Source organism: Streptomyces sp. NPDC034103 (genome assembly GCF_055575395.1).
In genome coordinates, this window is sequence record NZ_JBVISS010000012.1 from 222,102 (window position 1) to 278,260 (window position 56,159).

At 72.0% G+C, this 56,159-nt stretch carries 48 protein-coding genes and 1 pseudogene (1 of these 49 only partly in view); 22 read left to right on the top strand and 27 right to left on the bottom strand.

What is annotated here, in order from left to right:
- Window positions 1–95: the beginning of a hypothetical protein gene (locus ACZ56U_RS27340; RefSeq protein WP_469086616.1), read on the bottom strand. 202 nt of this gene lie to the left of the window's left edge; 95 of the gene's 297 nt are visible here — the first part of the coding sequence; it begins with the start codon at window positions 93–95; its stop codon lies off the left edge, out of view.
- A gap of 100 nt (window positions 96–195) precedes the next feature.
- Here ACZ56U_RS27340 and ACZ56U_RS27345 point away from each other — a divergent pair, with 100 nt between their 5' ends.
- A complete protein-coding gene (locus tag ACZ56U_RS27345; protein ID WP_469086617.1) occupies window positions 196–1,092 on the top strand; it encodes an oxygenase MpaB family protein in 897 nt (298 codons plus the stop codon).
- Here the strand turns inward: ACZ56U_RS27345 and ACZ56U_RS27350 are convergent.
- Entirely contained in the window at window positions 1,078–1,602 is a 525-nt protein-coding gene (locus ACZ56U_RS27350; protein ID WP_469086618.1) for a PadR family transcriptional regulator, read from the bottom strand. The genes ACZ56U_RS27345 and ACZ56U_RS27350 overlap by 15 nt on opposite strands.
- A gap of 179 nt (window positions 1,603–1,781) precedes the next feature.
- Between ACZ56U_RS27350 and ACZ56U_RS27355 the strand changes: the two genes are divergently transcribed.
- On the top strand, window positions 1,782–2,537 hold the full coding sequence (locus tag ACZ56U_RS27355; protein WP_469086619.1) for an alpha/beta fold hydrolase: 756 nt from the start codon (window positions 1,782–1,784) through the stop codon (window positions 2,535–2,537).
- A gap of 4 nt (window positions 2,538–2,541) precedes the next feature.
- Here ACZ56U_RS27355 and ACZ56U_RS27360 read toward each other — a convergent pair whose 3' ends face one another.
- Window positions 2,542–3,141, bottom strand: a complete 600-nt coding sequence (locus tag ACZ56U_RS27360; protein ID WP_469086620.1) for a class I SAM-dependent methyltransferase — start codon at window positions 3,139–3,141, stop codon at window positions 2,542–2,544.
- Between the two features lie 152 nt (window positions 3,142–3,293).
- On the opposite strand from ACZ56U_RS27360, the gene ACZ56U_RS27365 reads away from it, so the two are divergent.
- From ACZ56U_RS27365 to ACZ56U_RS27395, 7 genes are all read left to right on the top strand, one after another.
- A complete protein-coding gene (locus ACZ56U_RS27365; RefSeq protein ID WP_469086621.1) occupies window positions 3,294–4,067 on the top strand; it encodes an MHYT domain-containing protein in 774 nt (257 codons plus the stop codon).
- Window positions 4,068–4,112: 45 nt separating this feature from the next.
- Window positions 4,113–6,659 (top strand): sensor histidine kinase, encoded by a 2,547-nt coding sequence (locus ACZ56U_RS27370; protein WP_469086622.1) that lies wholly within the window; start codon window positions 4,113–4,115, stop codon window positions 6,657–6,659.
- Window positions 6,656–7,126 carry a roadblock/LC7 domain-containing protein gene (locus ACZ56U_RS27375; protein ID WP_469086623.1) on the top strand — a complete coding sequence of 157 codons (471 nt, stop codon included), beginning with the start codon at window positions 6,656–6,658 and terminating at the stop codon, window positions 7,124–7,126. The genes ACZ56U_RS27370 and ACZ56U_RS27375 overlap by 4 nt, the downstream gene beginning before the upstream one ends.
- 22 nt (window positions 7,127–7,148) lie before the next feature.
- Complete coding sequence (locus tag ACZ56U_RS27380) at window positions 7,149–7,562, top strand: DUF742 domain-containing protein (RefSeq protein WP_469086624.1); 414 nt, start codon at window positions 7,149–7,151, stop codon at window positions 7,560–7,562.
- Between the two features lie 147 nt (window positions 7,563–7,709).
- A complete protein-coding gene (locus tag ACZ56U_RS27385) occupies window positions 7,710–8,315 on the top strand; it encodes a GTP-binding protein (protein ID WP_391236554.1) in 606 nt (201 codons plus the stop codon).
- Between the two features lie 133 nt (window positions 8,316–8,448).
- Window positions 8,449–8,847: a roadblock/LC7 domain-containing protein gene (locus ACZ56U_RS27390; protein WP_469086625.1), complete on the top strand. Its 399-nt coding sequence runs from the start codon at window positions 8,449–8,451 to the stop codon at window positions 8,845–8,847.
- Between the two features lie 163 nt (window positions 8,848–9,010).
- Window positions 9,011–9,940 carry a DUF6397 family protein gene (locus ACZ56U_RS27395; RefSeq protein ID WP_469086626.1) on the top strand — a complete coding sequence of 310 codons (930 nt, stop codon included), beginning with the start codon at window positions 9,011–9,013 and terminating at the stop codon, window positions 9,938–9,940.
- A gap of 110 nt (window positions 9,941–10,050) precedes the next feature.
- Here the strand turns inward: ACZ56U_RS27395 and ACZ56U_RS27400 are convergent, their stop codons facing one another.
- The gene (locus tag ACZ56U_RS27400) at window positions 10,051–10,917 is read right to left on the bottom strand and encodes an acyl-CoA thioesterase (protein WP_391236545.1); all 867 of its coding nucleotides are present in this window, start codon (window positions 10,915–10,917) and stop codon (window positions 10,051–10,053) included.
- 19 nt (window positions 10,918–10,936) lie between these two features.
- Window positions 10,937–13,450: a DEAD/DEAH box helicase gene (locus ACZ56U_RS27405; protein WP_469086627.1), complete on the bottom strand. Its 2,514-nt coding sequence runs from the start codon at window positions 13,448–13,450 to the stop codon at window positions 10,937–10,939.
- 145 nt (window positions 13,451–13,595) lie between these two features.
- On the opposite strand from ACZ56U_RS27405, the gene ACZ56U_RS27410 reads away from it, so the two are divergent.
- The gene (locus ACZ56U_RS27410; RefSeq protein ID WP_469086628.1) at window positions 13,596–14,390 is read left to right on the top strand and encodes a metal-dependent hydrolase; all 795 of its coding nucleotides are present in this window, start codon (window positions 13,596–13,598) and stop codon (window positions 14,388–14,390) included.
- A gap of 134 nt (window positions 14,391–14,524) precedes the next feature.
- Here the strand turns inward: ACZ56U_RS27410 and ACZ56U_RS27415 are convergent, their stop codons facing one another.
- The 4 genes from ACZ56U_RS27415 to ACZ56U_RS27430 form a co-directional block, all read right to left on the bottom strand.
- Window positions 14,525–14,818, bottom strand: a complete 294-nt coding sequence (locus ACZ56U_RS27415) for a type B 50S ribosomal protein L31 (RefSeq protein ID WP_469086629.1) — start codon at window positions 14,816–14,818, stop codon at window positions 14,525–14,527.
- Between the two features lie 78 nt (window positions 14,819–14,896).
- Window positions 14,897–15,358 carry a DUF5709 domain-containing protein gene (locus ACZ56U_RS27420; protein ID WP_469086630.1) on the bottom strand — a complete coding sequence of 154 codons (462 nt, stop codon included), beginning with the start codon at window positions 15,356–15,358 and terminating at the stop codon, window positions 14,897–14,899.
- 346 nt (window positions 15,359–15,704) lie between these two features.
- Window positions 15,705–17,486, bottom strand: a complete 1,782-nt coding sequence (locus ACZ56U_RS27425) for an ABC transporter ATP-binding protein (protein ID WP_469086631.1) — start codon at window positions 17,484–17,486, stop codon at window positions 15,705–15,707.
- The gene (locus tag ACZ56U_RS27430; RefSeq protein ID WP_469086632.1) at window positions 17,483–19,270 is read right to left on the bottom strand and encodes an ABC transporter ATP-binding protein; all 1,788 of its coding nucleotides are present in this window, start codon (window positions 19,268–19,270) and stop codon (window positions 17,483–17,485) included. Before ACZ56U_RS27430 ends, ACZ56U_RS27425 begins: the two co-directional genes overlap by 4 nt.
- A gap of 134 nt (window positions 19,271–19,404) precedes the next feature.
- Here ACZ56U_RS27430 and ACZ56U_RS27435 point away from each other — a divergent pair, with 134 nt between their 5' ends.
- The 3 genes from ACZ56U_RS27435 to ACZ56U_RS27445 all read left to right on the top strand — a co-directional run bounded on the left by ACZ56U_RS27435 (window position 19,405) and on the right by ACZ56U_RS27445 (window position 23,510).
- Window positions 19,405–20,190: a L,D-transpeptidase family protein gene (locus ACZ56U_RS27435; protein ID WP_469086633.1), complete on the top strand. Its 786-nt coding sequence runs from the start codon at window positions 19,405–19,407 to the stop codon at window positions 20,188–20,190.
- A gap of 57 nt (window positions 20,191–20,247) precedes the next feature.
- Entirely contained in the window at window positions 20,248–21,927 is a 1,680-nt protein-coding gene (locus ACZ56U_RS27440; RefSeq protein WP_469086634.1) for a peptide-N4-asparagine amidase, read from the top strand.
- Window positions 21,928–22,100: 173 nt separating this feature from the next.
- Window positions 22,101–23,510: a cation:dicarboxylate symporter family transporter gene (locus tag ACZ56U_RS27445; protein ID WP_469086635.1), complete on the top strand. Its 1,410-nt coding sequence runs from the start codon at window positions 22,101–22,103 to the stop codon at window positions 23,508–23,510.
- Between the two features lie 95 nt (window positions 23,511–23,605).
- Here ACZ56U_RS27445 and ACZ56U_RS27450 read toward each other — a convergent pair whose 3' ends face one another.
- Entirely contained in the window at window positions 23,606–24,091 is a 486-nt protein-coding gene (locus tag ACZ56U_RS27450; protein WP_469086636.1) for a MarR family winged helix-turn-helix transcriptional regulator, read from the bottom strand.
- A 172-nt stretch (window positions 24,092–24,263) separates the two neighbouring features.
- On the opposite strand from ACZ56U_RS27450, the gene ACZ56U_RS27455 reads away from it, so the two are divergent.
- Both ACZ56U_RS27455 and mltG read left to right on the top strand, forming a co-directional pair.
- A complete protein-coding gene (locus ACZ56U_RS27455; protein WP_469086637.1) occupies window positions 24,264–26,066 on the top strand; it encodes an ABC transporter ATP-binding protein in 1,803 nt (600 codons plus the stop codon).
- Between the two features lie 43 nt (window positions 26,067–26,109).
- Window positions 26,110–27,003: an endolytic transglycosylase MltG gene (mltG, locus tag ACZ56U_RS27460; RefSeq protein ID WP_469086638.1), complete on the top strand. Its 894-nt coding sequence runs from the start codon at window positions 26,110–26,112 to the stop codon at window positions 27,001–27,003.
- Window positions 27,004–27,014: 11 nt separating this feature from the next.
- On the opposite strand, the gene ACZ56U_RS27465 is transcribed toward mltG, so the two are convergent.
- The 5 genes from ACZ56U_RS27465 to ACZ56U_RS27485 form a co-directional block, all read right to left on the bottom strand.
- Window positions 27,015–28,082, bottom strand: a complete 1,068-nt coding sequence (locus ACZ56U_RS27465; protein WP_469086639.1) for an NAD(P)-binding domain-containing protein — start codon at window positions 28,080–28,082, stop codon at window positions 27,015–27,017.
- 37 nt (window positions 28,083–28,119) lie between these two features.
- Complete coding sequence (locus ACZ56U_RS27470) at window positions 28,120–29,139, bottom strand: ABC transporter substrate-binding protein (RefSeq protein WP_469086640.1); 1,020 nt, start codon at window positions 29,137–29,139, stop codon at window positions 28,120–28,122.
- Window positions 29,140–29,181: 42 nt separating this feature from the next.
- On the bottom strand, window positions 29,182–29,952 hold the full coding sequence (locus ACZ56U_RS27475) for an ABC transporter ATP-binding protein (RefSeq protein ID WP_469086641.1): 771 nt from the start codon (window positions 29,950–29,952) through the stop codon (window positions 29,182–29,184).
- Window positions 29,925–30,803, bottom strand: coding sequence for an ABC transporter permease (locus ACZ56U_RS27480; protein WP_469086642.1), 879 nt, complete (start codon window positions 30,801–30,803; stop codon window positions 29,925–29,927). Before ACZ56U_RS27480 ends, ACZ56U_RS27475 begins: the two co-directional genes overlap by 28 nt.
- Before the next feature lie 109 nt (window positions 30,804–30,912).
- Entirely contained in the window at window positions 30,913–30,996 is an 84-nt protein-coding gene (locus ACZ56U_RS27485) for a putative leader peptide (protein WP_313884353.1), read from the bottom strand.
- Between the two features lie 122 nt (window positions 30,997–31,118).
- Between ACZ56U_RS27485 and ACZ56U_RS27490 the strand changes: the two genes are divergently transcribed.
- On the top strand, window positions 31,119–31,541 hold the full coding sequence (locus ACZ56U_RS27490; RefSeq protein ID WP_391236497.1) for a secondary thiamine-phosphate synthase enzyme YjbQ: 423 nt from the start codon (window positions 31,119–31,121) through the stop codon (window positions 31,539–31,541).
- 21 nt (window positions 31,542–31,562) lie between these two features.
- Here the strand turns inward: ACZ56U_RS27490 and ACZ56U_RS27495 are convergent, their stop codons facing one another.
- Both ACZ56U_RS27495 and ACZ56U_RS27500 read right to left on the bottom strand, forming a co-directional pair.
- Complete coding sequence (locus ACZ56U_RS27495) at window positions 31,563–32,429, bottom strand: S1 family peptidase (RefSeq protein ID WP_469086742.1); 867 nt, start codon at window positions 32,427–32,429, stop codon at window positions 31,563–31,565.
- Between the two features lie 347 nt (window positions 32,430–32,776).
- Window positions 32,777–32,995 (bottom strand): annotated as a pseudogene (locus ACZ56U_RS27500) (LacI family DNA-binding transcriptional regulator); the annotation flags it as partial.
- A 175-nt stretch (window positions 32,996–33,170) separates the two neighbouring features.
- Between ACZ56U_RS27500 and ACZ56U_RS27505 the strand changes: the two are divergent.
- On the top strand, window positions 33,171–34,055 hold the full coding sequence (locus tag ACZ56U_RS27505) for an NAD(P)-dependent oxidoreductase (RefSeq protein ID WP_469086643.1): 885 nt from the start codon (window positions 33,171–33,173) through the stop codon (window positions 34,053–34,055).
- A gap of 102 nt (window positions 34,056–34,157) precedes the next feature.
- Here the strand turns inward: ACZ56U_RS27505 and ACZ56U_RS27510 are convergent, their stop codons facing one another.
- Together ACZ56U_RS27510 and ACZ56U_RS27515 are read right to left on the bottom strand one after the other, a co-directional pair.
- On the bottom strand, window positions 34,158–35,072 hold the full coding sequence (locus ACZ56U_RS27510; RefSeq protein WP_469086644.1) for a glycoside hydrolase family 16 protein: 915 nt from the start codon (window positions 35,070–35,072) through the stop codon (window positions 34,158–34,160).
- Between the two features lie 282 nt (window positions 35,073–35,354).
- Window positions 35,355–36,923, bottom strand: a complete 1,569-nt coding sequence (locus ACZ56U_RS27515) for an FAD-dependent monooxygenase (RefSeq protein ID WP_469086645.1) — start codon at window positions 36,921–36,923, stop codon at window positions 35,355–35,357.
- Window positions 36,924–37,024: 101 nt separating this feature from the next.
- On the opposite strand from ACZ56U_RS27515, the gene ACZ56U_RS27520 reads away from it, so the two are divergent.
- A complete protein-coding gene (locus ACZ56U_RS27520; RefSeq protein WP_469086646.1) occupies window positions 37,025–37,876 on the top strand; it encodes an isocitrate lyase/PEP mutase family protein in 852 nt (283 codons plus the stop codon).
- A 55-nt stretch (window positions 37,877–37,931) separates the two neighbouring features.
- On the opposite strand, the gene ACZ56U_RS27525 is transcribed toward ACZ56U_RS27520, so the two are convergent.
- Both ACZ56U_RS27525 and ACZ56U_RS27530 read right to left on the bottom strand, forming a co-directional pair.
- On the bottom strand, window positions 37,932–39,281 hold the full coding sequence (locus ACZ56U_RS27525; protein WP_469086647.1) for an MFS transporter: 1,350 nt from the start codon (window positions 39,279–39,281) through the stop codon (window positions 37,932–37,934).
- A gap of 96 nt (window positions 39,282–39,377) precedes the next feature.
- Window positions 39,378–40,271: an amidohydrolase family protein gene (locus ACZ56U_RS27530; RefSeq protein WP_469086648.1), complete on the bottom strand. Its 894-nt coding sequence runs from the start codon at window positions 40,269–40,271 to the stop codon at window positions 39,378–39,380.
- On the opposite strand from ACZ56U_RS27530, the gene ACZ56U_RS27535 reads away from it, so the two are divergent.
- Window positions 40,270–40,440 (top strand): hypothetical protein, encoded by a 171-nt coding sequence (locus tag ACZ56U_RS27535; protein WP_469086649.1) that lies wholly within the window; start codon window positions 40,270–40,272, stop codon window positions 40,438–40,440. The two genes, ACZ56U_RS27530 and ACZ56U_RS27535, sit on opposite strands and share 2 nt — an antisense overlap.
- Window positions 40,441–40,450: 10 nt before the next feature.
- Here ACZ56U_RS27535 and ACZ56U_RS27540 read toward each other — a convergent pair whose 3' ends face one another.
- Both ACZ56U_RS27540 and ACZ56U_RS27545 read right to left on the bottom strand, forming a co-directional pair.
- Entirely contained in the window at window positions 40,451–40,894 is a 444-nt protein-coding gene (locus tag ACZ56U_RS27540; protein ID WP_469086650.1) for a DUF6174 domain-containing protein, read from the bottom strand.
- Window positions 40,895–40,984: 90 nt separating this feature from the next.
- Window positions 40,985–41,968, bottom strand: a complete 984-nt coding sequence (locus ACZ56U_RS27545; RefSeq protein ID WP_469086651.1) for a trypsin-like serine peptidase — start codon at window positions 41,966–41,968, stop codon at window positions 40,985–40,987.
- 245 nt (window positions 41,969–42,213) lie between these two features.
- Here ACZ56U_RS27545 and ACZ56U_RS27550 point away from each other — a divergent pair, with 245 nt between their 5' ends.
- Together ACZ56U_RS27550 and ACZ56U_RS27555 are read left to right on the top strand one after the other, a co-directional pair.
- Complete coding sequence (locus tag ACZ56U_RS27550) at window positions 42,214–43,413, top strand: cysteine desulfurase-like protein (RefSeq protein WP_469086652.1); 1,200 nt, start codon at window positions 42,214–42,216, stop codon at window positions 43,411–43,413.
- Window positions 43,414–43,527: 114 nt separating this feature from the next.
- Window positions 43,528–46,902: a pyruvate carboxylase gene (locus ACZ56U_RS27555; RefSeq protein WP_469086653.1), complete on the top strand. Its 3,375-nt coding sequence runs from the start codon at window positions 43,528–43,530 to the stop codon at window positions 46,900–46,902.
- Between the two features lie 110 nt (window positions 46,903–47,012).
- On the opposite strand, the gene ACZ56U_RS27560 is transcribed toward ACZ56U_RS27555, so the two are convergent.
- Window positions 47,013–48,344, bottom strand: a complete 1,332-nt coding sequence (locus ACZ56U_RS27560; protein ID WP_469086654.1) for a HEAT repeat domain-containing protein — start codon at window positions 48,342–48,344, stop codon at window positions 47,013–47,015.
- A gap of 124 nt (window positions 48,345–48,468) precedes the next feature.
- On the opposite strand from ACZ56U_RS27560, the gene ACZ56U_RS27565 reads away from it, so the two are divergent.
- Entirely contained in the window at window positions 48,469–50,022 is a 1,554-nt protein-coding gene (locus ACZ56U_RS27565) for an MFS transporter (RefSeq protein ID WP_469086655.1), read from the top strand.
- Here the strand turns inward: ACZ56U_RS27565 and ACZ56U_RS27570 are convergent.
- From ACZ56U_RS27570 to ACZ56U_RS27580, 3 genes are all read right to left on the bottom strand, one after another.
- Complete coding sequence (locus ACZ56U_RS27570; RefSeq protein ID WP_469086656.1) at window positions 50,011–50,820, bottom strand: helix-turn-helix transcriptional regulator; 810 nt, start codon at window positions 50,818–50,820, stop codon at window positions 50,011–50,013. The genes ACZ56U_RS27565 and ACZ56U_RS27570 overlap by 12 nt on opposite strands.
- Before the next feature lie 190 nt (window positions 50,821–51,010).
- The gene (locus tag ACZ56U_RS27575) at window positions 51,011–53,929 is read right to left on the bottom strand and encodes a glycosyl hydrolase 115 family protein (RefSeq protein ID WP_469086743.1); all 2,919 of its coding nucleotides are present in this window, start codon (window positions 53,927–53,929) and stop codon (window positions 51,011–51,013) included.
- Between the two features lie 305 nt (window positions 53,930–54,234).
- Window positions 54,235–55,965 carry an Ig-like domain repeat protein gene (locus ACZ56U_RS27580; RefSeq protein WP_469086657.1) on the bottom strand — a complete coding sequence of 577 codons (1,731 nt, stop codon included), beginning with the start codon at window positions 55,963–55,965 and terminating at the stop codon, window positions 54,235–54,237.
- Window positions 55,966–56,159: the final 194 nt, after the last annotated feature.

The window sequence follows — 56,159 nt, forward strand, 5'->3', positions numbered from 1 at the left end:
AACAGATTGTGCGTGCGTGTGTCCCGGCCATTGGCCTCGTCGATGTGCGCGGCGCTGAAGAGTTTGGCGACGGACGTACGGATCCTGTCCCACATGCTGACCGCCTTAGCCCTGCGTGGTTGGCTGACTGTGATCGTTCATCTCTCCCTGTTCACCGTAGAGTTGGAAATTCGGCGGCATAAGGGGGAGGGTGCGGTGAAGCGCTTCGAGCGGCTCGCACAGATACGGCGGATGGACCCGTACGAGAACGCCTCGGAGATCTACCGGCTCTCCGCGGCCTACGAGTTCCCCTGGGACTTCACCCGAGCCCTCGAATTGGCGCTTTATCGGACGTACGCCGTGCCCAGCATCGGGAGTCTGCTGGCCGAGACCGCCGAGCTCACGGACCGCGCGCAGAAACGCTACGACGACACCTCGCTGCTCCTCGACGCCGTCGTCGAGCACGGTTTCGGCAGCGAGCAGGGGCGCACGGCGATCCGCCGGATCAACCAGATGCACGGCAGCTATGACATCAGCAACGACGACATGCGCTACGTCCTGTGCACGTTCGTCGTGATGCCGAAGCGGTGGACGGACGCCTACGCGTGGCGCAGGATGTCGCGCCACGAGATCGTGGCCGCCGCCGTCCACTACCGCACGCTGGGGCGGCACATGGGCATCCGGGACATTCCCGGGACCTACGAGGAGTTCGAGGACTGCCTCGACGCCTACGAGGAGGCCCACTTCGCCTGGGACGAGGGCGCGCGGCGCGTCTCGGACGCCACGCTCGACCTGATGGCGTCCTGGTATCCGCGTCCGCTGGCGCCCCTGCTGCGCGCCTCGACCCTGGCCCTGCTCGACGACCCCCTGCTGCGTGCCTTCCGCTACCCGTCCCCGCACCCCGCCACGCGTGCGTGGGTGCGCCGTGCCGTACGCGCGCGTGGCCGTGCCGTACGCCTGCTGCCGCCGCGTCGCGCTCCGCACTTCGCCCGGCAGAACTGGGAGATCAAGGGATACCCGGACGGCTACCGGTTCGCCGACCTGGGCACCCGGCCGGTTCCCGGCGTCGCCGGCTGCCCGGTGCGGCACCGGCAGGGTTCAGTCGTCGAGTGAGGTGAGGGTCTCCCGCAGCCAGCCGAGTTCGGCGCGGGACGTGGCGCGGGCGATCGTCAGGATCCCGCGCCGGAACGGATCGTCCAACTCCTCGGCGCGCAACGGTCGATCGCCCTCGTAGAAGAAGCTTGCCGGCTCCTCCAGGAACGCCAGCCTGCGCCGCAGCACGGCCGCCTGCGCGGTGGCGTCCTCCAGGTGCCGGAGGAAGGCGAGGAGCGTGAACCAGCGGTTCTCGTCGGTGATGTCGCGCTGGACCGGTTCGGCGAGCCGTCGGCGCAGTTCGCGGCGCCCGTCCTCGGTCAGCGTCAGGACGTGTCGCGGTGCGGCGACGGCCCCGGGCTCGGTCGCGCGCTCCAGCAGGCCTGCCTTCTCCAGGCGCTTGATCGCCGGATAGAGCGTGCTCTCGGCGACGGGCTTCACGTGCCCGGTGAGCGCCGTGATGCGTTTGCGCAGCTCATAGCCGTGCAGGGGGGCGTCGTACAGGAAACCGAGGATGGCGAGCTCCAGCATGCCCGCATTCTGCCGTACGTACGGTGTACATCGGCCAATGGATACATCACCCAACAGATACATCGCTTCCCGGATACCTCGTAAACGATGTATCTTCTCCGGCGACGACAAGCCGGCGACGACAAGCCGGCGACGACAAGCCGGCGACGACAAGATGACGGCGTTCGAGGGAGTGCGCGATGAGGCAGGCCGAGTTCGACGGCAAGGGAAGCTGCGTCCGCTGGACCGAGGTGCCCGGCGAGGAGCCCGCGCGCGTGTACGTGCACGGCTTGGGGGCGGCCTCGGCCGTGTACCACGCCCACATCGCGGCCCGCCCCGAACTCGCGGGCCGGCGGAGTCTGTTCGTGGACCTGCCCGGACACGGCATCAGCGACCGGCCCGAGCACTTCGGCTACACGCTTGAAGACCACGCGCGGGCCCTGGCGGCGGCCCTGGACGCGGCCGGGGTCACCGGTGCCGAGCTGATCGCGCACAGCATGGGCGGTGCCGTGGCGCTGGTCCTCGCCCACCGGCGGCCCGAGCTGGTCTCCCGTCTTGTGCTGACGGAGGCCAACCTGGACGCGTTCCCGCCGCCCACCGCGGGCAGCAGCGGCATCGCCGCCCATGACGAGGACGCCTTCGTCGACGGCGGCCACGCGCGCGTGCTGGAACAGATCGGGCCCCTGTGGGCCGCGACGATGCGACTGGCCGACCCGCGCGCCCTGCACCGCTCGGCCGTGGGACTGCGGCGCGGGTCCGAGCCGGTCATGCGCACGATTTTGGAGGGCCTGGCCGTGGAGCGCGTCTATCTGCAGGGCGAGGCGAGCGGTGAACTCGAGGGCAGGGACACGCTCGAGGCCGCGGGGGTGCGTGTGGTGACCGTGCCCGGCGCCGGGCACAACGTCATGTTCGACAACCCCGACGCCTTCGTGGCGGTGGTCGCCGGACGGCTCTGAGGGGTCAGTCGTCCCGTACGGCCAGGGCCAGGAACCGGGTGTCCTCGTCGACGTACGACGTCATGCGCCATCCGGAACCGGCCAGCAGGGGGCGGAGACGGGGCTCAGCGCGCAGGTCGTCCGGGGTGATCTGGCGGCCCTGCCGGGCCGCGAGTGCGGCCCGGCCGATCGGGTGGAACAGCGCCAGCGTGCCGCCCGGGCGGACCACGCGCGCCAACTCCCGCAGGTTCTCGGCCGGGTCGGGCAGGTGGGAGATCAGCCCCGCCCCGAACACGGCGTCCAGCGACCGCGAGCGCAGCGGCAGCGCCGACACGTCTGCCAGCAGCAACAGGCCCTCCCCGTCCCGCCCGGCCTGTACGGCGACCTGGAGCATGGCGGGGGTCAGATCGGCACCCAGGACCACTCCCGAGGGCCCCACGGCGGCACGCAGGGGCGGCAGCGCCCGCCCGGTGCCGCAGCCGGCGTCCAGCACCCGGTCGCCCTCGCGCAGTCCGAGGTCCGCGATCGCGGCGGCGTAGGCGGGACCGTCGTCGGGGAAGCGGGCGTCCCAGTCGGCGGCCCGGGCGCCGAAGAACTCCTGGACGTGTGTGTGGTCGTCGCTCATGTACCGCATGATCTCTCACCGACAAGGATGATGCTGCTGTGCACACGTTCGAGCGCGGCGCGATCGTTCAGGTGCATCTCTTCGCCATATTCCAACACCTTTCGAAATGCGCCCCCTTTGTGCGCCCATGCCCCGGCTAGCGTCCCGGAGCCATGGGACACCTGGACCACGCCGCCCTCGGCTGGCTGACCCCCGCGCTGTCGTACGTGATGGCCTGTATAGGCGCCGCCCTCGGGCTGCGCTGCACGGTCCGCGCGCTCGGTGCCACGGGGCGTTCACGCCGCAACTGGCTCATCACCGCCGCCTCCGCGATCGGGACCGGCATCTGGACCATGCACTTCGTGGCCATGCTCGGCTTCAGCGTCAGCGGCACCGACATCCGCTACGACGTGCCGCTCACCATCGTGAGCCTGCTCGTCGCCATGCTCGTCGTCTGCGCCGGCGTCTTCGCCGTCGGCTACAGCAAGGACCGGGGCCGAGCGCTGTTCCTCGGCGGACTCACCACCGGACTCGGCGTGGCGAGCATGCACTACCTGGGCATGGCCGCCGTGCGTCTGCACGGCGACGTCGCCTACGACCCGGTCCTCGTCGGACTGTCCGTCCTGATCGCCGTCGTCGCGGCGACGGCCGCGCTGTGGGCCGCGCTCAACATCAAGTCGCCCGTCGCCGTCACCGTCGCCTCGCTCATCATGGGCGCCGCGGTCAGCAGCATGCACTACACCGGGATGTTCTCGGTGAGCGTGCGCGTGAGCCCCTCCGGCGCGGCCCTGCCCGGCGCCACGGCGATGCAGTTCATCTTCCCCCTCGCCGTCGGCCTCGGGTCCTATCTGTTCCTGACCTCCGCCTTCGTCGCGCTGTCGCCGTCGACGGGGGAGCGCGCGGCGTCCGCCTCGGCCCAGCGGCCGGTCCACAGCGCCGCCCCCTGACGGCCCGTCGGGCCCGCCCACCGACCACTTCCGAGGCAGGAGGCCATGCGTACATCCCGTAGGACCCCCACGAACGACGCCAAGGCGTCCCCTGCGCCCACCGCCCGCGGCCGCCGCGCGCACGCCGGACCGCCGGCCGACGAAGGCCTCGACGACCCGGTGGCCGCCGTACCCGACGAGGCGCCCGCGCGCGCGGGCCGCTGGCTGATACGCCCGCGCACCGTACGCGCCAAGATCATCTGCCTGCTGATGGTGCCGGTCGTCTCCCTGCTGGCCCTGTGGGCCTACGCCACCGTCAGCACCGCCCAGGACGTCTCCCGGCTACGGCAGTTGCAACGGGTGGACGCCGAGATCCGGTCCCCGGTCGCGGCCGCGGTCGCGGCACTCCAGGCGGAACGCGCGGCCGCCGTGCGCTACGCCACCGACCCGGCCGGCAGCCGCGGCGGCGACCTCAGGACCCTCGCGGAGCGCACCGACACGGCGCTGACGAAGCTGCGGCTCGGCGACGACAACACCGTCGCCGACGGCGAGGAACTGCCCGCGGGAGTGGCCCAGCGCCTGGAGACCTTCGTGACCGGTGCCGAACAACTGCGCCCCCTGCGGGCCGCCGTGCTCGACCGCCGGGCCGGCTGGAACGAGACGTACGGGCGCTACACGAGCACCATCGCGACAGCCTTCGGCGTGGGCGGCGCCCTCACCGGCATCCAGGACGCCGAACTCGGCTCCGACGCGCGCGTGCTGCTCGAGTTCTCCCGGGCGGGCGAGGCGCTGGCCCAGGAGGACGTCCTGCTCGCCGGCGCCCGCCTCGCCGGCCGACTGGACGGCGAGCGGCTGCGGCTGTTCACCGGCGCCGTCGCCACCCGCCGCACGCTCACCGCATCGGCCGTCGCCGACCTGCGCGGCCCCGAACGCGCCGCCTGGCAGGACCTCGCCGGCGGTGGCGACTACGCCGCGGTCGGCGACGTCGAGGACAAGGTCCTCACCAGGCGCGGGGTCGCGTCGGCGATCGCCGCGGCCCCCGAGGCCACCTGGAGCAAGGCGCACGCACGCGTGCAGGACCGCATGCGGACCATCGAGGAGGACGCCGGACGCGGAGTCGCCGACCAGGCCGACCCGTTCACCCGCGGGCTGCTCACCCCGGCCGGTGCCGCCGTCCTGCTCGGCCTCGCCGCCGTCGCCGCCTCGCTCGTCATCTCCGTACGCATCGGACGCGGGCTGGTCGTCGAACTGGAGGGCCTGCGCAACACCGCCCTGGAGATCGCCCGGCGCAAACTCCCCGAGGCCATGCGCAAGCTCCGGGCCGGCGAGGAGATCGACGTCCAGGCCGAGGCACCACCCGGACCGCCCGCCGAGGACGAGACGGGACAGGTCGCCGAGGCCCTCGCCACCGTGCACCGCGCCGCGCTGCGGGCCGCCGTGGAACGCGCCGAGCTAGCCAGCGGCATCTCCGGGGTGTTCGTCAACCTCGCCCGCCGCAGCCAGGTCCTCGTGCACCGCCAACTGAGCCTGCTGGACAGCATGGAACGCCGCTCCGATGACCCGGGCGAGCTGAGCGACCTCTTCCGCCTCGACCACCTCACCACCCGCATGCGGCGCCACGCGGAGAGCCTGATCATCCTCTCCGGAGCCGCACCCGGGCGTGCCTGGCGCATGCCGGTCTCCCTGACCAACGTGGTCCGCGCGGCCGTCTCCGAGGTCGAGGACTACGCGCGCGTGGAGGTACGCCAGCTTCCCGAGGCGTCCGTCGTCGGCGGGGCCGTCGCCGACCTCACCCACCTGCTGGCCGAGGTCGTCGAGAACGCCGCGCAGTTCTCACCTCCGCACACACGCGTGCGCGTCACCGGCGAACCCGTCGGCAACGGTTACGCGATCGAGGTCGAGGACCGGGGACTGGGCATGGGCAAGGAGACTTTGGCGGAGGCCAACCGCCGCATCGAACAGTCCGAGGCCCTCGACCTGTTCGACAGCGACCGGCTCGGACTCTTCGTGGTCAGCAGGCTCGCCGCCCGGCACGGCATCAAGGTCCATCTGCGCACCTCGCCCTACGGGGGCACGACCGCCGTCGTCCTGCTGCCCACCGCCCTGCTGCAGAGCGGGTCGGAGGAACGTTCCCCTCGTAGGACGGCGGACCACGAACGCGAGTACGCGCGCGTGCCCGGTGCCGCCCGGCCGCAGGAGTCCGTGCACGCGTCGGCCGACCGGCCCGCGCTGGTGGCCCCCGCGCCCGCCCCCGCCCCTGCCGCACCGGTCATGGCGGCGGAGTCCAGGGCCGAGGCGGCCCCCGCCACCTCACCCCCCGGAGTCACCACCTTGCGACTGCACCGTCCCCCGGACGACTCCGAGGAATCGGACGACCTCCCGCGCCGCGTACGGCAGGCCAACCTCGCCCCCCAGCTGCGCGAATCCCGCCCCGAGGAGCCCCAACGGCAGCCCGACCCGCAGGACGACGACCGGCGCACCCCCGAGCTCGTACGCGACCGGATGGCGGCCTACCGCGAGGGCTGGACGCGCGGCGGCGGCCGTCGGCCCGGACGCGGCGCCGCCCCGGATTCACGCGCGGCCAGCGACAGAAGTGAAGGAGACCCAGCATGATCCAGGACCCCGGCATGAGGGACGGCGTGGGGGTCCCCCCGCGCGAGCGAGGCCACGAGTGGGGGAGGTCCGGCGAACTCGACTGGCTGCTGGACGACCTGGTGCTGCGCGTCAGCGAGGTGCGGCACGCCGTGGTGCTGTCCAACGACGGCCTCGCCGTGGGGTCGTCGAGCGACCTGCGTCGCGAGGACGCGGAGCACCTGGCCGCGGTGGCCTCCGGCTTCCACAGCCTGGCCAAGGGCGCCGGCCGGCACTTCGGGGCGGGCGGCGTGCGCCAGACGATGGTCGAGATGGACGACGGCTTCCTGTTCGTGGCCGCCGCGGGCGACGGCTCCTGCCTCGCCCTTCTCACCGCCGTCACCGCCGACATCGGCCTGGTGGCCTACGAGATGGCGCGGCTGGTCAAACGCGTCGGCGAGCACCTGTACACGGCGCCGAGGGTCGCCGCGCGGCCTCCCGCCGGATGAGACGGGAAGGCGGTCCACGCTCATGACGGAGGACATGACCGGCGCCCCGCGCGAGCAGGGCAGCCAGTGGTACGACGGGGAGGCCGGACCCCTCGTCCGCCCGTACGCCATGACGGGCGGACGCACCCAGCCCGGTCCCACCGGGGTGCGTTTCGACCTCATCGCCCTGGTCACGCTGGACGCGACGGCGCCCGGCGTCGGCGACGACACCGCGCTCGGGCCGGAGCACCGGGCGCTGATCGAGCTGTGCCGCGTCGAGACGCAGTCGGTCGCCGAACTCGCCGCCGGGGCCGATCTGCCCGTCGGCGTCGTCAGAGTGCTCCTGGGCGACCTCCTGGAGCTCGGCTGCGTCACCGTCAGCCGTCCGGTACCGCCCGCGCAGCTTCCGGACGAACGGATCCTGCGCGAGGTGATCGAAGGACTACGGGCGCTGTAGATGAAATTTCGTAATGGAACGCACGTGAACCGGTCGTACACAGCAGATAGCGGTCCAACCCCGCGAAGGGGCGCCGCAGTTGTCATCATGCTGACTTCGCAGCTGTGCACCGCCGACCGTGGCCGGTACTCCCGAGAGAAGTGATCGATGGTCTCCGAGCACTCCGATGCCCAGGGCGGCGAGCCGACCGCGCTGGCGTTGAAGATACTGGTCGCCGGCGGGTTCGGCGTGGGCAAGACGACCCTGGTGGGCGCGGTCAGCGAGATCAGGCCGCTGCGCACCGAGGAACTCCTCAGCGAGGCCGGTCAGTTGGTCGACGACACCGACGGCGTGGACCAGAAGGTCACGACCACGGTCGCCATGGACTTCGGCCGCATCACCATCCGCTCCGGGCTCTCCCTCTACCTCTTCGGCACCCCCGGGCAGGACCGCTTCTGGTTCCTGTGGGACGAGCTGTCCCAGGGTGCCCTCGGCGCCGTGGTGCTCGCCGACACCCGTCGGCTGGAGGACTGCTTCCCCGCGGTCGACTACTTCGAGCATCGCCACATCCCGTTCGTCGTCGCCGTCAACTGCTTCACGGGCGCCCGTACGTACGGTGCCGCCGACGTCTCCCGCGCGCTCGACCTCGACCGTGGCACCCCCGTGGTGCTCTGCGACGCCCGCGACCGTGACTCCGGCAAGGAGGTGCTGATCCGGCTCGTCGAGTACGCCGGGCGGATGCACACCGCCCGGCTGCTGGACTCGGTGGGGTGAACCTGGTTTTCGAGCAAAGGTTCGGCCATCTTCCGCGCCTTGGCCCGTCCTCCTTGCCCGGGCCCCGGTCGTCGGGAATCGTGGCCGGGAGATCCTCCGGCCAGGGGGAGACGTCACACGGGGAGACGGAAACATGGCGCAGAACCAGGGACTGGGCTGGCTGCTGGACGATCTGACAACGCGCGTCGACCATGTGCGGCACGCGCTGGTGCTGTCCAACGACGGCCTGGTGGCGGGGGCGAGCACCGGACTGCGCCGTGAGGACGCGGAGCACCTGGCAGCCGTCTCCTCCGGACTGCACAGCCTGGCCAAGGGGTCGGGACGCCACTTCGGAGCCGGCCACGTACGTCAGACGATGATCGAGTTCGACGACGCGGTCCTGTTCGTCACCGCGGCCGGCACCGGCGCGTGTCTGTGCGTCCTCAGCGGCGCGGAGGCCGACATCGGGCAGATCGCCTACGAGATGACGCTGCTCGTCAATCGAGTGGGCGAACACCTCACCGTGGACGCCCGTCACCCCGAGCGAAACTAGCGCCGCAGCACCAACCTCTCGCCCTTTGACCGCCTGACCTGCAGGTTCCACCTCCCTCGCGGAGTTATCCACAGGCACGCCGCGAGATCCGCCCGAGCGGTTACGGTTTTTTCACGGCGAACGCACACAGCGTGAGCGACCGACTCCACGGGGGAGTACGCCCATGTCAGGCACGACCATCACCCCACCCCAGCCCCTCACCTGCGCGCCGGGCCGCGCCATCCGGGAACTGGGGCTCAAACGCAGCGAGTTCGACCTGGCCGTCCATCTCGGCCTGATCCAGACGGTGCCCGACGAAGGAGCCGGGGGCCGCCGTGTCCCCCGCTCCGAGATCGACCGCCTCCAGGCACAGGACGGCTTCCCCGACTCCCTCCGACGGCGCGTGCGGGTCGTCGGCACCACCGAGGCCGCGGCCGTCATGGAGGTGCCGGTCGGCAGGTTCACACGTCTGGCGCGACTGGGCGTGGTGGCGCCGGTGCGGTTCTATCTGAACCGGTACCGGGCCGTGGTGTGGCTGTATATGGCCGAGGAACTCGAGCGGTTCGCGGCCGACGAGGCGAACGCCGAGCTGCTGAAGGCCCGTTGCCTGCCCGAGGGGATGCGGGGGCTGCTGGACGCGGGGCTGGATCTGCGGGCCCGCAACTGGCGTGCCCGGCACCGGGAGTTCCTGCTGCGGTCGGCCGACGGACCGTGGGAGAGCGCCGGAGCCCTGGCTGCCTTCCTGGACCCCGTCCAGATCGCGGAGGTCGTCCCGGACCCCTACGAGCGCTCCCAGGTGATGCGCTTCCGGCCCGGACCGCCCTCCCAGGGCGCGCAGGGCTCACCCGCCGCCCACCTCACCGAGAAGCTCATGACGGCGGACGACCTGGACGAGATCGACCGGCTGCGGACCGACCTGGCACGGGCCCTGGCGGACGCCCGCCCGCCACGACAGGCGCCGCGACCGGCGGCCGAGCGGATGCCACCGGCACCGCGGGTCCGGCCGTCCGAGCCGGAGAGCCCGGCGCGCGGACTGCTCGGCCGACTGCGCCGCACCAAGCGCCTGACCTGCCGTCCCGGACGCGTGCGGCAGAGCGTTCGGAGCAGTCCTTGACGGTACGTGCTCCGAACGCCCGCGGACGTCCGCTGAACGCCCTGCCCGGTCCCACCTGGCGCGCGACGCGGAGCACCCGGGAGGGGCATGCGCGGTGCGCGGTGCGTGCCTCAGAGGGGGCGGAACAGCCCTTCCTGGACGACGGACACGAGCAGCCGGCCCTCCAGGTCGTAGATCCGCCCGCGGGCCAGGCCCCGGCCGCCCGTCGCGATCGGTGACTCCTGGTCGTACAGGAACCACTCGTCCGCGCGGAACGGCCGGTGGAACCACATGGCGTGGTCCAGCGACGCGATGTCGAAGCTCCGCGGACCCCACAGAGGTTCGACCGGGATGCGCACGGCGTCCAGAAGGGTCATGTCGCTGGCGTAGGTGAGGGCGCAGGTGTGCACGACCGGGTCGTCGCCGAGCGGTCCGACCGCGCGCATCCACACCGCGCTGCGCGGCTCGGCGCCCTTGACCTCCTCGGGCGCCCAGCGCAGCCGGTCCACATAGCGGATGTCGAAGGGCTGGCGGCGCGCCATCCGCTCCAACTGCTCGGGCAGCGCGCCCAGGTGCTCCCGGATCTCGTCCGTCACCGACGGCAGCGACTCCGGGTCCGGGACCTCACGGGCCGGCGGCAGCTGGTGCTCGAAGGTTCCTTCCTCAGGCTTGTGAAAGGAGGCGGTGAGATTGAAGATCGTGCGGCCCTGCTGCACCGCGGTGACCCGGCGGGTCGTGAACGACCTGCCGTCCCGCACCCGTTCGACCTGGTACACGATCGGCACCCCGGGCCGGCCCGGACGCAGGAAGTACGCGTGCAGCGAGTGCACCGGGCGGTCGCCCTCGGTGGTGCGGTTGGCGGCGACCAGCGCCTGCCCCGCCACCTGGCCGCCGAAGACCCGCTGGAGGGACTCGTGCGGGCTGCGGCCGCGGAAGATGTTGAGCTCGATCCGTTCCAGGTCGAGCAGGTCGACCAGTCTCTCGGCCGGGTTCGTCATGGGTGGGTCTCTCCTGTGCTCACAGCTGGCCGACATCGGTGACGCGGATGATCGCGCGACCCTCCGCGTCGGAGGCCGTCAGATCGACCTCCGCGCTGATGCCCCAGTCGTGATCGTCGTTCGGGTCGTCGAAGATCTGGCGGACGCGCCACAGGCGGTTCTCCGGCTCCTCCTCGATCAGGAGCAGCTTCGGGCCGCGGGCGTCGGGACCGGTGCCGAGGTCCTCGTACTCGTCCCAGTACTTGTCCATCGCCTCGCCCCAGGCGTCGGCGTCCCAGCCGGCCTCACCGTCCAGCTCTCCCAGCGCCTCGACCTGGTCCAGGGCGGCGAGCTCGACCCGGCGGAACATGGCGTTGCGGACCAGGACGCGGAAGGCGCGCGCGTTGGTGGTGACCGGCTTGACCTCGTCGGCCTTCTCCTGGGCCTCCTCCGCGGTCATCACCTCCGGGTTGGCGAGCTGCTCCCACTCGTCCAGCAGGCTGGAGTCGACCTGGCGCACCATCTCCCCGAGCCACTCGATGAGGTCCTGGAGATCCTCGGACTTGATGTCGTCCGGGATGTTGTGGTCGAGCGTCTTGTAGGCACTGGCGAGGTAGCGCAGGACGATGCCCTCGGTGCGGGCGAGCTCGTAGTGGGACACCAACTCCGTGAAGGACATGGCCCGTTCGTACATGTCGCGGATCACGGACTTCGGGGAGAGCGGATGGTCGCCGACCCAGGGGTGGCTCTTGCGGTAGGTGTCGTACGCGTGGAAGAGCAGCTCCTCCAGGGGCTTGGGGTAGCTGATGTCCTGGAGGCGCTCCATCCGCTCCTCGTACTCGACACCGTCCGCCTTCATCGCGGCCACGGCCTCGCCCTTCGCCTTGTTCAGCTGGGCGACGAGGATCTGGCGCGGATCGTCCAGCGTCGACTCGACGACGGAGACCATGTCCAGGGCGTAGGACGGCGATTCGGGGTCGAGGAGTTCGAAGGCGGCCAGCGCGAAGGTGGACAGCGGCTGGTTCAGTGCGAAGTCCTGCTGGAGGTCCACGGTGAGCCGGACGATCCGGCCCTCGGCGTCCGGTTCGTCGAGCTTCTCGACGATGCCCCCGTCCAGCAGCGAGCGGTAGATGGCGATCGCCCGCCGGATGTGCCGCAGCTGCTGCTTGCGTGGCTCGTGGTTGTCCTCCAGGAGATGGCGCATCGCCTGGAAGGCGTTGCCGGGGCGGGCGATCACCGACAGCAGCATGGTGTGCGTGACCCGGAACCGGGAGGTCAACGGCTCGGGCTCGGAGGAGATGAGCTTCTCGAAGGTGCTCTCCGACCAGGCGACGAACCCCTCCGGCGCCTTCTTGCGAACGACCTTGCGCCGCTTCTTCGGGTCGTCGCCGGCCTTGGCGAGCGCCTTCTCGTTCTCGACGACGTGCTCGGGCGCCTGCGCCACGACGAAGCCCGCCGTGTCGAACCCGGCCCGTCCGGCGCGACCGGCGATCTGGTGGAACTCACGGTTGCGCAGCGTGCGCACCCGGTTGCCGTCGTACTTGGTGAGCGCGGTGAAGAGCACGGTGCGGATGGGGACGTTGACGCCCACACCGAGCGTGTCCGTGCCGCAGATGACCTTCAGCAGGCCGGCCTGCGCGAGCTTCTCCACCAGGCGGCGGTACTTGGGCAGCATGCCGGCGTGGTGGACGCCGATGCCATGCCGTACGTAACGGGACAGGTTCTGGCCGAACTTGGTGGTGAAGCGGAAGTTGCCGATCAGATCGGCGATCTGCTCCTTCTCCCTCTTCGAGCACATGTTGATGCTCATCAGCGCCTGCGCCCGCTCCACGGCCTGCGCCTGGGTGAAGTGCACGATGTAGACCGGGGCCTGCCGGGTGTCCAGCAGCTCGGTCAGCGTCTCGGTGAGCGGGGTGAACTTGTACTCGTAGGACAGCGGCACCGGGCGCGTCGCGGAGCGGACCACCGCGGTCGGGCGGCCGGTGCGCCGGGTGAGGTCCGTCTCGAACATCGAGACGTCGCCGAGCGTCGCCGACATCAGGATGAACTGCGCCTGCGGCAGCTCCAGGATCGGGATCTGCCAGGCCCAGCCGCGGTCGCCCTCGGCGTAGAAGTGGAACTCGTCCATCACGACCTGGCCGACGTCCGCCTGCTTGCCGTCGCGCAGCGCGATCGACGCCAGCACCTCGGCGGTGCAGCAGATCACGGGCGCGTCGGCGTTGACGGAGGCGTCGCCGGTGAGCATGCCGACGTTCTCCGTGCCGAAGATCTTGCACAGCTCGAAGAACTTCTCCGACACCAGGGCCTTGATGGGGGCCGTGTAGAAAGTGACCTCGTCACGGGCGAGCGCGGCGAAGTGCGCGGCCGCCGCGATCATGCTCTTGCCGGAGCCGGTGGGGGTCGACACGATCACGTTCGCGCCGGAGACCACCTCGATCAGCGCCTCCTCCTGATGGGGGTAGAGCGTGAGCCCGCGCTCCACGGCCCAGGACTCGAAGGCTTCGTAGAGGGCGTCGGGGTCTGCGGTCGGCGGCAGCTGATCGATGAGGGTCACCCACCCATCTTGCCTGCCCTTCTGCCGCACAGGGGAATCGGCTGCGGCTACGAAGATCATGACCAGTACGCTGTGTCGCCGACGACACGTCAGCGCGGCCGGTCAACTGGACAGCGGCACACGAGGAATGGGGCGGGCTACGGCCATGATGGGACCAGCACACTCACTGTCCGGAGCCGCCGCCTGGCTCGGTGTCGGAGCCGCCGCCACCGCGACCGGTCACACCATGCCCTGGCCGGTTCTGCTCGCCGGCGCCCTGATGTGCGCCGGCGCGGCCCTCGCCCCCGACCTCGACCACAAGGCGGCCACGATCTCGCGCGCCTTCGGGCCGATCTCGCGCGGGCTGTGCGAGATCGTCGACAAGCTCTCCTACGTGGTCTACAAGGCGACGAAGAAGCAGGGCGACCCGCGTCGCTCCGGCGGTCACCGCACCCTCACCCACACCTGGCTGTGGGCGGTACTGATCGGCGTCGGCGCCTCGGCCCTGGCGGTCGACGGTGGCCGGTGGGCGGTGCTCGCACTGCTCTTCGTGCACATAGTGCTGGCCATCGAGGGGCTGCTGTGGCGGGCGACCCGTGGCTCCAGCGCCGACGTCCTGGTGTGGCTGCTGGCCGCGACCAGCGCGTGGATCATCGCCGGGGTTCTGGACAAGCCGGGCAACGGTTCGAACTGGCTGTTCACGGCGCCGGGCCAGGAGTACATGTGGCTCGGCCTGCCGATCCTGCTCGGCGCTCTGGTCCACGACATCGGCGACGCGCTGACTGTCTCGGGCTGCCCGATCCTGTGGCCCATCCCGATCGGCCGCAAGCGCTGGTACCCGATCGGGCCGCCCAAGATCATGCGGTTCCGGGCGGGCAGTTGGGTCGAGCTCAACGTGCTGATGCCGGCGTTCATGCTGCTGGGCGGGGTGGGCGGCGCGGCGGCGCTCAACTTCATCTGACGGCGAGGGCGGGGACGGGACGAGGTCCGGGGCCGGGCGACGGGGGCGGCCGTGGAGGTCTCGGCCGACGCACCCGCCGCGCCCGCCTCAGCCCGCGCTCATCCGATGTCGGACCGGTTCGCCTCAGCCCCCGCTCACCCCTCGCCGCCCTGCCCTTCCCTGCCTTGGCCCTCCCCGCCCTGCCCGGCGCCCCCGTACCGGCGCTCGAACTGTGCGATCCGGCCCTCCGAGTCCACCGACCGGGCTTTGCCGGTGTAGAAGGGGTGGCTCTCCGAGGAGATCTCCACGTCCACCACGGGGTAGGTCTCGCCGTCGTCCCAGTCGATCGTCTGCTCGCTCGTCGCGGTGGACCGGGTCAGGAAGGCGTAGCCGGCGGCGCGGTCGCGGAAGACGACCGAGTGGTAGTCGGGGTGCTTTTCCTGCTGCATACGTGCTCCTCCTACGGCGTGCGTGGTGAGCGAGCGGTCGGGTCGACGCGGGCCGTCGGGTCAGCAAGGCCGGTCGGGTCAGCCGGACAGGGCGTCCTCGTCGACGATGTGCATCGCGGCCTCCTCGGCGGAGGCCGCCGCGCCGTCGATGCCCACGTCCGTGGCGACCAGCGCGCTCTCCTCGTCCTCGTGGGCGCCCTCGTCGGGAGCGACGAGCCGGCCGGACCGTCTGGCGCCGACCTCGTTGTCCAGGAGTTCGCCGTCGGTGCCGTCGCAGTCGCCGAGGCCGTCACCGTCGGGTACGGGGGCGTCCGGCAGCTCCTCGGCGAGGCGCTGGTCCAGCGTCTCGCGTTCGGCAGCCCTCACACCGGTGTGCTCGACCGCCCAGGGACGCTCCGGAGGGGACCAGCCCCGGTCCAGGGGATCACCGACACCGTCGTTGTCCAGGGTGTCCTCCGCGTCCAGCAGTCCCGCGTCGTCCTGTATCTCCGACGCGTCGGGCTGGTAGACGTCGTCTCCCCATCCGTCGCCGCTGTTCACGGATACCTCCAGGTGGTGGGGCCGGGCCCGTTTCCACCGCGGTCGGCCGCGGTGCGGGCACAGGCTGCGTCCGGCGCGAAACGCGTGGTTCCCGGACGCTCCCCGAACCGGTGCCGCTTTCCAGACTTCCACCCCCCTTCGGCACCGCGCAACGGCACGGAACGCGGACGGGCCCGGAGAGGCGGGCCGGAGCCGCGATGTACCTGGTCGGCGGAGGGGCGCCGGGACCGTCGGGGCCGTTGGCGCCGGGGGCCGCCCCACCGGCCTGGCGCACTGGCCGCGGCGTGCCGAACAGCCAGAAGCCGCCGTACCGAAGTACCGGCGGCTCCCGACCCGACAGGTGGCCTCACCCGTGCCAGGACCTCCACAGCGCCGCGTACGCTCCGTCCGCCGCCACCAGCTCGTCGTGGCTGCCCAGCTCGCTGATGCGGCCGTCCTCCACGACGGCGATGACGTCCGCGTCGTGGGCGGTGTGCAGACGGTGGGCGATGGCGACGACGGTGCGGCCGTCGAGGACGCGGGCGAGGGACCGTTCCAGGTGCCGGGCCGCGCGCGGGTCGAGCAGGGACGTCGCCTCGTCGAGGACCAGCGTGTGCGGGTCGGCCAGCACCAGGCGGGCCAGCGCGATCTGCTGGGCCTGCGCCGGGGTGAGGCCCAGCCCGCCCGAGCCGACCTCGGTGTCCAGGCCCTCGTCGAGCGCGCGGGCCCAGCCGTCCGCGTCGACCGCGCCCAGCGCCGCCCACAGCTCGGCGTCGCCGGCGTCGGTCCGGGCGAGGAGCAGGTTGTCGCGGAGCGAGCCCACGAAGACGTGGTGCTCCTGGTTGACCAGGGCCACGTGGGAGCGGACCTGTTCGGCCGGCATCCGGGAGAGCTCGGCGCCGCCCAGCGTGATCCGGCCGTCCCGGGGTGCGTAGATCCCGGCGAGCAGCCGGCCCAGGGTGGACTTGCCCGCCCCGGACGGGCCGACCAGCGCGAGACGGGTGCCGGGGGCGACGTCCAGGGACACCTTGCGCAGCACGTCCACGCCCTCCAGGTAGCCGAAGTGCACCCGGTCCGCGTGCACCTGGCGCCCGTCGGGGGCCACCGAGGTGTCCCCGGTGTCCGGTTCGACGTCCCGGACGCCGACCAGGCGGGCCAGCGACACCTGGGCGACCTGCAACTCGTCGTACCAGCGCAGGATCAGTCCGACCGGGTCGACGAGCATCTGAGCGATCAGCGCGCCGGTGGTGAGCTGACCGACGTCGATCCAGCCCTGGAGGACGAACACACCGCCGACCATCAGCACCGAGGAGAGGATCATCACGTGGGTGACGTTGATGAACGGGAAGAGCACCGACCGCAGCCAGAGCGTGTAGTTCTCCCAGGCGGTCCACTCCTTGATCCGGCGCTCCGACAGCGCGACGCGGCGCTCGCCCAGACGCTGGGCCTCGACGGTGCGCCCGGCGTCCACGGTCTCGGCGAGTGCGGCGGCGACGGCCGCGTAGCCGGCGGCCTCCGAGCGGTAGGCGGACGGGGCGCGCTTGAAGTACCAGCGGCACCCGATCACCAGCAGGGGCAGCGCGAGCAGCACGGCACCGGCCAGCGGGGGAGCGGTGACCACGAGCCCGCCCAGCAGCAGGACCACCCACACCACACCGATCGACAGCTGGGGCACGGCTTCGCGCATCGCGTTGGCCAGCCGGTCGATGTCGGTCGTGATCCGGGAGAGCAGGTCGCCCGTGCCGGCGCGCTCCAGGACGCCCGGCGGCAGGCCGACCGACCGCACGAGGAAGTCCTCGCGCAGATCGGCCAGCATCCGCTCGCCGAGCATCGCGCCGCGCAACCGCACCTGCCGTACGAAGACGGCCTGCACGGCGAGCGCGAGCACGAAGAGCCCGGCGGTCAGCTCCAGATGAAGGTCACGGGCCTGCTCCGAGACGCGTTCCACGACCCCGCCGAGCAGCCACGGACCCACCATCGACGCCACCACGGACACCGTGTTGACGGCGACGAGGATCAGGAAGGCGCGGCGGTGCCGTCGGAACAGCTCCGTCACATAGGCGCGTACGGTCGAGGCGCTCCCGACGGGCAGGGTGTTCGCCGTCGTCGGGGCCGCCGGGTCGTACGCCGGTGGCGCCACGCCGATCATGCCGTCTCCTCTATCTCTTCCAGCACGCCCTTCCGGGCTGCCTCTTCGGCTTCTTCTTCGGTCTCGCGGGTCACGACCGCGCGGTACCGGGGTTCGGTGTGCACCAGCTCGCGGTGCACGCCGACCGCCACGACCTCGTCCTCGTGCACCAGCAGCACCCGGTCCGCGCGGTCCAGGAGCAGCGGCGAGGAGGTGAGGACCACGGTCGTGCGGCCGGAGCGCAGGTTCCGTAGGCCTTCGGCGATGCGGGCCTCGGTGTGCGAGTCGACGGCTGAGGTCGGCTCGTCCAGGACCAGCACCTCCGGGTCCGTGTTCAGCGACCGGGCCAGCGCGAGCCGCTGGCGCTGGCCGCCCGACAGGGAGCGTCCGCGCTCGGTGATCCGGGCGTCCATCGGGTCCTCGGCGCCGAGCGAGCCCTGGACGAGCGCGGCCAGGACGTCCCCGCACTGGGCGGCCTCCAGGGCGTCCGCCGCGGCGACCTCGCCCGAGGCGGGCACGTCGAGGAGTTCGCGCAGCGTGCCGGAGAGCAGGACCGGGTCCTTGTCCTGGACGAGGACAGCGGTCCGGGCGGTGGTGAGTGGCAGGTCGTCCAGCGGTACCCCGCCCAGCAGTACGGACGGTCCCGGCTCGGCGGGGTGGCCGCCCAGCCGCTCGGCCAGCCGCCCCGCCGCGTCCGGGTCGCCGCACACCACGGCGGTGAGCCGGCCGGAGGGGGCGAGCAGTCCGGTCGCGGGGTCGTACAGGTCGCCGGACGGCACCTCGCCGGCGAGTGACCCCTCGGTGTCGGTGGCGCGCTCCAGCGACAGCACCCGCGCGGCCCGGCGGGCCGAGGGGCGCGAGAAGGAGTACGCCATGGCGATCTCCTCGAAGTGCCGCAGCGGATAGGTGAGGATCATGACCGAGCTGTAGGTGGCGACGAGCTGGCCGACGGTGATCCGGCCCTCGCGGGCCAGGTTGACGCCGTGCCACACCACCGCGATCAGCAGCAGGCCCGGCAGCAGCACCTGGATCGCGGAGATCAACGCCCACATCCGGGCGCTGCGCACGGCCGCGTGCCGCACTTCCTGGGAGGCGCGACGGTAGCGGTCGAGGAAGAGTTCCTCGCCGCCGATGCCGCGCAGCACCCGCAGCCCGGCGACGGTGTCCGAGGCCAGCTCGGTGGCACGGCCCGCCTTCTCGCGCTGGAAGTCGGCGCGCCGGGTGGCCCGGGGCAGCAACGGCAGTACGGCGATCGCCAGCACGGGCAGGCCCACGGCGACGACGACCCCGAGCGCCGGTTGGTAGACCAGCAGGCCCACGGCGACGATCACGATGGTGAGCGCGGCGGCGGTGAACCGGGAGACCGCCTCCACGAACCAGCCGATCTTCTCGATGTCACCCGTGGAGACGGCCACGACCTCACCGGCCGAGACCCGCCGGGTCAGCGCCGAGCCCAGCGCCGCCGTCTTGCGGGCCAGCAGCTGCTGGACGCGGGCGGCGGCGGTGATCCAGTTGGTGATGGCCGTGCGGTGCAGGAAGGTGTCGCCGAGGGCACTGCCCGCGCAGCACAGGGCCAGAAGCCCGCCCGCCTGTGCGAGCCGGGTTCCGGAGCGGTCGACGACGGCCTGGACGGCGAGACCCACACAGAACGGCAGGGCGGAGATGGACACGAAGTGCAGCAGTCCCCAGGAGAGGGACTTCAGCTGCCCGCCCAGCTGGTTCCGGAAGAGCCACCACAGGAATCTGGGACCCGAGCGCGCGTCCGGCACACCAGGGTCGGGATGGGGAAGGTCTTGAATCTGCATGACGGATGACGTCCCAGTGGCTGGTGTCAGGGGGTGGAGGGACCGCGGACGGCGGTAGCAAACCGTGAAAGGTTCGCTTCATCGCGTGGTCGGAGGCAACCGGTTTTCCTGGCCGGGGATGCGACCATGGCGGGGTGCGGAGAGATGTGCGGCATGCGGTGATCTGCGGAATCCTCCTGGCGGCCCTGTCCGCCTGCGGAGGCTCCCCGAGCCGTGCGGCGGCCCCCGCGGCGAAGGCCACCGGAGCCGGGCCGCAGGCCGACGGCCCCGCGCGACGCTCCACCCCGGCCACCGGCGACAGCGCGCACCACCCGGCCCCGGAGGCCGACGACCCCTCACCCCGCGGTATCCCGGACGTCGGCGATCGCCTGCGACGCCGCATCCCAGCCGACTCCGGCCAGGTCGTCGTGGTCTACGGCGACGCCAAGGACGCACCCGACTCCACGGTCGCCCTGTATGTGAAGCAGGGTTCCACCTGGGACCGCGTCCGGAGCTGGCCCGCGCACAACGGCAAGAGGGGCTGGACCGCGGACCATCACGAGGGTGACAGGCGCAGCCCGGTCGGCGTCTTCACCCTCACCGACGCGGGCGGCGTCCTCGCCGACCCCGGCGCCAAGCTCCCCTACACCCGGTCAGCCGCCTTCGCGGCCCCGCGCTGGTGGCCCCGGACCCACTGGCACGACTTCGACTACGTCATCGCCATCGACTACAACCGCGTCAAGGGCACCCCGCCGAACGACCCCACCCGCCCCGAGGGCGCGGGCAGGGGCGGGAGCATCTGGCTGCACATGGACCACGGCAGCGGTACGTCCGCCTGCGTCAGCCTGTCCAGAACGGCGATGGAGTACCTGCTCCGCACGCTCGATCCGGACCGGCATCCCGTGGTGGTCATGGGGGACAGGGCCGACCTGGAACGCTAGCCCTCGCGGGGGAGGCGTCATTGCGGAGGGTGCCCAACTCGCCGTAGAACACCGGCCATGAAGAGACGGATCATCATGTCCATGCTCGCCGGAGCGACCCTCCTGACGAGCACCCTCCTCGGAGCGGCCCCCGCCTCGTCGGCAGACCTGCCCGCCCGGTCGGTCACGGCCTCCGCTTCATCGGCAGACTCGCCCGCCCGGTCGCCCGAGGCCTCCGCCCAACCCCTCGACGTCCCGGCCGAGTTCGGCTCCGACTGGCACGACCCCCTCACGGCCGCCCCGCGCGTGGCCAGACCCTCCGGCACGTCCTGCCACGTCACGCTCGCCCAGGCGCAGTTCCGTGACTTCACGCCGTACAGGGGCACTTACACCCCGCCGGACGGCTGCGGCGACCGCTGGAGCAAGGTGGTCCTGCGGATGGACGGCAAGGTGAAGGGCCGTCAGTACGACCGCCTCGGCTATCTGCGCGTCGGCGGCGTCGAGGTCTTCCGTACGTCGACCCCGCAGCCGTCGCCCGACGGTATCCGGTGGTCGGTCGAGAAGGACGTCACGCGTTACAGCGACACCTTCCGTGACCGCCAGGACGTCGAGATGCTCATCGGGAACGTCGTCGACGACACGTACACCGGCATCATCGATGTCAAGGTCACGCTGACGTTCTACGCGGGCCGGCCCGCCGCCCAGGCGACGCCCGACCGGGTCCTCACCCCCACCGACGGCACCGTGACCACCCCGCGCAACAGCGAACGCGTCGTCGCCGAGGTCTACGCCACCGGCTCGGGCGGCGGCTGCGAGGAGTACTGGTACCTCACGGTGCCCGAGGAGGCGCCGTACTCCTGCAAGGCCGCGGGCGGTCCCTACCGCGAGGTGCAGATCAAGGTCGACGGCCGACTCGCCGGAATCGCCGCGCCGTTCCCGCACGTGTGGACCGGCGGCTGGTCCAACCCCTTCCTCTGGTACGTGATCCCCGGACCGCGCGCCTTCGACGTCAAGCCGATCGAATACGACCTGACGCCGTTCGCCGGACTCCTCAACGACGGCCGCCCGCACCGGATCGAGGTGGATGTCGTCGGCGTCCCCGAGGGGCAGACGGGCTGGAGCGCCCCTGTGAACGTCCTCGTCTGGCAGGACGCCAAGAGTGCGCACGTCACCGGGGAGTTGACCCGCCACTCGGCCGGCGAACCCGTCAACTCCTCGACGTACACGCCCGGTTCGGAGCACCGCCTGGACACGGAGGGTGCGCACCGGCTCACCGTCGCCGGTTACGTCGACACCTCGCACGGCCGGGTGGCCACCACCGTTCGCCGGTCCCTGACCAACAGCTCCGCGCACCGCTGGACCGACGGCGAGAACGTCGACGCCCTCGCCGCGACCTGGACGGACCACGAGTCGGTCACCGTCGACGGACGCGGCCCGGCCCGCACGACGCGCACGGAGCGGACGTACACCATGGACGGCACCACCACCCTCGGCGGTGACGACCGGCTGCGGACCACGCTGACCCTCGGTGACCGAGCCGCCGTCGTGACCACGCGCGCCGGTCATCGGACGGCGTGGTCACGGCTCGACGACACCTACGCCGGCGACGCCACCTGGACCGTGAACGTCCCGCGCGATCAGCGGCACGCGGTCGGCACGACGCGTGAGCGCTACCGGCTGTACGGCTCGGACGGCTGCTACGACCGGTCCCTGACCAGCGTCCAAGGGGTGCTCACGGAGGATCGCGAGGGCTGCTGAGATCAGTCGTGTGTGCGACGCGTCACTCAGGCGCGGATTTACGCCGGGGAAACACAGCGGTCTCGTGCGCGATCAACGACACGTCCAAAGTGATCGCCACGGAAGCCGACTTCCGTATGGCAGAAGTCCCCCGTCCGTACTTCTTGTGCCGACGTCCCCCACTAGGAGTGCCCGTGCCGCCGTCCGTCCTGTCCCTGCCGCGACGCGTCGCACGCATACTGCGTACCTCACTCTTCGCCCAGGTCGCCGTCGCCCTGGTCCTCGGCATCGTTGTCGGAAAGCTGTGGCCCGACTTCGCCTCCGACCTCCAGCCGCTCGGCGACGGCTTCACCCGGCTCATCAAGACGATCATCTCGCCGCTCGTGTTCTGCGTGGTCGTCGTCGGGATCGCCAAGGCCGGTGATCTCAAGGCCTTCGGCCGGATCGGTCTCAAGGCGCTGATCTGGTTCGAGGTCGCCAGCACCCTCGCCCTGCTCATCGGCCTGCTCGCCGCCAACGTCGTCCAGCCCGGCTCAGGCATGCACGTCGACCCGTCGACACTGGACGCGTCAGCGGTCGACGCGAAGACCGGCGGCGGCTCGCTGCCGTCGACGACCGAGTTCGCGCTCAACGCGATCCCGACCAGTTTCATCGGTGCCTTCGCCGAGAACGAGCTGCTCCAAGTCCTCATCCTGGCCTGCCTGGTGGGTGCCGCGCTGCTCCACCTCGGCCACACCAAGGTGCCGAAGGTGCTGCCCGCCGTCGAGCAGGCCCAGGAGATCATCTTCGCGGTCGTCGGCTTCATCATGCGCCTCGCCCCCATCGCGGTGTTCGGGGCGATGGCGGTCCTCATCGGCCAGTACGGCCTCGGCGTCATCGAGACCTACGCCAAGCTGATCGTTCTGTGCTACGCGGCGGCGGCGCTGTTCATCGTCCTGCTCTCCGTCGCCCTGAAGGCGGTCACCGGACTCAGTCTCTGGAAGTTCCTGCGCTACATCCGCGAGGAGATGCTGCTCGCCCTCGGCACCGCCTCCACCGAGTCGGTCATGCCGCGTGTCATGCAGAAGCTGCGCAGGGCGGGCGCCCGGGACGACGCCGTGGGCCTGGTGCTGCCGACCGGCTACTCCTTCAACCTCGACGGCGCCTCGCTCTACCTGTCCATCGGCACGCTGTTCATCGCCCAAGCCGTCGGTGTCGATCTCACCCTCGGTCAGCAGATCACCGTGGTCCTGGTGCTGATGCTGACCAGCAAGGGCATGGCCGGCATCCCCGGTTCGGCCTTCCTCGCCCTCTCCGCGACCGCCTCCTCGCTGGGCGCGATCCCGGCCGGCGCCGTCGCCCTGCTGCTCGGGGTGGACCGCATCATGGACTCGATGCGCGTCGTGACCAACCTGCTCGGCAACTGCGTCGCCGTCTTCGCGGTGTCCCGCTGGGAGGGCGCGCTGGACCTCGACCGGGCGAGGAGGGTGCTGGACGGCGGACCTTCCGAGGCCGAGGCCGCCGAGTCCGAGCCGGAGCCCGAGCCCGAGCCCCGAGAGATGGCAGCACCCGTCGACGCCGTACCCGCGCTGAAGACCAAGGAGACGGCCTCCGAGGCCAGTTGACGGTCCCGGCGGAACGGGCAGCGGTCACCCACGGGGTGACCGCTGCCCCCTCCTCCGTTCAGCCGCGGACATCCGCGAGGCGTCCCGCCCCAGGCTCAGCAGAGCCGCCCGTCCGTCGGCCCGGCGTCCGCAGGTACCCCGCCCACCGGCGCCCCGTCCACCAGGGTGTCCAGCAACCCCCCGAGCACCTCGCGCTGTTCCTCCGTCAGCGGTGCCAGGATCTCCGCCGCGGCCGAGCGTCGAGCGCCCCGCAGGTCCCCCAGTGCCTTGTGCCCGTCGTCCGTGAGCTCGATCCGGATCACCCGGCGGTTCGTCGGGTCCGGCACCCGCCGCACCTTGCCGCTCGCCTCGAGCCCGTCGACCAGTGAGGTCACCGCGCGCGGCACCACTTCCAGCCGCTCGGCGAGGTCCGCCATCCGCGGCGGCGAGCCGTAGTGCGCGAGCGTCCGCAGCAGCCGCGACTGTGCGGGTGTGACGCCCAGTCCGCTCTGCTCGATGTGCCGCTTCTGGATGCGGTGCACGCGGCGAGTGAACCGGAGCAGCTGCTCGGCGAGCGGGCCGTCGGGATCGGGGGTGGTCATGCGGGAACAATATCAGGATGATGTGCATTGTGAGCATAGGTAACAATGGGCTAGGGTCCCCGAAGCCCGGACACCCGCGGTCCGAGACTCGGGCACCCCACGCCCCCGCACCCCACGCCCCCGCACCCCATGCCCACGCACCCGCAGCCCCGATGAGCCTCCGAAGGAGCCCATGCACCCCGACAACGACCCCACCTGGACACCGGCCGGCGACTCCGCGGAGCAGCCCCGGCAGGTGCGCCGCATCCTGAGACTCTTCCACCCCTACCGCAGCCGCCTCGCCGTCGTCGGCCTCCTCGTCGGCGCCGCCTCCCTCGTCTCCGTCGCCACGCCCTTCCTGCTCAAGGAGACGCTGGACGTCGCGATCCCCGAGGGCCGCACCGGACTGCTCAGCCTGCTGGCGCTCGGCATGGTCCTCAGCGCCGTACTGACCAGCGTCTTCGGCGTCCTGCAGACCCTGATCTCCACCACCGTCGGCCAGCGCGTCATGCACGACCTGCGCACCGCCGTCTACGACCGCCTCCAGCGGATGTCGCTGGCGTTCTTCACCCGGACCCGCACGGGTGAGGTCCAGTCCCGCATCGCCAACGACATCGGCGGCATGCAGGCGACCGTCACCTCCACCGCCACCTCGCTGGTCTCCAACGCCACCAGCGTCGTCGCCACCATCGTCGCGATGATCGCCCTCGACTGGCGCCTGACCGTCGTCTCGCTCCTGCTGCTGCCGGTGTTCGTGTGGATCAGCCGCCGTGTCGGCAACGAACGCAAGAAGATCACCACGCAGCGCCAGAAGCAGATGGCCGCGATGGCCGCCACGGTCACCGAGTCGCTCTCGGTCAGCGGCATCCTGCTGGGCCGCACGATGGGCCGCTCCGACTCGCTCACCCGGTCCTTCTCGGACGAGTCCGAACGCCTGGTCGACCTCGAGGTGCGGTCAAACATGGCCGGCCGCTGGCGGATGGCCGTCATCACGATCGTCATGGCCGCCATGCCCGCCGTCATCTACTGGACCGCGGGTCTCGCCCTCCAGACGGGCGGCCCGGAGGTCTCGATCGGCACGATCGTCGCCTTCGTCTCGCTCCAGCAGGGCCTGTTCCGCCCGGCCGTGAGCCTGCTCGGCACCGGCGTCCAGATCCAGGCCTCGCTCGCGCTGTTCCAGCGCATCTTCGAGTACCTCGACCTGCCGATAGACATCACCGAGCGTGCGAACCCGGTCCACCTCGACGCCGTCAAGGGCGAGGTCCGCTTCGAGGGAGTGGAGTTCCGCTACGACGGCGAGGGCACCCCGATCCTCGACGGCATCGACATCACCGTCCCCGCCGGCGGCAGCCTCGCGGTCGTCGGCCCGACCGGCGCCGGAAAGTCGACGCTCGGCCATCTCGTCCCGCGCCTGTACGACGTGACCGCAGGCCGCGTCACCCTCGACGGCGTCGACGTCCGTGACCTCGACTTCGACACGCTCGCCCGCGCGGTCGGCGTGGTCTCCCAGGAGACGTACCTCTTCCACGCCTCGGTCGCCGACAACCTGCGCTTCGCCAAGCCCGACGCCACCGACGAGGAACTGCACGCGGCGGCGCGGGCGGCCCAGATCCATGAGCACATCGCGGGCCTGCCCGACGGCTACGACACGGTCGTCGGCGAGCGCGGCCACCGCTTCTCCGGCGGCGAGAAACAGCGCCTGGCCATCGCCCGTACGATCCTGCGCGACCCGCCCGTCCTCATCCTCGACGAGGCGACCAGCGCCCTGGACACCCGTACCGAGGCGGCCGTGCAAAGGGCCATCGACGCCCTGTCCGCCAACCGCACCACGCTGACCATCGCGCACCGCCTGTCCACCGTCCGCGGCGCCGACCAGATCGTGGTCCTGGACTCCGGGTCCGTGGCCGAGCGCGGCACGCACGAGGAACTGCTGGAGAAGGGCGGACGGTACGCGGCCCTCGTACGCCGGGATGCTCAACTGGAACCGACAAGCTGAAGATATGCCGGGTTTGTAACGATAGGGGGGTTACCGTGCCCGCATGCACCAGAACACTCCGTCACGGAGCTCGATTCGACTGACCCGCCGGGGCCGTCTCGTCCTCATCGCGACCGGGGCCGTCGTGGCCGGCACCGCCGTGGCGGTGCCGCTGCTGAGCCTGGACAGCGACGAGGACGCCAAGCCCACCTCGCTGGTGATCCCCGAGGGCTGGCGCGCGAGCCAGGTCTACGCAGCCGTCGACAAGGCCCTCGCCCGGCCCGTCGGCACCACGAAGAAGGCCCTCGCCAAGGCGACCCTGAGACTGCCGAACGACGCCGAGGGCAACCCGGAGGGCTATCTCTTCCCGGCGACGTATCCGCTGGACGAGAAGTCCACGCCGGAGTCCCTGCTGTCGTTCATGGTCAACACGGCGAACCAGAAGTTCAACGGCGCGCCGATCGCCGCCGGTGCCCAGCGCAACGCGATGAACGTCTACCAGGCCGTCACCATCGCCAGCATCGTCCAGTCCGAGGCCGCCACCAAGGCCGACATGGGCAAGGTGGCCCGGGTCATCTTCAACCGCCTGGAACGCGGCATGCCGTTGCAGATGGACTCCACCATCAACTACGCGCTGAACCGGTCCACGTTGAAGACCACCGAGGCCGACACCCGGATCGACAGCCCCTACAACTCGTACCAGCGCATGGGCCTGCCGCCCACGCCGATCGCCAACCCGGGCGAGGACGCCGTGCGCGCGGCGATCACTCCGACGCCGGGTGACTGGCTGTACTTCGTCACCGTCAAGCCGGGCGACACCCGCTTCACGGCGAACTACGAGGAGCACCTGCGCAACGTGGCCGAGTTCAATGCCCAGCACAAGGGCGGCGGTTCACAGGCCCCGCAGTCCTCCGGGCCCGCACGGTCCGCGCAGTCGGCCCAGCAGCCGAGGCCGTGACCGGCGGGACGTCAGACGGCGACCGTTGCCCCCGCGAGCAGCCGTCTGATGTCCCGCACCGCCGCCCGGCCCGCCCGGTTGGCGCCGATGGTGCTGGCCGATGGGCCGTAGCCGACGAGATGGACACGCGGGTCGGCGACCGCGCGCGTCCCCTCGACCCGGATGCCGCCACCCGGCTCGCGCAGCCGCAGCGGTGCCAGATGGTCGATGGAGGGGCGGAAGCCGGTCGCCCACAGGATGACGTCGGCGGCCACCCGCCGCCCGTCGGCCCACTCCACCCCGTCCGGGGTGATCCGGTCGAACATGGGCTGCCGGTCGAGGACCCCGTCCGCGAGGCCCTGCCGGATCGCGTCGTTCAGCGGCAGCCCGGTCACCGACACCACGCTCCTCGGGGGCAGCCCCTGCCGTACCCGCTCCTCGACGAGCGCGACCGCGGCCCGGCCCACCTCCTCGGTGAACTCGCCCTCGCGGAAGACGGGCGGCCGCCGGGTCACCCAGGTCGTCGAGGCGGCGTACGGGGCGATCTCCAGCAGATGCTGGGTGCCCGACGCGCCCCCGCCGACCACGATCACGCGCTGCCCGGCGAACGTCTCGGGCCCCGGGTACCGGGCGGTGTGCACCTGCCGTCCCCGGAACGTCTCCTGGCCCGGATAGCGCGGCCAGAAGGGCCGGTCCCAGGTCCCGGTGGCGTTGATCAGCGCCCGGGTCGCCCAGGTCCCGGCCGAGGTCTCGACGAGCAGCCGCCCGTCCGCGCCCTCCCGCACCGCCCGCACATCGACCGGCCGCCGCACCCGCAGGTCGAAGGTGCGCTCGTACGTCGCGAAGTACTCGGAGATCACCTCCGAGGACGGCCGCGCGGGATCGGCGCCGGTCAGCTCCATGCCCGGCAGGGCGTGCATGCCGTGGACCTTGCCGTACGTCAGTGACGGCCACCGGAACTGCCAGGCACCGCCCGCGCCGGGGGAGTGGTCCAGCACGACGAAGTCCCGCTCGGGCTCGAAACCGGTCCGGCGCAGGTGAAAGGCGCTGGAAAGGCCAGCCTGACCAGCGCCTATGACGACGACCTCGGTGTTGTTCACCCTTCTACCAACGGTGCCGGGGTCGCGGATCTTCCCGTCAGCCCTCGCCGCGCCCCGGGGTCGTCGACGGCGGCAGGCCGCCGTTGAACCGGGTGTCCACGAAGTCGGCGAAGTCGACCTTGCGCGGGATGAGCTTCAGCGCGGTGAACGTGTCGGCGATCTCCTGCTCGGAGGCGATGAGCGGCTGGTCGACCGCGACCGAGATCCGGGTGGCGTTCGTCCGCCGCACCGAGGCCAGCGCGACCTCGTACGGCAGCCCCGTGTCCTTCGCCCAGACCTCGGCCCACTCCTTCTGATGGTCGTACACCCACGCCGTGGCGCGCCGCAGCCGCTCCAGATAGTCCTTGATCGCGGCAGCCTTCTCCTTGTCCGCCAGCGCGCCCGGCGCCGCCACCTGGAAGGTCAGACCGTTGGTGACACCCTCGCCGGTGGTCAGCACACGGCCCTGCTTCGCCTGGAGGATCTGCGAGGTGTACGGGTCCCAGACGGCCCACGCGTCGACCTTGCCGGAGGTGAACGCGGCCAGCGCGTCGGCCGGCTGAAGGTACTTGACCTTGACGTCGCCCAGGCTGAGCCCCGCCTTCTTCAGGGAGGCGACCAACTGGTAGTTGGCGGAGGAACCCTGCGCCACCGCCACCGACTTGCCCTTGAGCTGCTCCGGCGCGGTCAGCTTCGAGTCGGTCGGCACGAGGACGGCGTCGCCCTTGGACGTGCCGTGGAAGGCGGCCACGACCTTGATCTTCGAGCCGGCGCCGGCCGCGAACACCGGTGGGGTGTTGCCGACGCCGCCGATGTCGACCGCCTTGGCGTTGACGGCCTCCAGGAGAGGCGGACCCGAGGTGAACGTCGACCACTTGATCTTGTAGTCGAGGTTCTTCAGTTCGCCCGCCGCCCGCAGGACGGCCTCCGAACCGCCCTTCTGGTCACCCACGTCGAGCGTGAGGGACCCCTGCCCGTCGGTGTCGGACCCCGAGCCGGCCGAGGCGTTGCCGCCGCAGGCGGTGAGCAGGAGGGCGAGGGGGAGGAGCAGGGCGGCGGGGGCGAGGCGTCGGCGCATGGGACGGTCCGTTTCTGTGCTGGTGCTTGAGGGTGGGGAGGGTCAGGCGGCTTCGGCGGCCGTGTCGACACCGAGACGTTCCAGGAGGCCGGCCCGCAGCTCCGCGAACCGCGGGTCGCCGATGTCGCGCGGGCGGGCCAGGTCGATGCGCTGCTCGTGGGCGATGACCCCGTCGTCCATCACGAGGACCCGGTCGGCGAGGAGGACGGCTTCCTCCACGTCGTGCGTGACGAGCAGGACCGCGCAGCCACGGCGCTGCCACAACTCGCCCACCAGCCGCTGGGCCTTGATCCGGGTGAGCGCGTCGAGTGCCCCGAACGGTTCGTCCAGGAGCAGCAGATCGGGCTCGCGTACCAACGCCCGTGCCAGCGACGCGCGTTGGGCCTCACCGCCGGAGAGGGTCTTGGGCCAGGCGTCCGAACGGTGGCTCAGCCCGACCTCCTCTAGGGCCTGGTCGGCGACGGAGCGCGCGGGCTTGCCGGGCAGGCCGAGCAGGACGTTGCGCCACACCTTCTTCCAGGGCATCAGCCGGGGTGCCTGGAAGGCGACGGCCTTGCGGCGCGGTACCAGGACGGTGCCCTCGATGTCCCGGTCGAGGCCGGCGAGGATGCGCAGCAGGGTGGACTTGCCGCAGCCGCTGCGGCCGAGGAGGGCGACGAACTCGCCCTGCCGCACGTCGAGTCGGAGGTCGTCGATGACGGCGCGGCCGTCGAAGGAGCGGGTCAGCCCCTCGACCCGGACCGCGGGCGCGGTGCGGGGCGCCGTGGGCGCCGCCGCTCGGGAGGTCACCGGCCGGTGAACGTCGGTCGCCATTGCAGCAGCAGCCTTTCGAGGGAACGGACGACGAAGTCGGCCAGCAGGCCGAGGAAGGCGTAGACGATCAGGCAGACCACGATCACGTCGGTGCGCAGGAAGTCCCGCGCCTGCACCATGAGGAACCCGATCCCGGAGTCCGCGTTGACCTGCTCGGCGAAGACCAGCGCCAGCCAGGCGATGCCGAGCGAGTAGCGCAGCCCGGTCAGGGCGCCGGGCAGCGCCCCCGGCAGGACGACGTGCCGCCCCAGCCCCCACCGCGACAGTCCGAGGGACTCGCCTGCCTCGATCAACTGGGCGTCCACGCCCCGGATTCCGGCGTAGACGTTGAGGTAGAGCGGGAAGGTCACACCGAGCGTGATGATGGCGATCTTGGGTGCCTCGCCGATGCCGAACCAGATGATGAACAGCGGGATGAGACCGACGAACGGAACGGTCCGCAGCATCTGGACGGGGGCGTCGACGAGATCCTCGCCGATTCTGAACAGCCCCGAGACCAGGGCGAGTCCGGTACCGACGAGGGTGCCGAGCAGCAGACCGGCGGCGACGCGCTGGAGGGAGGTGGCCATCGCGGAGCCCAGCGAGCCGTCGGTGAGCAGATCGCCGCCGACCTGCGCGATACGGCCTGGCGAGGCGAGCACATCGGCGGTCAACACCCCGGTGGCGCTGAGGAGTTGCCACAGTGCCAGCAGCAGCACCGGGCCGGTGGTGCGGCGCAGCCAGCGGGGGACGCGGGTGCGGCGGGAGGAGTCGGGGAGGATCGGTTCGAGAGCGAGAGACGTCTCGGACGACTTGGAGATACCCGAAATGTCGGGCGCCAGGGAGTCGGGTGGGGCATGGCTGATGCTCATGAGTGCTCCACGGGGGAGAGCGGGCCTGGGGGAGGGTGTGCGTCGGCACCGTCACGTCATGAGGGACGTACGGGTACGGAGTGGTGCCGGTGAAGAGAGAGGAGAGGCGTCAGCGGCCGCGGCGACACGCGGCTGAGGCCACCCGCAGCAGGTCGATGTGACCGCGCGTGGTGAGCAGGGCTGAACGCAACATGCGGCCGAACCTAGCCAGATGGCGTGGCCATGGTCAACGGCGTCTCGCGGAGTGGACCGGCCATCTCGCCCGCCGGGCGGCCGGTCCTCCGTGACGCCGTATGTATGGGCGAGGATGGGCGCATGTCAGATGCATTCACCACCCGGGTTCTGAACGTCACGTCCGGCTCGGCGGAGCGGGTCGTCGACCTCACCGCCGACTGCGAGGCCTTCCTGCGGGAGGCGGCCGCCGGCCGCGACGGCCTCCTCAACATCTTCGTGCCGCACGCCACCGCGGGCATCGCGATCATCGAGACGGGCGCCGGCAGCGACAACGACCTCCTCGCCGCCCTGCACACCCTCCTGCCGGCCGACGACCGCTGGCAGCACCGCCACGGCAGCCCCGGACACGGCCGCGACCACGTCCTGCCCGCGTTCGTCCCGCCCCACGCGACCCTGCCGGTGGTGGAGGGTCGGCTGGAGCTGGGCACGTGGCAGTCGGTGTGCCTGGTGGACACCAACCGCGACAACCCGGACCGGCGGGTCCGGCTGTCCTTCCTCGGCTGACAGACGTGCGGTGACGGTCCGTCAGTAGACCGCCACGCCGTACGCGTTGAGCGCTTCCTGGATCGGCTGGTAGAAGGAGGTGCCGCCCGAGGTGCAGTTGCCGGAGCCGCCGGAGAGGATGCCGAGGACCTTGTCGCCCGCGTAGAGGGGGCCCCCGCTGTCGCCCGGCTCGGCGCAGATGTTGGTCTGGATCAGCCCGTACACGATGGTGCCGCCCGCGTAGTTGACGGTGACGTTCAGTGCGGTGACGCGGCCGCAGCGGACGCCGGTGGTGGCTCCCCGGCGGCAGACGCTCTGGCCGACGTACGCGGTCGCGGTGCCGGTGACATCGACGGTTCCGATGGTGCCGGGACGGGGCACGGAAGGGTTGGCGTACTGGACGACGCCGAAGTCGTTCGAGGGGAAGCTGGTGGCCGTGGTGGGCCCGATCACCGTGGTCATACCGGAGTTGGCGTACCAGGTGGAGGCGCCCTCGGTGCAGTGGCCGGCGGTGACGAAGTAGTACGCGGAGCCGCTGCGTACGTTGACGCCGGCCGAGCAGCGCCGGCCGCCGGTGTAGACGCCGTCGCCGCCCGACAGCAGGGTGCGCAGGTGGCCGTCGAGCCGTCGCACGGTCGCGGAGGCTCCGGCGGCTCGCCGGAGGTCGGCCAGTCTCGCGTCCGTGACGGTGGAGTCGGCGAGGATCCGCAGTCGTCCGGTGCGCTCGTCGACGGCCCAGCTCGTCCCGGGGACACCCAGGGACTCCACGGCCGCGGTCGCCTCGGACACCGGGGCGGCGGTCACGGGGGTGGCCGCGGCCGTGGGGGCGGCGAGAGCGGCCGCCGTCAGCAGGCTCAGCAGGGCGGCGATCAGCCGTGGACGGCGGATGTCGGTACGGCGTGCTCTGATCACGGAAGGCTCCCGAGGTCGTGGGCCGGGGTTCGGGACGCGCCCACGTCGTCATCGGGCGCGCGGTGCTTCGGTGCGATGGTGCGGGGGTGTCGAGCGCGGGCGCGATGGTGCCGGGGTGTCGAGCGCGGTGGTGCCGAACGCGGTCGTGCCGGGTGTCGAGCGGGCGGTGCCGTGGTGGGGACGCCTCAGTGTGCCCGGCCGTGCGCGGCGGGGGGTAGACGGCCTTCGGCCGAAGGGCAGCGCGGGGAGCGACCGCGCCCGCGGACGCCCGGCTCCGCTGACCCGCGGCGAGCGTGGGGTGAGCCGGCCGGCGCTCACCCCACGCCCGGTCACGTCACCTCAGCGAGGAAGGCGGGGCCGTACAGGGCGGTCCGCAGGGTGATCGCGCCGATCGAGCGGGTCCGCCCCGAGGCCAGTGCCCGGGCGGCGTTGTCGCGCCGGTACCCGAGCTGCTCCGCGGCTTCGAGGACGCGTGTGCGGGCCTCGGCGGAGACATGGGGCTCCTCGTTGAAGAGCCGGGAGACCGTCTTCTGCGAGACCCCGGCCAGACGCGCCACGTCCACACTGTTCGGAGTGCGGTCAAGACTCCGGACGGCATCGGCCACCGGCTCGGCGGGCGACGGGCGTCCGCCCATTGGGCCGGAGCGACGGCCGTGAACCGGTGCATGGCACGCTCACGCTGAGCGACCCGTACTCCGGGTGCCCCCCAGCACCCACCTCGTAGGGAAAGTTGACGTCATGACCGACCAGCTCACCGTCAGTGTCCTCGGCACCGGGATCATGGGTGCCGCCATGGCCCGCAACCTCGCCCGCGCCGGGCACGCCGTCCGCGCCTGGAACCGCAGCCGCGCCAAGGCCGAACCGCTCGCCGCCGACGGCGTCACCGTCACCGGCACCCCCGCCGAGGCCGTCGAGGGCGCCGACACCGTCCTGACCATGCTGTACGACGGTCCCGCCGCCCTCGACGTCATGCGCCAGGCCGCCCCCGGGCTGCGCCCCGGCACCGCGTGGGTGCAGTCCACCACCGCGGGCATCGAGGCGGTCGCCGACCTGGCCGCCTTCGCCGAGGCGCGGGAACTGGTCTTCTACGACGCCCCCGTGCTCGGCACCCGCCAGCCCGCCGAGGCCGGACAGCTTCTCGTCCTCGCCGCCGGACCGGTGGCCGCACGGCACAAGGTGACGCCCGTGCTCGACGCGGTCGGCGCCCGCACGGTGTGGACCGGTGAGAACGGCGCCGACGCCTCGGCGACCCGCCTCAAGCTCGTCGCCAACAGCTGGGTCCTCGCGGCCACCAGCGCCGCCGGCGAGACCCTGGCCCTGGCGAAGGCGCTCGGTGTCGACCCGCAGGACTTCTTCGACGCCATCGCTGGCGGACCGCTGGACATGGGCTATCTGCGGGCCAAGACCGGGCTGATCCTGAACGACCAGCTCACTCCCGCCCAGTTCGCCGTGACGACCGCCGCCAAGGACGCCCGCCTCATCGTCGAGGCCGGCGAGCGCAACGGCGTCCGTCTCGATGTCGCCGCCGCGAGCGCCGAACGCCTGGAGCGGGCCGCAGCCCAGGGCCACGGCGACGAGGACATGGCCGCCGCGTACTTCGCCAGCTTCGACGAGAAGGCCTGAGGGGACCCTGCCGGTGCAAGCCCCCGATGCCGGCCGGGGAACCCACCGGGTGCACCCGCGGAAGGGGTGCTCGTCCGGCCCGTGGGCGCAGGGCGCCGAGCGTCACTTCCAGTCGTACGCGTACGCCGCGACCCAGGTGATGTCCAGCTGGGCGCTGCTGCCCGGAGCGGCGCCCGGGCCCTGAAGGGCGCTCTCGTTCTGCAGCACCCAGGACAGCGTCTGCTTCGGGACCTCTCGGGTGTCGTGCCCGGTCTGGCGGCCGTCGACGAAGAACCGCACGTGCCCGGGCGTCCACTCGGTCGACACGGTGTGCCACTCGGTCCAGTCGTCGCCGCCGGGGAAGTAGCCCTGCTCGCCCCCGCCGCACGGGTGGTGGAAGGCGGTGAGGTCGCCGGTCCACTCACCCTCCGGGTGGTCCATCTCGCAGCCCCCGCCGTAGTGCAGCCAGGCCGACTTGTAGCCCGGGGCCAGCCTGGTCACCTTGATACGGGCGCTGTACTTGCCGTACTTCATCTGCATGACCGCACGGGGTACCACCGCCGCAGCGTGCACGGGACCTCCGTCGGCGGGCCGCCACATGCGGATGAACATGCGCCCGTCGCCGTTCTCGGCGGGCCCGACGCTCACGGTGTCCTCCGGGTGGTAGACACCCACGACCTCGCGCCCCCGGTCGTTGGCCGTGTCCCGCCAACCGGTCGGGTACGCCCACCAGTTGTCGCGGTAGGCGCCGCGCAGCCCCGCGCAGTACGCGGCGGAGGTGTCGGCGTGGTGGTCGCAGTCGCTGAACGAACCCACCGGCACCCGGTCGCCGTTGAAGTCCTCCGCGAGCACCTGCCAGAACGGCCCGCAGTCGCCCCGCGGCAGTTCGGTGCCGGTGTGGCGACAGGCGTCGGCCGCGCCGCCGGGCGCCCCGTCGGCATGCGGGACGCCGAGGACGGCGGCCAGCAGGACGAGCCCCACGGACAGCAGCAGGGCGCGTTGCCGGCCAGGACGGTGCGGTGCTGCGTGTGATCCCATCGGGAGCCCCTCCGCTCCTCGGTGTTCCGGTGTCGTACGAAGGGAAGCCGCGCGAGCGAGCATCCTCGCGTCAGGTCCGCCGCCGACGCCATCCCCGCGACCACGCCGGTAGCGGACCGTGGCCCTCCGCTCGCGTTGCCGCCGGACTGTCCGACCCTGGATCCCGCCACGCGGTGAGCGTGGATCACAGAGCCCTGTGTGCATGACCGAGCTTCACTCGTCGACTCCCGCGGCGCGCCCGGCGCCGAACGCGGACAGGGCCGGCGCGCGAGGCCGGGGCGTTCAGGACGGCGGCCTGCCCGTGACGCTCTCCAGGGCCTGACGCAGCGCCGCCGCGCCGGGCGGGCCGCCGGGCCAACGGGCGGCGATGTGGCCGTCCGGGCGGACGAGCAGGGCTCCGTGGAGGCCGAGCGCGCAGGCCTCGGTGTGCTCCTTCGGTAAGGGCTCGACGCGCAGCGGCCAGGGGCCGGCGGTGTGCGGCTCCCAGCGGGCGGGGTCCGCGGTGAGGAGCGTGAACCACTCGCCCGCGGCGTCCAGCGTGGAGCGCTCGGGGGTCAGCCAGAGGTGCGGCATGCGGTGGCCGGGGTCCGTGGTGGGCGTGTAGTCCGTGCCCGGGCCGGACTCGTCGGAGCGGGAGCCCTTGTCGGTGAGGACCGCGGCGGAGTCGTAGGCGACACCGAGCACCAGGCCCAGTTGTGCGAAGTAGCGGTCCGACCACGGCAGTTCGACGACCTCGGAGGCCGACTCGCCCGCTTGCAGCTGTTCGTGGCGGCGTCGCTGCGCCTGGAACATGAGCTGCGTGTTGGCCACCGCCTGACGGAGTGTCCGATGGGCGACGGGCTGCCGTTCGGGCTCGTAGGTGTCCAGCAGGTCCGGTCCCGCCCAGCCCCGCAGGACGCCCGCCAGCTTCCAGCACAGGTTGTGCGCGTCGGCGAGCCCGGTGTTCATGCCCATGCCGCCGGCGGGCGGGACGGTGTGCGCGGCGTCGCCGGCCAGCAGGACCCTGCCGTGGCGGAAGCGGTCGGCGACGAAGGCCCGCACCGTCCAGCGCTGGGCCCGCAGCACCTCGGGGCGTACGTCGGCGGCGGGTCCGAGAGCACGTGAGACGAGGGCGGCCCAGTCGCCGGACCCGGTGTCCTCGACGGGGTCGGTCCAGGCCCAGCCGCCTTCCGGGTACAGCGGCAGGAACCCGCCGTGCGCGGTGACGTAGAACCCGGCGGGCTGTGCGGCGCACCAGTCCCCGAGGGCGGCGTCGAACACGACCGTCGCGACCTCCGCGATCGCCCCGGGGCCGCTGGTGGTGATGCCCAGCAGTCGTCGCACCGTGGAGTTCGCGCCGTCGGCGGCCAGGACGTAACGGGCGCGGACCTCGGACCGCGTCCCCTGCTCGCGGTCGGTCAGCGAGGCGAGGACGGCGTCCGGCTCCTCGGCGAGGCCGACGAGCTCGCTCCCGAACCGCGCGGTGGAGCGGGCCGCGGCGAGCAGGACGGGTTCGAGCCGGTCCTGGGAGGTGACCACGCCGAGCACCGGGCTCTCGGGGATGGGCGCGTTGACCCCGACGATCGCCGCGGAGGCGAAGTCGCGGTCGTACAGGGTGTCGCGGAAGCGGATGCGACCGAACTCCGGCCCGAACGCCCCGGCCGTGATCCGGTCCGCCAGTCCGAGCCCGCGGAAGATCTCCATCGAGCGGGTGTTGACCAGCCGGGAGCGGGGGAAGGGCGACAGCTCGCGGCGTTTGTCGACGAGCAGGGTCCGCACCCCCCAGCGTTCCAGCAGCACCCGCGCGGTCAGGCCCACCGGCCCGCCACCGACGATCAGTACGTCCACCTCGGTGTTGCCTCGACGCGTCATGGGGTCATCCTCCGCAACGCCCGACCTTCCCCCAAGGAAGCACGGGCGGCGCACGGAAGTGCGGTGGACCATGAACGATGCCGCGCCGTACGTTTGCTCGCGTGAGCATCGAGAGCCGAGAACGAGCAGAGCGTTTCGTCGAGTTGCACCGAGAGGGGTGTTTTCTGCTCCCCAACGCCTGGGACGTGGGCAGTGCCCGGGTCCTGGAGTCGGTGGGCTTCCCCGCGGTGGCCACCACGAGCGCGGGGGTGGCGTTCTCGCTGGGGCGCCCGGACCACGACTTCCACGACGAGAAGGACCCCGACGCACGCGTCGACCGGGAGACCATGGTCCGCCGGATCGGCGAGATGGCGGGCGAGCTCCGGGTGCCGCTCAGCGCGGACCTGGAGGACGGGTTCGGGCAGGCCCCGCAGACCGTGGCGGACACCGTCGCGATGACCCTCGCGGCCGGGGCCGCCGGGGGCAACATCGAGGACTTCACCGGGGACCGCGCCCGCCCCCTGTACGACGAGGCGCTCGCGGTGGACCGCATCCGCGCCGCCCGGGCCGCCGTGGACGCCGCCGGTGAGCCGTTCGTCCTGGTCGGCCGGACCGACGCGCTGCTGGTCGGCGGCTCGATCGAGGAGAGCGTACGGCGGGCCAACGCCTATCTCGCGGCCGGCGCGGACTGCGCGTTCGTGCCCGGCGCCGCCGACGCCGGGACGATCGGCACCCTGGTGCGGGAACTCGACGGCCCGCTGAACGTCGTCATGGGCCTGACCGGCAGTGCGCCGGCCCTGGACGACCTGCGCGCGCTCGGCGTCCGCCGGGTCACCGTCGGCGGCAGCCTCGCCCGCGCGATGTACCGTCAGCTGCTGGACGCGGCAAGGGAGTTGGCGGAGCAGGGCACCTTCTCCTACGCCGAGGGGCAGCTCGCCCAGGCGGGCCTGAACGACCTGTTCCGGCGGGGCTGACGCCCACCGCCCGGCGGACGGCCCGGACAGTTCCCGGGCCGTCCGGGCGCGCCCGTCACGCGGTGACGTCCTCCGTGCGGGGCACGGCGGGACGTCCGGCCGGCTCGCCGAGGGCCGTGCGGTGCGTCTCGCGCACGAAGCACACGGTCAGGGCCGTGATCGCGGCACCGCCGCACAGCAGCAGGGCGACGGGGGTGCTGTCGCCGCTGCCGGCCACCAGGCTGGTGGCGATCATGGGGGAGAAGCCGGCGCCGATGAGCGTGGCCCCCTGGTAGCCGAGGGAGGCGCCGGTGTAGCGGACCTTGGTGCCGAACATCTCGGTGAGCAGCGCGCCCAGCGGGCCGTACATCGTGGACTGGGCGATGCCGTGGCCGAGGACGACGGCGAGGATCAGCAGCCCGGGGCGCCCGGAGTCGACCAGGGCCAGCACCGGGAAGGCGAGCGCGGCCGAGGCGACGGCACCGGTGAGGACGACCGGGCGGCGGCCGACCCGGTCCGACAGCGCGGAGGCGCAGGGCAGCACGACGAGCGCGACGCACGCGGAGACCGTGAGGGCGTCGAGCACCTGGGGCCGGGCGTACCCGATGCCGGTGGCGTACGCGATCATGTAGCTGGTCAGCAGCGACTGCGCGGTGAAGGCGCCGATGCCGACACCGCAGGCCAGCAGGACCGGGCGCGGATGGCGCAGGACGTCGAGGACGGGCAGCCGGGACTCGGCGCGGTCCTTCTTCACCTCGGCGAACAGCGGGCTCTCGACGACCTTCAGCCGGACGAGGAGACCGACGCCGAGCAGGACGACGCTCAGCAGGAACGGCAGGCGCCAGCCCCAGGCCGCGAAGTCGTCCTTGGGGAGGGTGACGACGTAGGCGACGACGGCGGTGGACAGCAGGGAGCCGAGCGGGGCTCCCATCTGCGTGAAGCTGGACCACAGGCCGCGCCGCCGCTCGCCGGCGTGCTCCACGACCATCAGGGTCGCGCCGCCCCACTCACCGCCGATGGCGAGGCCCTGCACGACCCGCAGGGCGATCAGCAGGACCGGCGCCCACACCCCGATCGTGTCGTACGTGGGCAGCAGGCCGATGAGGAAGCTCGCGCCGCCCATCAGGCCCATGGTGAGCAGCAGCATCGACTTGCGGCCGAGCCGGTCGCCGAAGTGGCCGAAGAGGACGCCGCCGAGCGGTCGGGCGACATACCCGGCGGCGAAGGTGCCGAACGCGGCGACCGTGCCGACGACCGGGTCGGCGCCGGGGAAGAACAGGTCGCCGAAGACCAGCGCGGCGACGGTGCCGTAGACGAGGAAGTCGTAGAACTCCACGGCGGTGCCGAGCAGTCCGGAGGCGGCGACCAGACGCAGCTGCCGGGCTCGTTCGGTGGCCGAGGGTGCTGCGACGGGGGACGGGGGCATCGCGGTCTCCCTTGAGCGGAGGAAGGACACCGCGAAACTAGGCTCTGTGATGACTGCCGTCAAGAAAGTGCACAACATTGACAGCTTGGCGCGCGCCTACCCGCCGAGCAGCCGCCGCGGGTTGGCGATCCGGAAGGCGTACGCCGCCGCCCCGCCCAGGCCGAACCCGGGGTGCTGCGGCGGCTCCGCGTACGGCCGGTCCGAGCCCTGGACGACGGCGTCCACGCCGAGGGCGCCGACCACGGCTTCCACGGAGCGCGGGCCGTAGGAGGAGGTCTCGACGAACACGTCCGGGTCCACCGGCGCCGAACCGCCGCCGCGGGCCGTGAACCGCTCCCCGTGTAGCGGTGCCAGCCCAGCGAGCAGCGCGAAGCACACCCGCAGCCGCGGATGGCGGGGCCGGCCGAAGGCGCGGAAGGCGAACCAGGCGGCGTGCATCTGCTGGACGTAGGGCACCATCGCGGGCCACCAGCCGGGGCCCCCGGAGCCGCCGGGTGCGGGACCGGGATGGACGAAGAGCGGCAGGTCGCGTTCCGCCAGCAGGTCGAGCAGTGGGGCGCAGCGCGCGTAACCGGCCGCGTCCGCAAGGGCGTTGGCGGGCAGTTGCAGACCGGCGAAGCCCGCGTCGAGGGCGCGTGCCGTCGCCTTCGCGTCGACGTCCCCGACACCCGCGGCGGCCCAGGCCCCGAACGGCTCGGGAAGCGCGGCCGCGTCCTCGTGGTAGGCGTCCAGCAGCGGGCGGGCCTCGGCGGAGGGCAGCCACTCCACCCCGATGGGCGCCGACATCGACACGAGCGCCCGCCCCAGACCGTCGGCGACGGCGAGTTCCGCGCGCCGGGCCACGTCATGGGCGGCCGGCGGGACGTCGTAGGGCGGCTCACCGGCCAGGTGCAGGGTCCAGCCGTCCAGGAACGGCGGCTCGCGGCGCGCCCGGAGGGCCGCCAGCAGCGACGGGGTCCACAGATGCTGGTGCACGTCGACGTGGGTCATGACCACATCGTCTGGCCTCACCAGGGTGAACAGCCACCGGACCTGGCTGGACGCCGCCTCCGTCTACGGCGGCACCTACCTGGTCGGCACCCGCTGGGTGGTCAGTGCCCCAAAGGCGCTGCTGAAGAAGGTCCGCCCGGAACTCGGCGGCAGCATACGGCAGTTGTAGACCGCGGCCGTCAACTCCCGGCCGCTCCCTCGCCCGGCGCGTAGTCCGTGATCTCGTAACGCGCCTCGTCGTCCATGGCGTCCGCGTCCCCGTCCAGCTCGATGAGGGTCGGATGGCCGTCCGCCGCGTACCGCGCCTCGGCGATGTCCGCGTCGTCGTCCCGCGCCTGCTCCAGCTCGGCCAACAGGACGCCCAGCGTCGGTACTTGATCGGGCAGCTGCCGTACCACCCGGCGCGCGCCGGCGTCGAGGCCGACCGCCTCGGTGACCTCGCCGTCCCGGACCGTGATCCGGAAGGTGCCGATGAGGGCCCGCTCGCCCTCGCTGGACGTCAGCGTGTAGGCGTACGAGGCGGGCTCCTCCCAGGCGGGTGCGCCCGACCCCGTCCCGTCACCGCAGGCGGTCAGGGAGCCCACCAGCACGGCCAGGCAGAGGAGCGGGCGTACGACGGTCATGGCGGCCCCCTTCGAAGACGGTTACCGCTACGACGCCGGCCGGCCCCGGAACGTTCGGGACCGGCCGGTGTCCGTGCCGTCGGTGAGGGCTCAGGAGGACTGGGCCGTCTGGTACAGGTTCTGCGCGTCCGCGCCGAAGTACGGCCCGTACATGGCGTTCGGCAGGAAGTTGTACTTGAAGCTGTTCACCGAGGACTGGAGCCCGGTCCCCGTGGACTCGTTGAACTGCGTGAACCAGGGGCCGCCGCTGGAGCCGCCGGTCATGTCGCAGGTCAGCCCGTGGTCACCGGAGAGCAGGAAGTCCCGGTAGGTGGTGCCGGAGCAGTAGATGAACTTCTGGCCGTCGTAGGGGGCGGCGGCGGGGAAGCCGAAGGCGTACATCGCCTTGTTGTAGCCGGTGTTGAAGGCCACGCCCTGCCCGCCGACGACATCGGTGAGCCGCTTGCCGTCCAGCGGGGCCACCACGGCCGCGCCGACGTCGTAGTTGATGTCCTCGCTCGCCGTCCACTGCGGGGTGGACAGTGTTCTGGACGCCGTCCAGGTGCCGTACGGGGTCTGGCCGTCGTGATAGCCGGGCGCGAACACCCAGTTGGTGTGCCAGGCGCCCTCCAGCTTCACACAGTGCCCGGCGGTCAGGACGGTGGACTTGTTGGCGCTGGTGACGGCGTTGCCGGAGCAGGAGGCGGTGCGGCCCTGGTAGGTGAAGAACACCCGGCCCGCGGTCCGGACGACGGCCCCGCCGCCGGTCCACTCACCACCGTTCTCGGGAAACGCCAGCGGCCCGACGGACGAGCCGGGCGCGCTCGGCGCCACGATCGTCCTGCTGCCCTTGCGCGGCTCGGCCGTCCTCACGTCCGAGCGGTCGACGGACAGGACGTCGAGCGGGGTCGCCGCCCGCATCCGCTCCGGGGTCCAGAACCCCTGGGCGCGTTCCTGCGCGGCGAGCGACACGTGTTCCTGCGCGGTGGACGGCACGGCTCCCGGACCGGGGGCGGCGCCGGCCGGGGTGACGAGCGCGCCGCCGGCCAGGAGCGCGGCGACGCCGATCAGGGCCGAACGCAGTCTGCCTATCACGCGGTCTCCTTCTGCGGTGGGGGTCGGAGGGGGCGACCGTTCTGCGCGCAGAGTGCCACCGACAGCCCCATTTGGGCAGGTGCACGTCAGGATGATGGCCGAAAAGGCACAGCCCCGCCCCGACGACGGCACAGGGAGGTGATCTCGACCGGGACGGAAGGATGAGGTTGACTCGGGCCCCGGGCCCGCAGGACGAGGTTGTCCCCGGGCCCCGGCCCGGAACGGCACCCGCATTGGAGCCCCTCGTGACGTACGACATCGCCGCCCTCCGCTCCCAGTTCCCCGCCCTGGCCGCCGGAACGGCCCACTTCGACGGACCCGGCGGCACCCAGACACCCCGGCCCGTCATCGACGCCGTCGCCGACGCCATGGCCCACCCGCTGTCGAACCGGGGGCACGGCCTGCCGGGGGAGCGCAACGCCGAGGCCATCGTCACCGAGACCCGCCGGGCCATGGCCGACCTGCTCGCGGCGGACCCCAGGGGCATCGTTTTCGGCCGCAGCGCCACCCAGCTCGGCTACGACTTCTCCCGCACCCTCGCCAGAACCTGGTCGCCCGGCGACGAGATCGTCGTCACCCGCCTCGACCACGACGCCAACATCCGCCCCTGGGTCCAGGCCGCCGAACGCGCCGGAGCCACCGTGCGCTGGGCCGACTTCGACCCCGCCACCGGCGAGCTGACCCCCGACCACCTCCGCGCCGTGCTGACCGACCGCACCCGGCTGGTCGCCGTCACCGCCGCCTCCAACCTCATCGGCACCCGCCCCGCGATCCCGGAGATCTCCCGGCTGGCCCATGAGGTGGGGGCGCTCGTGTACGTCGACGGCGTCCACCACGCCGCCCACGCCCTGGTCGACCTGGCACGGCTCGGGGCCGACTTCTACGTCTGCTCCCCGTACAAGTTCCTCGGCCCGCACCACGGAGTCCTCGCCGCCGACCCGCAGCTGCTGCAGACCCTGCGCCCGGACAAGCTGCTGCCCTCCACCGACGCGGTCCCCGAGCGCTTCGAACTCGGCACCCTGCCCTATGAGTTCCTCGCCGGCACCCGGGCGGCGGTGGACTTCCTCGCGGGCCTCGACCCGAGCGCCACCGGCACCCGGCGCGAGCGGCTGGCCGCCGCCTACACAGCGCTCGAGGCCCACGAGCAGACTTTGCGCACCCAGCTGGACAAGGGGCTGGCCGCGCTCGACGGCGTCACCGTCCACTCCCGGGCGGCCGACCGCACCCCCACCCTGCTGCTCACCTTCGAGGACCACGACACCGTGGCGGCGTACCGCTTCCTGGCCGAACGCGGGGTGCACGCCCCCTCCGGCGCCTTCTACGCCATCGAGGCCTCCCGGCACCTCGGCCTCGGCGACACCGGAGGACTGCGCGTCGGCCTCGCGCCCTACAACGACGCGGACGACGTCGACAGGCTCCTCACGGGGCTGGCCGAGTTCCTGTGAGGCCGATCGGACCAACGAGACAAAACTCCGTCCCGGCGTGACCCGGGTCTCATGGCACCTCGCCGCCGCAGCCGCGACCATGGTGTCCGTCACCAGCAGGCCGAAGGGATCCGAATGCTTCGCAAGGTACTGGTCGCCAACCGCGGTGAGATCGCGATTCGCGCGTTCCGAGCCAGCTACGAGCTGGGCGCGAGGACGGTCGCCGTCTTCCCCCATGAGGACCGCAACTCACTGCACCGGCTCAAGGCCGACGAGGCGTACGAGATCGGCGAACCCGGGCATCCCGTGCGGGCCTATCTCTCCGTCGAGGAGATCATCCGCGCCGCCCGGCAGGCCGGCGCCGACGCCGTCTACCCGGGCTACGGGTTCCTGTCCGAGAATCCCGAGCTGGCCCGGGCCTGCGAGGAGGCGGGCATCACCTTCGTCGGGCCCAGCGCGGACATCCTGGAGCTGACGGGCAACAAGGCCCGTGCCGTGGCCGCCGCCCGCGCGGCCGGCGTACCGGTCCTGGGCTCCTCGGCGCCCTCCAGCGACGTGGACGAGCTGGTACGGGCCGCCGAGGACGTCGGGTTCCCGGTCTTCGTGAAGGCCGTCGCAGGCGGCGGCGGGCGCGGTATGCGCCGCGTCGAGGACCCCGCCCAGCTGCGCGAGTCCATCGAGGCGGCGGCCCGCGAGGCGGCCTCCGCGTTCGGCGACCCCACCGTGTTCCTGGAGAAGGCCGTCGTCGACCCCCGCCACATCGAGGTGCAGATCCTCGCCGACGGCGAGGGCAACGTCATCCACCTCTTCGAACGGGACTGCTCGGTGCAGCGCCGCCACCAGAAGGTCATCGAGCTCGCCCCGGCGCCGAACCTCGACCCCGGGCTGCGGGACCGGATCTGCGCCGACGCCGTACGCTTCGCCCGCGAGATCGGCTACCGTAACGCCGGCACCGTGGAGTTCCTGCTCGACCCGCACGGCAACCACGTCTTCATCGAGATGAACCCGCGCATCCAGGTCGAGCACACGGTCACCGAGGAGGTCACCGACGTCGACCTCGTCCAGTCCCAGCTGCGCATCGCCGCCGGTGAGACCCTCGCCGACCTCGGCCTCTCCCAGGAGGCGGTCACCCTGCACGGCGCCGCCCTCCAGTGCCGTATCACCACCGAGGACCCCGCCAACGGCTTCCGCCCCGACACCGGCCGCATCAGCGCCTACCGCTCGCCCGGCGGCTCCGGCATCCGCCTGGACGGCGGCACCACCCACGCCGGTACGGAGATCAGCGCCCACTTCGACTCCATGCTGGTCAAACTCACCTGCCGCGGCCGGGACTTCGACACCGCCGTCAAGCGGGCCCGGCGTGCCGTGGCCGAGTTCCGCATCCGCGGCGTGGCCACCAACATCCCCTTCCTCCAGGCCGTCCTCGACGACCCGGACTTCCAGGCGGGCCGGGTCACCACCGCGTTCATCGAACAGCGCCCGCACCTGCTGACCTCCCGGCACTCCGCCGACCGCGGCACCAAGCTGCTCACCTACCTCGCCGACGTCACGGTGAACAAGCCGCACGGCGAGCGCCCCGAGCTGATCGACCCCACCAGCAAGCTGCCGCGAACGACCTCCGAGGTGCCACCGGCCGGCTCCAAGCAGAAGCTCACCGAGCTCGGCCCCGAGGGCTTCGCCCGCTGGCTGCGCGAGTCCCCGACCATCGGCGTCACCGACACCACCTTCCGCGACGCCCACCAGTCCCTGCTCGCCACCCGGGTCCGCACCAAGGACCTCCTCGCCGTCGCCCCCGTCGTCGCGCGCACCCTGCCCGAGCTGCTCTCCCTGGAGTGCTGGGGCGGCGCCACCTACGACGTCGCCCTGCGCTTCCTCGCCGAGGACCCCTGGGAACGGCTCGCCGCCCTGCGCGAGGCCGTCCCCAACATCTGCCTCCAGATGCTGCTGCGCGGCCGCAACACCGTCGGCTACACCCCGTACCCGACCGAGGTGACCGACGCCTTCGTCCAGGAGGCCGCCGCCACCGGCATCGACATCTTCCGCATCTTCGACGCCCTCAACGACGTCGGCCAGATGCGCCCGGCGATCGAGGCCGTACGCGAGACGGGGACCGCGATCGCCGAGGTCGCCCTCTGCTACACCTCCGACCTGTCCGACCCGAACGAGCGCCTCTACACCCTCGACTACTACCTGCGCCTGGCCGAGCAGATCGTCGAGGCCGGCGCCCACGTCCTGGCCGTGAAGGACATGGCCGGCCTGCTGCGGGCCCCGGCCGCCGCCACCCTGGTCTCCGCGCTGCGCCGCGAGTTCGACCTGCCGGTCCACATCCACACCCACGACACCGCGGGCGGCCAGCTCGCCACCTACCTGGCCGCGATCCAGGCCGGCGCCGACGCCGTCGACGGGGCCGTGGCCTCCATGGCGGGCACCACCTCGCAGCCCTCCCTGTCGGCGATCGTCGCCGCGACCGACCACTCGGCCCGCCCCACCGGCCTCGACCTGCGGGCCGTCGGCGACCTGGAGCCGTACTGGGAGAGCGTCCGCCGGATCTACGCCCCCTTCGAGGCGGGCCTGGCCTCCCCGACCGGACGGGTCTACGACCACGAGATCCCCGGCGGCCAGCTCTCCAACCTGCGCACCCAGGCCGTCGCCCTCGGCCTTGGCGACCGGTTCGAGGACATCGAGGAGATGTACGCCGCCGCCGACCGCATCCTCGGCCACCTCGTCAAGGTCACCCCGTCCTCCAAGGTCGTCGGCGATCTCGCCCTGCACCTCGTCGGCGCCGGGGTCTCCCCGGAGGACTTCGAGGCGACGCCGGACCGCTTCGACATCCCCGACTCCGTGATCGGCTTCCTCCGCGGCGAGCTGGGCACCCCACCCGGCGGCTGGCCGGAGCCCTTCCGCAGCAAGGCCCTCGAAGGCCGCGCCGACCCGAAGCCGGCACCGCAGCTCACGCCGGAGGACCGCGCCGGCCTGGACAAGGACCGCCGCGCCACCCTCAACCGGCTCCTCTTCCCCGGCCCGACCCGCGACTTCGAGACGCACCGCCAGACCTTCGGTGACACCAGCGTCCTGGACAGCAAGGACTTCTTCTACGGGCTGCGCCCGGGCCAGGAGTACGCCGTCGACCTCGAACCCGGCGTCCGGCTGCTGCTGGGCCTGGAGGCCGTCGGCGAAGCCGACGAACGCGGGATGCGCACCGTGATGTCCACCCTGAACGGCCAGCTCCGGCCCATCCCGGTGCGGGACACCGCGGCCGCCTCCGACGTCCCGGTCACCGAGAAGGCCGACCGCGCCAACCCCGGCCATGTCGCCGCGCCGTTCGCCGGGGTGGTCACCCTCGCGGTCACCGAGGGCGACGAGGTCGAGGCCGGCGGCACGGTCGCCACCATCGAGGCGATGAAGATGGAGGCCGCCATCACCGCGCCGAAGGGCGGACGGGTGACCCGCCTGGCCATCAACCGCATCCAGCAGGTGGAGGGCGGCGATCTGCTCTTCGAGATCGGCTAGGGCCGGGGCAGGCGACGTCTGCCCGTCAAGGAGCGGCGGCCGGTGCGGCGAGAGTGCGTGCCGGGCGTCGCGCCGGGGCGAACGTCGCCTGCCGCGGCACCAGGGCCCGGTCAGGCCTTGAGCGCTCCGGCGGGGTGGCCGTACCGACGGCCGCACGCGGTGAGGGCGAGGACCCCGGAACCCGAGATCCGGGTTCTCGCCCCGAGCGTCCCGAGCGCTCCGGGATTGACCGAGAGACGGGCCGCGATGTCCGTGGCGTAGCAGGTGTCGGGTATCCCGAGGTCCCTTCTCGCCTGTGCGTAGCGGCTGTAGAAGTCCTCGACGTCCAACTGGTCGCCCGCGTTCGACAGTTCGTCGAGGAACGAGTCGAGGGCATCGCTGTCGACCGTCTCGTGCGGCAGGAGACAACCCGACTCGGCGGGGTGCCGGGCGCCCACGGCCCCCTTCTCCTCGGCCTCGAAGACGTCGTAGAAGCGCACCACTTCGCCGCCCTCGGCGATGCACCACGCGGTCCAGCCGTCCCCGCAGCTCATGCCGTACCAGTGCGCGGCCCCGAACCGGCGGCTCAGGTCGGCGCACCGCTCACGTACCACCTCGCCGCGGACCGCCTGCGGGTCGTCCGCGTCCTCGACGCGGTGCGTGTCCTGCGAGGAGTCGCCGAAGACCAGCGTCCAGCCGTCCAGCGCCGGGCTGACGAAGACCCGGGCACAGCGCTCATGGGGGCGCTTGCGGTGCCAGTGGTGACTGTCGTGGTTCCAGGCCGACGCACCGGTGCGCAAGGTGACCCGCTCCGGCTCGCCCAGGTCGAACGCCGCCAGCACCGCCGCCTGGTCGACGCTCGGCACCGCGAACCAGGAGCCGCACAGATGCAGGTTCTCGGGCACCTCCACCAGCTGCTTGATCCTCGTCAGCCGACGCCATGCGGCCAGGTCCCGGTCGCTGAGCGCGTTCGGCCCGCCGATCCCCGCCAGCGCCTCCAACGCGGTGGCCCGGATCCTGGGTCCGGTCGCGGGCTGCCGGCGCAGACGCTCCAGCAAGGGAACCGCCGAGCCGCCCATCGCCTGGAACGCCAAGACCGCCTGCCGCCGGATGTCGGCCTCCGGGTCCCCCAGCAAGGGGATCAGCTGGTCGGCGTACCCGAACGCGGCCTCGCCCAGGAACTTGAAGGTCGCCAGTGCGGTGTTGCGGACCGCCGCGTGCGAGTGCCGCAACAGCGGCAGGTAGCTCCCCGGATCCGCCACATCGAGGCGGGCCAGCGTCCAGACGGCCCGCCGCTCCACCTCGGGCGAGCGCGCCGACGCGAGCGCGTCGGCCAGCGGGAACAGCGCCGGTTCGCCGATCCTCACGAGCACGTCCGCCGGCACACTCCACTCGACGGGCGAGCCCTCGTCGCACAACAGGTCCAGCGCCGAGGCGAGTTCGGCGGTCATCGTCTCGTCCATGGGGGGAACCCTAGACGGCGGCACCGACACCCACCCCCGTCCCCGATGATCGAGTGGTGAGGGTCCCGACCCAGGCGTACGGTCGGACAGTGGACGCCACCGTTCACCGAAAGTGCGGTACGCCATGAGCAGCAGCCCGCAACCGACCTCCGCAGCTCAGGCCACCACCGGGAAGACCGGCGGTGGCGGGAACGGCATGGCCCTGCTGGTCATCGCCTCCTGCCAGTTGATGGTGGTCCTCGACATCACCATCGTGAACATCGCGCTGCCGGACATCCAGCGCTCCCTGGACTTCTCCACCACCAGCCTGGCCTGGGTGGTCAACGCCTACACCCTCACCTTCGGCGGCCTGCTGCTCCTCGGCGGCCGCGCCGGTGACATCCTCGGCAGACGGCGGGTGTTCATCTGTGGCGTCCTGCTCTTCGTGCTCGCCTCCCTGCTGGGCGGCCTCGCCCAGAACGAGGCCCAACTCCTCGCCGCCCGCGCCCTCCAGGGAGTCGGCGGCGCCATCGCCTCCCCGACCTCGCTGGCCCTGATCAGCACGACCTTCCGCGAAGGCCCGGAACGCAACCGGGCGTTCGGGGTGTTCGCCGCGGTCTCGGCGGGCGGCGGAGCGATCGGACTGCTCGCCGGCGGCATTCTCGTCGAGTACCTGAACTGGCGGTGGGTGCTCTTCGTCAACGTCCCCATCGGGCTGCTCATCGCCCTCGCCACGCCCCGCTGGATCAGGGAGTCCGAGCGCCATCCCGGTCACTTCGACATCACCGGCGCCCTGACCTCGACCGTCGGCATGGTCCTGCTCGTCTACGGGTTCATCAGAGCCGCCCAGGAGGGCTGGCGGGACGCGCTCACGCTGGCCTCGTTCGGCGCGGCCGTCGTCTTCCTCGTGGCGTTCGTCCTGGTCGAGCGGCGTTCCCGGCAACCCATCACGCCGTTGCACATGTTCGCCGACCGCAACCGCGCGGGCACCTACGGCATCATGCTCTGCCTGGCCGCCGCGATCTTCGGCATGTTCTTCTTCCTCACGCTCTTCGTGCAGAACGTCCTGAACTTCAGCCCGTTGGCCACCGGCTTCGCCTTCCTGCCGGTGAGCGTGGTCATCGCGGTCGGCGCCGGGCTGGCCTCGAAGTTCCTGCCGACGTACGGTCCGAAGCCGTTCATGGTGGTGGGCGCGATCCTCGCGGCGGTCGGACTGGCCTGGCTGACCCTGACCGACGTCAACTCCACCTACGCGGGCAGTGTCCTCGGCCCGATCCTGGTCTTCAGCCTGGGCATGGGCATGGAGTTCGTCTCGCTGACCCTGATGGCGCTCTCCAACGTGTCCGTGCGGGAGACCGGCGCGGCCTCCGGACTCCTCAACGCCACCCAGCAGGTCGGCGGTTCGCTCGGACTGTCCATCCTGGTCACGATGTTCGGCACGGCCAGCACCAACGAGGCGGAGAAGCAGGTCCCGCGCTTCCTGGAGCAGGCCACCCCGGCCGAGCTCCTCCAGTACAAGCGCACCGGGCAACTCCCCGGGCACTGGGGCGACGAGGTCCTCACCGCCGGAGTCTCGGCCGCCTTCATCGTCGCGGCCGTCTTCGCCGCGGTCGCCGCGCTGATCGCCGTGATCGCCATCCAGGTCCGCCCGTCCGACCTGGAACGCCTCAAGGGCGACGGGATGCCCTCACCCCAGTGAGGCCGGCGCCGGAACCAGGCCCAACTGCTGGGCGCGCAGCACCGTCCCGAGCCGGTCGTGGGTGCCGAGCTTGCGGTAGATGTTCGCGACGTGCTTGTGGACCGTGCGTTCGGAGATACCGAGCCGCCTGCCCATCGCGGCGGCGGTCAGGGCGTCGCCCAGCAGGAGCAGCACCGTCGACTCCCGCGGTGTCAGGCCCACGTCGTCGCCGGCCGGCACCACCACCCGCTCCAGGAGCTGCCGTTGCTGCTCTATCCCGGCCAGCAGTGGCTGAAGCCGCCCGGCGACCACGACCTCCTCGTCGGAGAAGTCACGGCCGGAGCGGTAGACGAGACAGCCCGTGATCGGCGTTCCCGACTCCGGCAGCGGTATCCCGAGCGCGTGGTCCATGTCCATGACGTCGTCGATCAGCCGGGCGGTCCGGCTCGCGGACCACGCCCGGCCGGCCGCCCGGCCCGCGGTCACCGGCGCCCGGTCCCGACGTGCCTCGTAGTGCTGGGCGAAGGGGTACCCGGCTCGCAGCAGCCCCATGTCCTCGTCCCCGAGAGCCGCGAAGTCCGGGGCCGCGTCGGGCGACAGACCCAGTGTGCCCCCGCTCTCGGTCCAGTCGTCCAGCTTGTAGATCAGCACCTCGCCGCCGATGAGGTCGGGCAGCGCGCCCGCCACCGACGGCCACAACCGCCCGGGATCACGCTCGTGGAGTGCGGCGACGGCCACCGCCAGCATGCGTTCGTAGGCTCCGCCCAGCCCCTGTGCCACGTTCGTGCTCCGCTCGTCCGCGTACGCAGTTGTACCCATACCTGCGTCACCTCCTGCCACTCCAGAATGCAACAGAGCAACAGTGACGTTCTCGTGTACTCCAGCACATCGGCGCCTCGGCGGCCGCAGGCAGGGGGAGCAGGCCCGGAGGGGATGCCTGGTTCTCCCCTTCTCTCCGTGCGGACCGCCGGCACGGGGGACCGGCGGTCCGCACGGAGTCCCTTTCCGTCTAGCGCTCCGGTACGTCCAGACCCGGCGCGTACCCCGGCTCCGGATTGAACTCCGGGTGGTAGCTCTCGGGCGCCGCCAGGTAACTGACCGGCAGCCCGCCGGTGTCGATGACGATCTGGTCCACGGCGATGCCCGCGTCCACCATGAACAGGCGCAGCACATGCTCGCCTGTCCGGGCGACACTCACGGTGGTGGTGAGCTTCTCGATGCCGTCCTCCACGTTCCGGGCCCAGGCGTCCCCGCGGTTGCCGGTGGCGACGGCCTGCCCGGTCAGTACGGCGGGCGGTTGGTCGTCGAGGGCGACGGCCACCCGGCGGTACCCGCGCTCGTCGAGTGAGGGCAGCCGGAAGACGGTGACCGGGAAGGTGCCGGTGCTGCCGAACCGCACCCGGTACCGCAACTCCGGTGCCCGCCGGGCGAAGTCACCGGCGACCGGGGCGGCCGTCGACGGACCCGCCTCCATCGCGCCGCTCCGGCGTCCGAGGCCGCGGACGAACCGCCAGTTCATTCCGCCCCGCGCCACCCGCCGCTCGAAGTGCGCGGCGTCGATCGACACGAAACCGTTGGCCTCGACGAACCCCCGGGACCGCCGCAGGGCGCGCAGGCCGTCGTTGACCACCCGCACCGGCACGTCGACGCTGTGTCCCGCGCCGGTGAAGGTGACCGTCGTGTCGAGCGTGCCCTGCGGTGCCCGCGCCCAGTCGACCTCGACCCACACCCGGATCTGCTCGGTCAGTGAGCCGCCGGCCGAACTGAGCCGGAGCCAGGGGGTGGCGGCCTCGGCGGTCCAGTCCAGCGACAGGAAACCGGTGTTGAAGACGTCCACGAAGCGCCGGTCACGGGTGTAGGAGGAGAACGACAGCGCACGTGCCGCCCCGGTCTCGTTCCCCTCCGCCGCCACCCCCAGCCCCGAGGTCTCCCGACGGGCGACCCGCGTGACGCCCGGCCGCCCCGGCGCCTTGGGAATCTGCGAAGGGTACGGATTGACGATCCCGTCCCACTTCCCGCCCGCCACCTCCGTGTTGTAGCGCTTGGTGAGTGCCGCCTCCTGGGTGTGCGCCGCCTCCGCCAGATCCGCGAACCGGTTGGCCCCGGCCCCGCGTCCCTGCGTCACGGCCAGCCCGTTGCGATCGGCCCAGTAGTACTTGAGGTTCATCAAGTACGCCCCGTGCACGGGGTATTCGACCAGTTCGAAGAAGGCGTCCCGGTACGCCTCCGGCAACTCGGCGCCCACGGCCCGCACCCGCTCCAACAGCCGCTCGTACGCGCCCAGGCGACGGCCCGCCTCGTCCCCGTGGTGGATCACCGACAGGATGCCGCGCGCGATGAACTCGGGCCGCAGCTCCGCCGTGAGACGGTAGTACTCGGTGCGGATCGCCGCGATCTCCCGCCGGTGCAGGCGCCCGAACTGCCGCCCGGCCCACTCGGCGAGGAAGTCCTCCACCTCGTCGGCGTCCCACCGGTCCACGTCCCAGGCCATGTCCATGGAGAAGGACAGCCCGGTCTCGATGGACTTGACGTCCCCCACGTTGAAGATCCACATGCGGTCCACGCCGTGCTCGTACACCCGGCGCAACTCCTGCCACACCTTGGCCAGTTGCGTGGTGTCCAGCCACAGGTAGCTCTTCGGGCGGCCCCAGTAGGACAGGTGGTAGTAGATCCCGTTGCCGCCCGGGCGGGCGCGCTCCGCGGCGGTCGGCAGCTGGCGCATGTTGCCGTGGTTGTCGTCCGGCCAGATCAGTGTCACGTCCTCGGAGACCTGGACGCCCGCGTTGTACAGCTCCAGGACCTCCTTGTACGGGATGAAGATCTGCGGCTCGGCCGCGGCGCCGACCTCCTCGGCCAGGATCCGGCGCTGGTCGGCGATGATGTCGTTCATCACGACGACCTTCTCGGGGATCGTCGTGGCGTACTTCGTCTCCAGCGCGCTGTCGTGCAGTCCGCGCATCCCGAGGGTCCAGCTGCTCTCGTAGGACGCGTTCTGTCTGGCCCGGGCTCTCCAGTAGTCGGAGATCACGGTGGGGTTGACCGTGTAGTCGTACACGGGCAGGGTGCCGTCCGCGTTCGGGTGTTCCGCGGCCCACGGCTCCCACTCGTGGACGCCGTTGCGCAGCAGCGCCTCGGGATGGCTGGAACCGACGACGATGCCGTAGCGCTCGGCCAGTTCGGGGTTCTCGCGGTGCTTGTTGAAGAAGTCGGAGTACGGGTGCATGGCCGGCCACAGGTAGTTGGCCTTGAGGCGGAGCAGCAGCTCGAAGACACGCTGGTAGGTCCTGGGGCCGATGTTCTTGTCGGGCTCCTGGGTGCGGTGCGACCACGTGGTCAGGTTCTGCTCGTCGTTGATGAAGATCCCGCGGTAACGGACGGACGGTTCCCGGCGCTTGAAGGTGGCCGCGGGGACCGTCACCGTGTCCCGGTGCTCGACCGGTACGTCGGCCCACCAGTACCAGGGCGAGACGCCGATGCGCTCGGAGGTGTCGTAGATCCCGTAGACCGTGCCCCGCCGGTCGCTGCCCGCGATCACCAGCGCGCGCTCGACACCGGGCACCGGACGCTCCACGACCTGGGTCACGGAGGCCTCCCAGCGTCCGCGCACGCCGGAGACGTCCAGGCGGCCGTCCTCGACGAGGCGGTCGATGACCGGGCTCGCACCGAGCGTGCCGACCAGGATCGCTCCGGCCGCCTTCCGGGGCGGTGCGTGGACGAGGGCGGGACGCACTCCGCTGACCCGTTCGATGTCGGCCTGGAGATCACCGGCCGCGCGGATCACGGCGGGGTCGTCACCGGCGTCCACGAAGACATCGACGCCGGTGCCGTCGGCCACCAGGGGGAAGTGGGGCCGGCCGGACTCCGCGGCCCGGGCGGTGCCGGCGGGCAGCAGCCCGGGGAGCAAGGGAGCGACCCCTGCCGCGGCCATGCCCCGCAGGAAGGACTTGCGGCTCCAGGAGGGCGACGGGCCGTTCGGTTCGCGGTGCGGCACGGGACGCTACCTTTCCGCGCCGGCCCGCGTCGGCTCGCGCACGGACGGTGGGCGGAGCTCGGCGCATGACGGGACTGGCTTAGAAAGCGCTTGCTGCGCAGCCTAGGGCAGGTCCCGCCAGAGCGTCCAGAGTGATGCGTGGGGGAGTTGGCCATGGGGATGGCCCGCGGTGCGAGGTGGGAACCCGGCGGCGGCCGTCAGAGGGTCCGGGGCCGCCGCCGGAGGGGGGCGGGCGCGAGGGGTCAGCGGGTGACGTACACCGTCGCGGACGCCGTCGAGCCCGTGTGCAGGTCGTCGCCCGGCCAGCTCACCTTGTAGGTGGTCTCCCGCCGGGTGCGCGGGATGTCGTTGATCCTGAAGGTGCCGTCCGCGGCGACCGTCACCGACGACAGCGTGCCGGTGCCGAGCCGGTCGGTGCGCTCCACCTTCAGCACCGCCCGCTCCGGGAGCGCCCTGCCCCGGGCGGTGAAGGTGCCGGTGATCTCGACGCCTGTGGTCAGCGAGGCCTCGGCCGGGGCGGTCAGGGCGATCGAGGTGGGTGCCTTGCCGACGGACACCGTGTGGGTGACGTCGGTCGCCGGGCGGTGGGTGAGGTCACCGAGGTAGGAGACGGTGTAGGTGGCGTTCCCGAGCACCTCGGGCTCGTCCAGGACGGTGTAGGAGCCGTCCGCCTTGACCGTGAAGGTGCCCAGGTCATGGCTGCCCCGGGCGTCCGTACGGGTCGCCCTGACCCGCAGCGGCTCGGCGGGCGCCGGTCCGTCGTGCTCCAGCCGGCCCCGCACCGACAGCGGCTCGCCCACGACGGCCTGGGCGGGGCTGTGGGTGAGCGCGCTGCCGAGGCGTACGTCGTACTGCACGGCCGGGGGCTGGATGACGTGCAGCCAGTACTGGTTGCCGGCCGCGTTGGTCGTGACCGTGAACAGCCGGGCGCCGTCGGCGGACCACTCCATGCCGCGCGGTGCGACCCGGTCGCCGTCGAGGCTGCCCTCGAAGGCGAACTCCAGCGGTGCGGTGGAGTCGGTCGGGTCCGCGGGCTGCACCAGCAGGTCCGGGGTCGCGCCGGAGGCGGAGGCGCCGCGGGCGAGGTACTTGCCGTCCCCGCTGAAGGCGACCGCGCTGGCGCCGGCCCCGGCGGGTAGGGCCGGGTAGCCGGTGTCCGCGTCGGACAGGTCGGTGGTGTTCAGCAGCCGGGTGCCCTGGTCCGAGTCGGCGACCGCGACCTTGCTGCCGTCGGCGGAGAACGCCATGTCCTTCAGGTTCAGGGCGCCCTGGCCGTCGGCGTCGGCGAAGCGCCGGGCCGCCTTCCGGACCAGGGTGCCACCGCTGGTGTCGTACACGGTCAGGAACGGGTCGGCCGCCTGCGCGTTCAGCGGCTGCCCCAGCAGCATCCGGTCACCGGGCCCGGCCTCCAGCTGGAGCTTGCCGTGGTCCTGCCAGTTGGTGCGCGGCGCGGTGTTGTCCGCGGGGGCGTAGGAGTCGAGGTAGGTGAGCGTGGCGTCGCAGCCCGACGCGGAGGGCGCGTACGGCGTGGTGAAGTACGCCGTACCGCCGGAGAAGGCGAGGCTGCGGCCGCAGGTGTCGGTGGAGACGTACAGGCCGTTCGCCTGGTAGGTGCTGGTGTCGTAGCGCCAGAGCACCTCGCGTCCGCCGACGTAGAGGGTGGAGCCGTCCGCGTTCAGCGCCAGCCCGGAGATGTGCTGCTGGGTGCTGATCGTGGTGACCCGTTCGCCCTGGAAGTTGTAGACGGCGATCAGGCCGGTGGCGTAGGTGCCCAGGTTGCCGTCGGCGACGTAGACGCGTTCGTGCGCGGAGTCCACGGCCAGGGCCGAGTACGACGTGATCGGCAGCTTGGCCACCGCGTCGGAGGCCGCCGCGTGGGCCGCGGGCGCGGCCGCGACGGTCAGTCCGGTGGCGGCGAGCGCCGCGGTGACGACGGCGGCGGCGAGACGTCTGGGACGGTGTGCGGTGTTCAATTGTGCCCCCCACAGGCGTGGTTGGGCCTCACCCGGAGCGGAGAGACCCATGTGCCCCTCATGTAACAGGGGTGAAGATCCTGTGATCAAGGGGGCGCGTGGGGAGCCGGCGATTCCGCCACCGGGGTCGACCGCGCGTCGAGGGTCTCGGCCGGCCCGCCGACGCGGGGCCCGCCGGCGCGGGGGAAACCCTC

What these genes read in the sequence shown, in the direction of transcription:
- ACZ56U_RS27470 (WP_469086640.1), bottom strand. Translation starts at nt 29,139, where the DNA reads ATGCGCCGACGCCTCGCCCCCGCCGCCCTGCTCCTCCCCCTCGCCCTC.
- ACZ56U_RS27350 (WP_469086618.1), bottom strand. Translation starts at nt 1,602, where the DNA reads ATGCTGGAGCTCGCCATCCTCGGTTTCCTGTACGACGCCCCCCTGCAC.
- ACZ56U_RS27540 (WP_469086650.1), bottom strand. Translation starts at nt 40,894, where the DNA reads ATGACCGTCGTACGCCCGCTCCTCTGCCTGGCCGTGCTGGTGGGCTCC.
- ACZ56U_RS27555 (WP_469086653.1), top strand. Translation starts at nt 43,528, where the DNA reads ATGCTTCGCAAGGTACTGGTCGCCAACCGCGGTGAGATCGCGATTCGC.
- ACZ56U_RS27560 (WP_469086654.1), bottom strand. Translation starts at nt 48,344, where the DNA reads ATGGACGAGACGATGACCGCCGAACTCGCCTCGGCGCTGGACCTGTTG.
- ACZ56U_RS27575 (WP_469086743.1), bottom strand. Translation starts at nt 53,929, where the DNA reads ATGGCCGCGGCAGGGGTCGCTCCCTTGCTCCCCGGGCTGCTGCCCGCC.
- ACZ56U_RS27360 (WP_469086620.1), bottom strand. Translation starts at nt 3,141, where the DNA reads ATGAGCGACGACCACACACACGTCCAGGAGTTCTTCGGCGCCCGGGCC.
- ACZ56U_RS27450 (WP_469086636.1), bottom strand. Translation starts at nt 24,091, where the DNA reads ATGACCACCCCCGATCCCGACGGCCCGCTCGCCGAGCAGCTGCTCCGG.
- ACZ56U_RS27400 (WP_391236545.1), bottom strand. Translation starts at nt 10,917, where the DNA reads ATGACGAACCCGGCCGAGAGACTGGTCGACCTGCTCGACCTGGAACGG.
- ACZ56U_RS27430 (WP_469086632.1), bottom strand. Translation starts at nt 19,270, where the DNA reads ATGCAGATTCAAGACCTTCCCCATCCCGACCCTGGTGTGCCGGACGCG.
- ACZ56U_RS27415 (WP_469086629.1), bottom strand. Translation starts at nt 14,818, where the DNA reads ATGCAGCAGGAAAAGCACCCCGACTACCACTCGGTCGTCTTCCGCGAC.
- ACZ56U_RS27505 (WP_469086643.1), top strand. Translation starts at nt 33,171, where the DNA reads ATGACCGACCAGCTCACCGTCAGTGTCCTCGGCACCGGGATCATGGGT.
- ACZ56U_RS27380 (WP_469086624.1), top strand. Translation starts at nt 7,149, where the DNA reads ATGACGGAGGACATGACCGGCGCCCCGCGCGAGCAGGGCAGCCAGTGG.
- ACZ56U_RS27525 (WP_469086647.1), bottom strand. Translation starts at nt 39,281, where the DNA reads ATGCCCCCGTCCCCCGTCGCAGCACCCTCGGCCACCGAACGAGCCCGG.
- ACZ56U_RS27475 (WP_469086641.1), bottom strand. Translation starts at nt 29,952, where the DNA reads ATGGCGACCGACGTTCACCGGCCGGTGACCTCCCGAGCGGCGGCGCCC.
- ACZ56U_RS27385 (WP_391236554.1), top strand. Translation starts at nt 7,710, where the DNA reads ATGGTCTCCGAGCACTCCGATGCCCAGGGCGGCGAGCCGACCGCGCTG.
- ACZ56U_RS27570 (WP_469086656.1), bottom strand. Translation starts at nt 50,820, where the DNA reads ATGGGTACAACTGCGTACGCGGACGAGCGGAGCACGAACGTGGCACAG.
- ACZ56U_RS27485 (WP_313884353.1), bottom strand. Translation starts at nt 30,996, where the DNA reads ATGTTGCGTTCAGCCCTGCTCACCACGCGCGGTCACATCGACCTGCTG.
- ACZ56U_RS27490 (WP_391236497.1), top strand. Translation starts at nt 31,119, where the DNA reads ATGTCAGATGCATTCACCACCCGGGTTCTGAACGTCACGTCCGGCTCG.
- ACZ56U_RS27455 (WP_469086637.1), top strand. Translation starts at nt 24,264, where the DNA reads ATGCACCCCGACAACGACCCCACCTGGACACCGGCCGGCGACTCCGCG.
- ACZ56U_RS27535 (WP_469086649.1), top strand. Translation starts at nt 40,270, where the DNA reads ATGACCACATCGTCTGGCCTCACCAGGGTGAACAGCCACCGGACCTGG.
- mltG (WP_469086638.1), top strand. Translation starts at nt 26,110, where the DNA reads ATGCACCAGAACACTCCGTCACGGAGCTCGATTCGACTGACCCGCCGG.
- ACZ56U_RS27355 (WP_469086619.1), top strand. Translation starts at nt 1,782, where the DNA reads ATGAGGCAGGCCGAGTTCGACGGCAAGGGAAGCTGCGTCCGCTGGACC.
- ACZ56U_RS27390 (WP_469086625.1), top strand. Translation starts at nt 8,449, where the DNA reads ATGGCGCAGAACCAGGGACTGGGCTGGCTGCTGGACGATCTGACAACG.
- ACZ56U_RS27410 (WP_469086628.1), top strand. Translation starts at nt 13,596, where the DNA reads ATGATGGGACCAGCACACTCACTGTCCGGAGCCGCCGCCTGGCTCGGT.
- ACZ56U_RS27370 (WP_469086622.1), top strand. Translation starts at nt 4,113, where the DNA reads ATGCGTACATCCCGTAGGACCCCCACGAACGACGCCAAGGCGTCCCCT.
- ACZ56U_RS27565 (WP_469086655.1), top strand. Translation starts at nt 48,469, where the DNA reads ATGAGCAGCAGCCCGCAACCGACCTCCGCAGCTCAGGCCACCACCGGG.
- ACZ56U_RS27480 (WP_469086642.1), bottom strand. Translation starts at nt 30,803, where the DNA reads ATGAGCATCAGCCATGCCCCACCCGACTCCCTGGCGCCCGACATTTCG.
- ACZ56U_RS27510 (WP_469086644.1), bottom strand. Translation starts at nt 35,072, where the DNA reads ATGGGATCACACGCAGCACCGCACCGTCCTGGCCGGCAACGCGCCCTG.
- ACZ56U_RS27530 (WP_469086648.1), bottom strand. Translation starts at nt 40,271, where the DNA reads ATGACCCACGTCGACGTGCACCAGCATCTGTGGACCCCGTCGCTGCTG.
- ACZ56U_RS27440 (WP_469086634.1), top strand. Translation starts at nt 20,248, where the DNA reads ATGAAGAGACGGATCATCATGTCCATGCTCGCCGGAGCGACCCTCCTG.
- ACZ56U_RS27425 (WP_469086631.1), bottom strand. Translation starts at nt 17,486, where the DNA reads ATGATCGGCGTGGCGCCACCGGCGTACGACCCGGCGGCCCCGACGACG.
- ACZ56U_RS27395 (WP_469086626.1), top strand. Translation starts at nt 9,011, where the DNA reads ATGTCAGGCACGACCATCACCCCACCCCAGCCCCTCACCTGCGCGCCG.
- ACZ56U_RS27365 (WP_469086621.1), top strand. Translation starts at nt 3,294, where the DNA reads ATGGGACACCTGGACCACGCCGCCCTCGGCTGGCTGACCCCCGCGCTG.
- ACZ56U_RS27375 (WP_469086623.1), top strand. Translation starts at nt 6,656, where the DNA reads ATGATCCAGGACCCCGGCATGAGGGACGGCGTGGGGGTCCCCCCGCGC.
- ACZ56U_RS27515 (WP_469086645.1), bottom strand. Translation starts at nt 36,923, where the DNA reads ATGACGCGTCGAGGCAACACCGAGGTGGACGTACTGATCGTCGGTGGC.